Genomic DNA, 57,671 nt, shown 5'->3' on the forward strand with positions numbered 1-57,671 from the left:
CTTTCCAATGGGCTACCGCTATATGACCGCATTTTGCCCTTAAATTTAACCTGTGTAGTAAAGTCGACACCTACTCCAAGCAACAGCTCTACTATTTCTTTGTATCCTAACCCGCAAATCCAAAACAACAATTCTGACTTCGGGGTTGTTTGACTCTTATAATCCGCTCCATTCTCGAGCAAATATTCGGCTATTTTCAAATTATTTCTCCAGCAAGCCCATTTAAACGCTGTAGAGAAATACTTCTCATCGATTCCATTTTCGATAAGCGTTTTTGTCGCTTCCAGATTTCCTCCAGACAGATTTGTTGTGAAGTCAAGTAACGAGCTTTTGAGGCTATCAAGTCGATTAATATCAATTCCTTGGGATAAGAGTAATTCAATCATTTTTTTACTTCCACGTTCACATGCATAATGTATCGGTTGCAGATTGTTCGGGCCTTTCGAATGGACATCTGCCCCTGCTTCAATTAGATATCGAGTTATTTCAAAGTAATTGTGACTAATAGCAATTGATAAGGGCGATTGTCTTCCGACATCTTTAATTTCTTTATCTGCCCCTGCTTCGATTAAAAGCTTCACGATAGCCAGATTCCCAACTCTACACGCTATTTGCAAAGGTGTTCCATTTATCGGATTCGAATAATCGGTTAGCTTTTTATTTAGACTATTCGCTTTCGCGTTAATTACATGCTCCCGCACCATATCCACATTTTGGTGATAACAAGCATGATGCAGTGTTTCATTATTATTGGTTTCTGTCATCTGTAGTTGCTCACCCTTCATCATCCAAGCCGGATTCGATCGCAATCAGCTTACCCACTAACCGCTCCGTTGCGGCCGCCGTAAAGCTCAATACGCCATCCTTGTCTACGATATCTCCCTGCTTGATCCGTTCATCCAGCCAACTGGAAACAAAATCCGGCGCGTATCCTCCGGTGCCGAAGCCTTGCGCAAAGGCGATCATCTTGTCGTATTCCGCCAAATACTGCGCTCGCGTCGCTCCCGGGTTTGCCCCGGCGTACAACCAGAACTGGATATCATACATCAGCATGGACAACTCGTCCGCATGAAAAGCAAAATAGCCTTTGTCCTCTACGATCTGGGTGCAAATATTGCGAATGACCGCTTCAATTCGATCTATTCCATCGGCTTTCTCGCATAAAGATTGCAATAAAGATGAGAATTGTGCATACTTCACCTTGTCCAAATCGTCGAGCTTGTCCTGCTCCGAGGTATCGAATACTTCCTCATTGACCAGTCCTGCGATAAAAGTCGCAAAGTCAGGCGCAAGGAAGGTAACCCAATAACCGGCCTCTTGATCCACATGTACAACTGCAGGCTCTCCGTCCCGGCCGCATGCGCGATAATCCAGCATAATGACATCATGCCCTGCCGACGGGCAATCGCACAGGACAACCCCAATGTCCGGATAGCCCCACTCTTCCTGCATAAAATTGCTGCCTAAACTGCCGCCCAGACTATAAGCTTTCACGCGCCCGATCCCCATAATGCCCGTAATGGCTACATGATCCTCCGCCCAGGAGGTCGAGACGGCAGTCGGAAAACAAGTGTTGACCGGTACGCCGCCATTCTGCTGCTGCATCAGCCAAATATAATCTGCAGGAAGCTTGTACCCAAGCTCCTCTTCTATAGAAGCAATCATCTCGGCAGTAGGCGGCGCCTCTACATAACTCTTGTCCGCATAATCGCTCATCTCCCAGAACTGACTGAAGTCGCGCTGGCGAAAAGGCACACGAGCAAGCTCCCTGATCGCCGCAGCTTGTCTCACCATAATATCGTGGCAAGCCTCTATGTACTTATCCACATCTGCATCGCCAGGCTCCAGACGATCGAACTGCTCGAATGCAGACAGCGCCTTTTCCCATTGATGCATGTAGAAATAAGAATAGCCGATGCGCCAGTTCCACGTTGCATCCTGTCTTCCATGCTGTTCTACCGACAGCAGCTGTTGCAGCGCTTCCTCGTAGCGCCGCAAGTTGTTAAGCGCTCGGCCATAATGACCCACCAATTCGTAGTCCCGCTCCGATTCAGGCAGTTGCTCGATCGCTTCAACAATTTTGTCATGCTGATCATCGTTATACCAGCTTTGCAGCTTGTTCAACAGTTCTTTTGACATTTCGTCACTTCCTTATTTCATTTTATCAAGCTTGAAGCGCTTACCCGCCACGGTCACGCCACGTACAAGCGCAGCGTTCAGTGCGCGCAGAACATTCGTAGTCAGACAGGTTTGAAGAAGATCGGTGTAGTCGGCGAACCGTGCATCAAGCGGATCGTGCAAGGCATGGTCATTGCTGATGCGTATAAAGTGTTTTTCTCCTAATCCATACGAAGCCTGTTTCAAATCAGGTACGGGTATACCCAGTGACCACTCGGATCAGCGGCTCATAGACCGGATTGATCCGGCTCCATATATCGTCAAGAAAAGCCCCGATAGATGGTTTCAAATGCAATTCTCCCCCTTCGACGGCTTGAGTACATTCCAAAATAGGAACGTATATTCCCATTTTAACATTTGACCACCCTCATTCCAAGTGCTTCCACTCCGATCCCATAGTGTTCGCCTTCAATAATGTATTGCTCTCACCAGCACAGCGGTTTCCGGGTGTCCCATATGATCCAGCGGTACGATTCACGGATCGAGCTTGTACCGATCTCATACGGACTTGGCTCGGTACTGGTCAAATCGAGTACATGCAGCATTCCGTTGTATGTGCCGACAAGCAGTGTTGTCTCGTCCGGGTGCAGAGCCATGCCGCTGATCGTCCCGGATACGTAATAACGCCACAGTTCATTCCCATCCAGATCGATCATCCGCAAATAGCCGTATGCGTCGCCCATAATGTTGCCCTTCTGCAATGCAACGCCGGCATATACTCGCATACTGTCGTCAATCGAAGAAGGTTCTTTGTTAAGGTCGTCCTGCTCAATTGCAGGGAGCGAAATGCCGATCGTACAGCCATTGTAAAAATGACACGCGTTAAACCAAACGTTCTCGTCATTGGCGCTGAACAAGCTGTAATGTGGATAGCTTGAGATCGGTTCAAACGGGTACACGATCCACTTCTCTTGATCCAGCAGCAAATGTCCGCTGTCCTGGCTTCCGTAAGCCATCCATCTCCCGCTTCGCGAAACGGCCCCGTGCGGCATCGATAAACTTGCGGTCAATTCATCCTCTTCTTCCGCCCACTCCCGTATATTATCCGCTGCCGGGTGCAGCAAGAGAGCGCCTGCTTCTTCGATCACATAGATGCCATCATGCGACACCATCAACAGCTTCGTGCCATCGGTGAACGGAATGACATCTGCGTTTCGGTAACTGTGCGGCTGCAATGTCTCAATATCGGGGTATTTTTCTCGCAATTGGTCGATAATTGCCGCCCATGTGTATGTAGCCAGCAGCGTACCGTTCAACTCCCGATCAGGTCCGCGCACGACACGAACCCCTTGCTCATCCATCAAAGCAATGTCACGCCCATCCGCAGAACAGCTTGCCGCTTGTACATGCTCGATACGGATGGCCCTCTGCTTGTCCATCACATAGACAGTGCGCGATAAATCTTCATTCTGAGCCGCAACGAGAAATGTACCATCATGTAGAAACGCAATCGGACAAACCGCTCGCATCAGTTGTCTGTGCGTTTCGCCAAACGGCCATGAAGCAGCCGGAAACTGTTCGCGGAGCGTCTCTAGTTCCCCCGTCTTATTCGCCTGTTTAATAATCTTATACACTTGCGAAGCCAATTCCCTGCGCGAATCTTCAGACGGCTCCTCTCCCGGCTCCTCCCAGTTGCTTTCTAATCCCCGGCGCACATAGGCATTGACCTCACTTGCATAACGCAGCCCTTCATCCCGCCATTTCTGAGACAATTGTAGCGTATCTTTTGTCATTTGGTTCTCCTCCTGGTTTTAATCCAAGAAAATAGAAATCCATTTACGTTTACGCGGATCATCGAATGTGCAGGCAGTTGCCCGGTGTCGCAACTGTTCAACGGCAGCGCTCCATCATCTGTCACCGCCAGGCTCTGACTTACCACTGCGCCAATATAATCTTCAAATCTTGTCTAAGCAGGTCTGTACGGTAAGGAAGCTTTTTCTTCTTCAGCTTCTCTTCCAGAATGGCGACGATCTCCAGCAAATCCCGCTTAAGCAGCTCTTTCAACGCTTCAAGAGGAAGCTCGCCTTCCTGTCTGGTATAATGTCTTGTAAATTCCATCTTCAGTTGTCCGCTGCGCTTGGCGAGCTTGCTTGCCTGCAGCTTCGGACGAATATAGTAGGCTTCCGCAAAATGAGGCGGGACGTCTTCCTCCGAATGAAAATACTCGTAACGTACAGTGGGGGAAGGATCATCATGGTGACTGAACCAGCACAGGACGGCAAAATAATCGAAGCCGCCTCCATATCGTTCCTGCTGCATATCCCGGTCGAATCGTTCCCTCAGCTCCCGCAAACATTCTACAAACGGTTGAACTGACTGCTGATAATTGCCTGAACGAACAAGACGAACCGGGTTTTTAGGCAGGGGATTGCGCTGAGTAGCCAACTCTGAGATTCCATAGTCCGCCCGATCTCGGTCGTCGTCAATCACAAAAGTGTTACCTTGCTTGCTCCATCCTTTAGCAGTTCCTTCAATGGTAAGAAAGGCTCGTGTGCGCAGATTGGTGTAATAGGAGCCGTTGATCCACTTCTCCGCAATCGCCTCGACAGGTTCCCGTTCCTTCCAGCCTGCAATATGCAGCGCTTCACAAACACGAACCAGTCTATTCCACTCCTGAATGTTCGCATAGTCAACATAACGGTCGTATTCGGCAAACAGCGCTTGGAGCAGCGAATCCGGCGACGATTCCTGCTGAATTCGGGCTGTCAGTTGCTCGATTGTATCGGCTAGATAAACATCTTCCAACATCGGGTATGCCCCCTTGATCGTCGTAGCTTATTTTTCATGAACCTATTTCTTCATTTAATCATCAATTTCCGGAAAACACCAGAACACCAAATGCTTCAGTTCCTTCGCACCGCCTAGCTGAATTCGATCCGGTTCAGGTTCAGTCGCAAAGTATATATATGCAAAGAGAACGCCCCCGAAGTTGAAGGGACGTTCTCTTGGATATTCCTGTCGAGATAGCTACCATGGTTGATTACAGACGAACTACGCGACGATAATACAAGTATTCGGCACGGTCCTCCCACTCCAACTCTTCCTCATAGGGGTCGCGATAATAGGTAGCGACAGGAAGATAGCCCCATGTGACGCCCATACCGCCGCAGATCAGCGCACCGCCGTCCCCGCCTTTGCCGCGCACGAGTCCTTCAGGAGATACGGTCAACTCCTGTTTGTATGGATCGCCAAGGAATAGCAGCCCCATGCCGCCACTCTTTTCCAGATCGAAAGGTCTATCGCTCTCTAGCGGTTCGCCCTGCTCTTCCTGCTCCCGATCCAGTTCTCCGAAGTGCCTAACCTTCATGCGATAGTCAAAGCTGTCGCCCCAAGGAAATAACGTTCGGCAGCCTCCGCCGTACGCATATTCCCATTCATCTTCTGTTAACACATCGAAGCCATTGGGCAGTTCATCTTCCGCCCACGCCTGCTGGCTGGGACTGTCAGCATACAACCAGATGCGGATACGCCCGTCCCCTTTGTCCAATCGAAAAGACTGATGCTGCTCATAAGAGCCGTAATTCGAGGCCTTGATGCGTTCGATCGCCTCCAGTACATCGTCGTCTTCTTCCGGATCCAAGTCAGCTAGTTCCACCTCGTACCAGGCGACAGAGCGGGTTTGGCGCTCAATCAACAACGGGCCGATGTCAGCCTCTCGCACAGGCGACATTTGCTGTCGTAGCAAGTGCTCCAACTCCGCAGGCTCTCTGTTCATATCCTCCAGCCCGCTCTCGAACTCTCCTCTCGTCTCTTCATCCGGTCCGACTGTCCAATGCTCCCAGCCGAGCGTGACCCGGTCACGAGGTACATATACGAACTCGCAGCCTTCATACATATAGATACCCGTTTCCAGACCAAGGCCGAACCGCTCGAAGCGTTCCATTCTCAGAAACGTGAAGCCCTCAGGCAGACGTGCATTCAGCTCGCGCAACAACTGCTCCTTACATTCACTTGTCTGTTTATTCCAAGTCGCTCGATCCTTTATCACGATTGTCTCCCCTTTTAGACTAACAAACTACAATTCGATCCATTTAATACATATTGGAAAGACCTACTTTCAGTAACCTCTGTGTCATAATTAGTATCAGAAAATTACAAATTTCCTTCGATAGCAATTTCATCCACATGCCCTAGCGTTGCGGCCACCCATCGGCCTACATAATCAATAAATTCAGCGCTGGATGGGTTACTGGTTGCTAGTATAGACCAATGGTTCAGGATCACATTCCATTCCGATTTACTAATCCTATTCATGCCGGTATGATCAAAATTCTCAAAGCCTTTCGCCTTAAGTGGATATACCTCCTTGATTCCTTCGTATAAAAGCTGAAAATCCTCGCGATAAATCCATAAGCCGACACCCAAATTATCACGCCAATGCCCCTTCTCATCTTCAGCATAAGGGTACAAGCCGTAGCCGATATTCCCATCGCCGTGACGATGAAATTGCCGTACATCGATGAGATTATCTTTTTGGGTGATATAGAGTGTCAAAGGGGGCTGCTCCATATGCTCTTTTATTTGCAAGACGATTTTCTCGAATTGCTTCTGTCTGCTGTTATCTTCCAAACGAATAAAAAAGCTACATTTCAATATGAAATGCCCGCTCCATCTCTCTTGCTCCATCCACTCAAAAAGAAACAATTCTTTAGTTGTTCGGTCTGGTCTGCCTGCATTCACCCATTCGAAAAAAACGGTTTCCTCTTTTACGGCTGTAATAGATGAACCTGTCTCAACAAGAGAAAAGTGCACTGTGCCAAAATACTCTATCAAAAACGACTTGATCCGCAGTTTTTGTTCATGGAGTGTCAGATAAGATGTGCAAGCAATATCAAGGTCATAACGCAATAATATTACTCCCTTTAGATTGTGGTAATGGGGGAATCTATACTTATAACTGGACTAGTGATTATGCTTTAATTTATGGCCGACGGGGATCAATAACGGAATGTTCGGTGCCTTCCATGTAGGAGTCGAAGACTTCTACTCCTTCTTGCAAAATCAGGGTGGCTTCTTGCGCAGTGACAGGTACCGCCCATATGACTCGGACAATCTCGTTGCCTATCTGAATCTCCTCCAGATCTTCGCTTTCTCCCCTCAGCTCGTCAAGGAAAAAGGCCTTCGTCGACCAGTTTGCCGGAGCAAGACTGCTTTCCTCCATCACTCTTGGTATCCTGGAATCATGGGATGTTTCAATATGATGCGCGATTAGATCGCATACATACGAGAATATCCGATCGACAGACTCTCCGCCTAAATCATATGTCAAAGCCATCATCCATTCCGTACCGATCGGTTGTCCATTGGAGCGGAGGGTACCGGATAACCCGACGGTCGAAAATCTCGCCACATCGTTCTCGCTTACTGCCGGAAAATAATAGATTTCCACGTTGACCGCTTTTTCGGGTTGGTTCAGGATGACCCGGTACTCTGGCATCGACCATTCTTTGATAAAGGCACCAAGGATGATAGTCCTTCGAATATCGAACGCATGCTCTCTCTCTTTGCTTGATTCCATAAACATGGCAAGCATTCTCCCTCTTTTCTTCATGATCCGTTGGAAGATCACCCAGTATTGTTTAATATAGCCGCATAATTGCACCACTCATTATTATAAAATCATCAGCGCATGCAAAAGCAACCCTTTAGCATATCTTGAAATGGAACGGACTTGCTTTTATTGACTCAAAAACTTGCCGCTACTTGTGATACGGTTGGATCATGTCGGGAATGTTATCAAGTTCTTGTCATTTCATTTTGACAAAAACTTGATAATATAAAACAAAAAAGCCGCAAATTATGCGGTTTTCAATGTTACTATGTTCATGTCAACTGTCATATATATCGCTAACTATATTTCACTTTAGATTAAGCCCTTTTCAGTCAGTATTTGAAGTTTTTCACTCGGTATGCTTCGAATGAGATCCCCATGCTCAACGTCTAATGATTCCCAATCCGAAAAAACTACAAAATCGTCGGTAATTGGCATGATGGTGTAGCTGTTCTCTACCCATTAGACACCTCTTTATATAAGTTGAATTATATTATTCGATTAATTGTTTCAACAATCCTGCACTTTAGTTGAAACATGGCGGATCACCTTTCAGGGAATCCGTAAGGTTAACCGCTCTATCCGAAACGGCAATTAATTTTCGCCCGCAGCTTTTTCGCACATGGACTTCCATGGCAAAAACCGCACAAGGCTTCGGCCGACGGCGAGGAAACACGTTCAGTCTCGTCCAGCAGGGTTCTCAACATTAATATGTACTCTGCTATAATTAAAATCAACAAATTTAGGAGAGATGAACATAGTGATCATTTCCGAAAACGATCCTCTCTCGGTCATCTTAATCAAGTCAATCCGCACCGGAGATGTCCCGGGATTGCAGAAACTGCTCACCGGAAATCCGGGACTTGCTACGGTGAGAATTATCGGAGGCGATACGTGCAACGGGAACGTGTCGCGTACGCTGCTGCATGTGGCTACCGACTGGCCTGGCCATTTTCCAAACGGTGCGGCGATGGTGAAAGAATTGGTCAACGCTGGTGCTGATGTGAATGCTCGAATCACCGGCCTCCCTCATGGTGAGACACCTCTTCATTGGGCTGCGAGTAGCGATGATATCGAGGTGCTTGACACGCTTCTCGATGTCGGCGCTGATATTGAGGCGTCTGGTGCGGTCATCGCCAATGGAACGCCGCTGGATGATGCAGTGGCGTTTGGGCAGTGGAAGGCTGCAAGCCGGCTGGTTGAGCGCGGTGCAGAGTTCACGCTCTGGCACGCGGCCGCGCTTGGACTGTTGGATGACTTGGAAGCCCACTTTGCCGGGATCACACTTTCACGGCGATATCCGTGGGGAGCAAGTCACAATCCACCTCCGGATGAAGTTACCGTCGCCTTCTGGTGCGCTTGTCACGGCGGACAGCGGCACTCTGCCGAGTATTTACTCAAACGAGGGGCTGAACTGAACTGGATTTCCGTATGGGATGGACTGACCCCCTTGGATGCAGCACAACGAAGCACCACCGGCGAGTTGGTTCAGTGGTTACGCAACCGGGGCGCTAAATCTGCCAAAGAATTGCATCGTTAAGACATCGTAAATAGTCCCTCTTGGACATCAGATGGGGACTCGAGGACTTAACTTATGACCGATGCATGAATCCGAGTAACGAGGCTACTTTGAATTTGCTTCTGCAACTCTTCTTATGTGGTCTTCTCTTTGCCTCAGTCTATCTCCTGTCGCAATTATATTTTTCCTTTTTTCAAAGTAATCTTTATTTGTCATATCCAATAAATATCTGACTATGCCTACTTGCGCCCATCTTTTAGATCCTTCTTTGAATATCTCTTGTTCGAATTGAGGAAGCATATCTTTTGTTCTTTCATACGATTTAATCAAGTCGTTTAAAGAAATATTGAGGTTAATAATTTCATCTAATAACGTAGTAGTATCTTTAACGTTTCTTTTTCGATCTGGAAAATGAAAATCTAAAAATGCTTGTAGACTATCCAAGTTTAATTGGGGGTTGGGTTCAGATTGTGTTTGTCCTTCTTTTAGTTCATTTACAAGACTGTTGATATATTCTTCTCGTTCTTCTTTTAACACTTCAAATCTATCATCTGCTATCTCAAACAACGCACTTAGTTGGAATAACTTTCTTTGGAATAGTTCTGGAATGTGTTCTTTCTTCTTATAGGAAAGTTTGTGAGATATATCTGCCCAAGCGTGCATTAAAAGCGTTCTAATTTGTATCTCTGCTTTTAATTCACCGAGCTCTCTAAAATTGGGGGCTTTCAGCCAATCTTCCTTCAGGGATATGACGAAGTGAAACGATCTGTATCCAAACTTATCCGGCTCAAGCGTCTCGCTTTTGTCTTCAGAATCTAAAATTTTAAACTCCTCTTTAACTATTGAGACAACTCGGTTTATATCTGAAGGATAATAGCAAATCACTCTTAGCCCGCAAATATCGTCAATTTCTTCGAACGGTTTCTTATAATTTTTTCGGTCATTTTTCTCGTAAAATGATTCAAAATCTTTAACCCTACATTGTACATCAAAAGGGGATATCCTGTTTACTGATTAGGTACCTCAGGGATTCTTGAAGATTGATAGCTAATCTATTGTATTTTTCAATAACATTGTTATACTCATTTCTCATCTGTTCTTTGTCCATTAAATAATTCTCCTTCCTACTCATTTTTTCGGATAACGTTTATTTCAAAGTTCGCTAACTAGCCCTCACTTTATGTGTTAACGAATCCTTCTTTATTACCACAATCATACCACGAATATGGAAAACATTGTCGTATCTGAGCAAACAATAACCCCTAAAACCTATCTTTAGGGGGGTAAACATATCACTATTCTATTTTGATCATCCATCAGGATTGAGACAATGTTCTTGTCACGGTCGAATGACAAGAACATTGTCTCATAAAATAAAAAAGCCAAGATATACGCGACTGCTATTAGTTTATTTATATCTTCCATATGCTTTAGCGTAAGACACAATTCGCCTATACATTGTTTTATCCTTCATGTTCTTTAACGGATAAAATTGCGGCCTTGTATTCACCTCCAGAATCCACAGCTTTCCCTTGGAATCCAAAGCCACATCCAAACCTAATTCTCTAAAGCCTCTCTTATGACGATCAAAGTTCTTGGCAACTTTTACTCCCAATTGCTTCAGTTCGGTTTCTAACCGCTTAGCCTTGGTAAGACTGTATCCTGATCTGGTCACTGTTTGAGTGAAGAAGCCAATCTTCCCTCCTTGGTTATAATTAGTGGCTACCATGCCCGGAGTACCGATTTTGGTGAAGATCCCAGTGCTTCGCCATTCCCCTTTATCCGTTTTCTGGACCATGACACGAATATCGAATGGTTTTCCGTTTGTTCTGGCTAGTTGAATTCCCTTTTGTAAAAGATAGGATCTTTTATTGGCAAAGCGATTTAACTTATTGTATAAGGCATTCAAAGTTGAATAATGAGATTTGACAGTTTTCAATTGCGTTTGAAAACCCCAATGAACTTTCTTAACACGAATAATATTTACCCCGCCAGAACCGGTAGTTGGTTTGAAGAAGACAGTAGAATAATCAGAAAGCATCGCAGTTAAATTGTCTCTCTGAAAGAGTCGCGTACGTGGAATATGCTTACGCAGATTTCGTTGTTTCATTAGCCAACTTGTTTTTGTCCATTTACTCACGATTGAGCTGCTTCGATATTTATTCAAAATAAGAGCTCTCACCTCGCTTTTATTCCAGCGTATGAACGGTAATCGAAGCTTGTCACCTCTTATGCCTATATTGTGAAAGGCAAAGTTTTTAGCCTATTATTTTCTGGCCAAATCGGTAAATAGTCTTGGCAAGCGTACCGAATAGATCGACGAAATGTCCGTTAATGCAAAGAAGCTGCCGATCATGCCGGCAGCCTCGTTCTTTCCTGCTTCAATTAAACAACAACGCTCCACAGTTAGTTAAGAAAGCAATACGATGGGTAGCTTCATTTATTCCTGTACAATTGAGTTTGCAGATTTTATTGTCTCCTTTGTCTCCCCGTGTCCAGCACCATATAGGTTTAATACGACTACCCCAATAACAATCAATGCAATTCCGACGACACTTCCTGTATTTATTTTTTCTTTCCAGATCAATACGGAAATAATCGCCGTTGCTACTGCTCCTACTCCAGACCATATCGCATAAGTCATGTTTAATGGAAGTGTTTTAAGCGCAAGTGAGATAAAAAAGAATGAGATAACAAAGGCAACAATCGTGAAAACAGTTGGATATAGTTTGGTAAATCCTTGTGATGCCTTAAGCATCGATGTACCGATCAACTCGCCAACGATAGAGATTGCCAAGAATAAATAGGCCACTACTTTACCTCCTGAATACTGTTTTTTAACTGATCGATTATCTTTTGCCTTAGGTCTGCTTTGGGCGGGGCCAGCCCAAACATTTCAGCAAACCAAAGACCATCTATAGCTAGACGAACAAGCGTAGAACGAACGGGGTCCAATTCATCATTCTCAATTTTTTTCTGAATCTCAGAATATTCGTATTGCAACCGTTGCAGCATTTCTGGATTGGTAAAGCGAGCAGCAGAAATCGCCGTATAAAGATCATTCACGTCGCTCTCTCCAAAAAATGAAGTTTCGATATAAGACCTCGTCCACTTTCCTTTAGAGTGTGGATCGTCATTTGCCCTTTTGTTAAACCCCTCGACAAAGTGATTGGATAGTTGTTCAATCACGCCAAGGATCAAAGCATCTTTATTTGGGAAATGATAGAGCAAGCCCCCCTTACTGATGCCCGCCTTTTTGGCAACGGCCTCTAACGTTAACTTTTCAACACCTTCTTCATTTACAATTTGCGAAACCGTTTTAAGAATCAGTTCTCTCTTCAGATCTCGTTTTATCGTACTCATGTTATCTATCACCCTCATTTATTGTACCGTCCAGACGGTTTTAAATCAAGTCGTTAATATTGTACAACTAACCGGTCGAGAATCAGTAATCGGTACAGATAACATGAAAAACCCGCGATTTACGCGGGGGAGAATCAGTACATATTCTTGACATCCGACACGGACAGTTGACCTATGACACAAATACGAACCGCAGTGCTAACCTGCTTGATAAATGGGTTCGCAAGCTAGCTTGTCGAGAGTTTCAATTACTTTTTTTCACGAACGAGCAATTTACCGATCACCATAATAATAAACAAAAGTACTATACCAATTATGAGATAAAAGATAGCCGGGGCTTCACCGCCGCTGCTCATTCGAAGAGGAATCGAATTACCCATCCTTACTCGCAACTCCTTAAGAGGTCATTAGTCCAAAAAATTCATGGGATTTTGCTGATTATTGTTTTTCTCGATTTCAAAATGCAAGTGTATACCAGTTGATCTTCCTGTACTTCCCATAATACCGATAATATCTCCTTTCTCTACTAGATCGTCTCTCTTCACATTGATTTTGCTTAAATGTGCATATAGGGTTTGGTAACCATTCTGATGATCGATAATGATATGATTACCATAACCTGAATTCCTAGCAGCATATACGACCTTACCACTATCAGCCGCAAATATATTTCGATTAGTTGAAACCGTGTCAATCCCCTTGTGTTGTCTGCCCCATCTCCTGCCATAATCGCTTGTAATTTGTGGTTTAACAATGGGCCACTTGAACGATCCGGTACCTATGCCCGGAATCACTTTGGAACCTTGTAAGACTTGTTTCGCTATTGGTTTAGAGGTAACCTCTGCATCCACCAAGATTTCGTCAACAAGTTCTCCGTTTAACTTAATGGTGTTAAAGGTTAACTTCTTAATTCCTGGCTTTCCAGGATTAATCACTTTACTTGTTCCTCTACGCATAGTCTCATCGTAGGTTACCTGAACTCCGCTTGGAATAGAGACAGTTTGACTAGATATTTCCTCGGTTCTCACGGAAAGCAGCGGACGCTTTACAGTTAAATCAAGCTCATCGCCAATGCCAATAAAATCATTTTTTATCCAAGGGTTATTAGTCAAAATATCTTTCTGGGAGATATTAAATTTCTGAGCCACGCAGGAGATACAATCCCCTTCCTTTACTCGATACATAATAGTCTTTTCATTGTCGCCTCTTAATACTCTTGTGAGTTGATTCTCTGTTAGCAATTCCGATGGATCGACAGTAACTTTTACGAAAGTAACCGGCTCCATAATCTTTATGGATTTGAGTTCTGTTTTGCTTTTTAACCCACTTTGATAAGATAATGCCTTTACTTCTTGCTTGATAACCTTTGGATCGTACATAGACTCAATTGTTTTAAGCACTTTTTGAGCGACTTGCTTGTTTTTAATATAACCCACCATTTTTCCTTCTACGAGTAGTTTATATCCAGAGGCTTCAATGGAAAATCGCTCTTCTACCTGTTTGATTATTTTATCGTCTTTGGTTTTACCCATAAATTTTCGCTGTGAGTTGATTTTAATCTTGCTAGAAGTATATTCAACATCTGGGAATTGCATTTCAAATTCAAGCTTCTTTGCGACAATCCAATCCTCAACAACATCAGGCGAACTTGTAGATCCAATTAATTCGCCATTTATCCAGATATTAAAGATTTCTTTTGTTTGATTTTTTGCCCAGAGTCCAAGTCCAATAGTAATGAACACAATAATGAGTAATACAACTAACCAATAAATATAGATCAGTCGAAAGGACCTAATCAAGACTGGCTTACGCATCTGTACCTCCTAATGAAAGATGGAATCACTTTTAATACTACATTAAATAGTTTAATCGCATTTAACTATGTTTCTAATTCTGCTTTAATTCAAATTGTACTTTGGGCATTCCCTTTTTTATGAGCTTCTTCCATCAATTCTTCGTAATTCTCTACAGCTGTAACTCTTCTGGCCGTTACATATCTCTTTTCGTAATAGGAATCGGATAGTTTGCTAATACTGACTCCCTTGCTGCTGGCGGAATGCGCAAATTTTCCATCACCAATATAGATACCAGCGTGCGAGATACCCTTTCCGCTTGTATTGAAAAAGACAAGATCGCCGGGAATAAGATCAGATTTATTGACTTTTACTCCGGTTTCAGACTGATCTTTGGAAGTGCGTGGAAGTTTCAAATTAAATTGATTAAAAATATGCAGGATAAATCCCGAGCAGTCGAATCCTTCGGAGGTCGTACCCCCATATTTATACGGGGTTCCCATGACTTCGTCAATCGCAACATTCAGTTTTGTGTCGTTTGCATAAGCAGTTCCAATACCTGAAAACAACAAAACCAAACCAGATAATAAGACAACAAATTTTTTCATATTACATTCTTCGCTCCTTTAGACCAACATCGCTAAAATAAACAATTAAATTACATTGCGTAGTATAATTCCATTCTCGTTTCATAAATCCTGCTCTTCGAAGATTAGAATCTTTTCATCCTTTTATCTTTTGGATATTAAGATTTCTTTCTCATAGTTAAAAACCTGATCATCGGCATCCGTTATCTGGATATTGACGCGCCATTCTCCATACATCTTAAACAAGGTTTCCTTTGCAGAATAGGTGTACTTATCAAACCCTTCAAACCCGTACGGATCCGCTCCTCCATTTAAATAAGTCATGGGCAGAACCATTTCGGACGCTGTTTCCTTCAACTCTTTTAATCGAACGGAAACTTGGCTAGGTTTCCCTTCTCCAGTAGGTAGCCATACATCTAATTTGAAGTTTTGATCGGGAGAACCAGGATGAATGCGAAAGGACATATGAGCCCTCTCACCCATTTGGTGCCAACTAATGGACTCAAAATTTAACGCTTTATTTTTGTTAATCATGTTAAATACGATTAATATTACAATCATTAGTATGAATGCACCTAACATAAGTTTGAATGAATTTTTGCCTGCAATCATTTTCCTCATTACAATCCCTACCCTCCAATTTAACGTATACGCATAATAAAACTACAGATTATAGTATTAATTGTCAGCTGAAAACTCGACATAGGATTGAGGATGGATCTGCTTATAATCCATCCTCAGTCAATTAAATGCAGCCCAGAATAATGATAACCAACATGAAAATCAAGACAATCGTAGAAGGTAATAAAGATTTCCATTCAAATATAGGCATGTGAACGGAGGAGTGGGGGTCTAATAATTGCTGTAACCGATAATTTACCGATTCTTTGGCTAGATGCACCCCATGAGCGTATTTATAACTTTTTTCGCTTCTTAGAATCGTGATTAAAACTTGCGCCAAGTGATATTCGCTTCCAGCACGATATATTGCGTATCGATCAGCAAGCAATTCCATCCAAACTTTATAATACTGAACTAATCCTTTTACGATCGGAAGAAAAGCCAAACATTCCGCTATGATAGTTAAAACAAAGTGTTGTAGTGGATGTCGATGCTTATAATGATATAATTCGTGATAAACGATTGCACCTAATTCATCTTTACTAAATCGATTCATCATACCGCTTGATAGGATGATTCTAGGTTTCCAAAAGCCGATTGTCATAGCCATCAGTTTGGGTTCGGAAACGACTTCAATTCTAAGAGATTCGTGATTAAGGATCTCTGTCAGTTTTTTAGTCATCTCATTGTTCTTCTTGGATAAGAGATAACTATTCCATTGCCTATATAATTTGGCTTGTTGAATTAAATGTTTACACAAAACTAGACAAGAAAAAAGCAGTATTGCATTTAATGAAAGTTCCCACAGAATATGATTTGTAAACGTATCGTCGATTACGGATAAAAAAACATGTAATAAATTCAATTCCAATGGTACGTCGCTCAGTTGATGAACTAGGATATAGCTCATTTGGATAGCTACCCATGCCCCAATGGATAGTATCCAGATTAATGCGATTTTAGGTTGACGCGGCATATGAAATCCTGCAGTTCTCATGATTTGCTTTTTATTTCGTTCAGTTTTTCCTCTATCCGTTCAATCAGTTGGGCATCGGCTTTATCCAGGTTATCAATAAGATGACTGACCATAAGCGAACCGAAGTCTTCAACAAGCACATCGGTTACAGCCTTAGTCTGTTCACGTATAAACTGTTCTTTATTCTGAATCGGAGAGAAGAAGGTGATTCTATTTCTGCTGTTTCCGGTGGATTCTTTATGCAAATGTCCCTTTTCGGCCAAACGTATCATCACTGTCATGACCGCATTGAGCGAAATGGGATCTTCCTTATTCAGAATCTCGTGCATTTGCTTGATTGTCAGTTTATTTTTTTCCCACAAGGCTTCCATGATTCTCACTTCAAGAGAACCGAAAAATCGATGAAGCCCTTCTTCGTTTAAGTTGATTTTTTTTACTTTCACGACCGCTGTCCTCCTTTGCCCTCGTTTCTTTATTTTATCACGAATGTCCAGATGACATAACCCATACCGATCCGGCAACTACGGTTATAGCAATGAATAATGCAAACAACATTGTCCCGGTTTGTATTTTGGCCTGCATTTCTGTCATATGCATGAACATCAGAAGCTGTAAAACAGCTTGAAGGAACGCGAAGATGTAAATCACAATCATGATGATATTCAATGGCAGACCAGAATCAAAAGCTACCCAAATCGATATAAACGTTAGAACAATGGAGAACAGATATCCTAATAGATGCTTCCAGGGAAACTGCCTATGCGGGATTGGGCTTGTTTCCGGCTTAACCATGATTCATCACCATCCTGGATAAATAAACGCTTGTAAAGATAAAAATCCAAACGACATCAAGGAAGTGCCAATACAAACTCGCAATGAATACCTTGGCCGAGGTCTCAGGCGTCAACCCCCATTTGGCAAGTTGAAAAAGGATAAGCAAGATCCAGCCAATTCCAAACGTCACATGGGCCCCATGAGTCCCCGCAAGTACAAAAAAAGCAGACCAAAAGGCACTCGTTCCGATGTTTGCGCCCTCATGAATGTATTGAACAAATTCATAGATTTCCAGTCCGAGGAAGCCAACGCCTAGGAGTACCGTAACGCCAAGCCAAAAATACAGCTTTCGAAGCTGTCCCCTGCGCATCTGGTGTATGGCTAAACCGCAAGTAAAGCTGCTCGTTAACAAAAGCAAAGTTTGAATCACAACGCCTTTTAATTCAAATAGCTCTTGCGGCGTTGGCCCCCCGGCTGTTCTCCCGGTCAGAACCGCATAGGTTGCAAATAAGGTTGCAAACAATGCGATCTCTGCGCCCAGGAAAATCCAAAATCCAAGAATATTGAGCCTTCCCGTTTCGGATCTATATTCTAACGGTAACCGCTCATCCAATTGCTGATGCGCATTCCCCATACCCTAAACCCTCCATTTACTTTTTTCCGAGATCGCATTCGATCTCATCCACGCTGACATAGTACCCTTTATCTTGATCTAATGAACGGAGAATGAGGATGACAAACACACCTACAAGGCCTGCAATGGCCATTCCATACCATTCAAACACAAATCCAAATCCGCTAATAAAAAAGAATAACGACATGATAAAGGGTTTCCCGGAATTGCTCGGCATATGAATGGGAACAATCGCTTCAGCAGGTTCGGTTGTACCCGGGTGTCCATCTTTCTTCATTTTCCAAAATGCATCTAATCCCGTTACGTTGGGAAGAACGGCAAAGTTATAGTGAGGCGGTATCGCATCTTTGGTTGCCCATTCCAAGGTTCTTCCATCCCATGGATCTCCGGACAATTCTCGTTTTTCATAACGCAAGCTGTAGTAAATGTTATAAATAAGTAGAATAAATGCAAACCCCATCAAGAAAGCACCGATTGTCGCGATAAAATTCAAACTGAACCATCCGCTCCCGGCTGTGTAGGTATACACTCTGCGCGGCATGCCGGCAAGGCCAAGGAAGTACATCGGCATAAAACAAATATTAAAACCGATCGTAAACAGCCAGAAACACCATTTTCCGATCTTTTCATTAAGCCTGTGACCGAACATTTTGGGATACCAGTAGTGGAGGCCTGCGAAACAAGCGAATACTGTCCCTGCTATCAATACATAATGGAAATGAGCGACCAAGAAGTAGGTATTGTGATATTGATAATCCGCAGCTGCCATCGATAACATGACTCCGGTGACGCCTCCGATAACGAAATTCACGATGAAACCAAGTGTCCAAAGCATCGGAGTTGTAAACTTGATTCTTCCCTTATACATTGTAAGCAGCCAATTAAAGATTTTTACTCCAGTCGGAATCCCTATCGCCATCGTGGTAATGGAAAAGACTGAATTGACAAACGCGCCGGATCCCATCGTAAAGAAGTGGTGGACCCAAACGATAAAACTTAATCCAGCAATGATAACCATGGAGAATACCATCGCTTTATAGCCGAACAGGTTTTTTCGCGAAAATGTACTAATAATTTCCGAAAAGATTCCAAAGGCGGGAAGTATAACAATATACACTTCGGGATGACCCCATAGCCAGAATAGATTAACCCAAAGCATATCCATCCCTTCGCCGGCTAACGTGAAAAAATGGCTTCCGAATAATCTGTCGAACATCATCAAGGCTAAGGCTACTGTAAGAATTGGAAACGCGAAAACGATAATGACGCTTGTGACAAGAGAAGACCAAGTGAACATCGGCATGCGTAGCAGACTCATACCCGGCGCGCGCAATTTGAATATCGTCACAATAAAGTTGATTCCGGTTAATAGTGTGCCTATCCCCGAAATCTGCAAGCCAAGAATGTAATAATTTTGTCCCGGTCCTGGACTTAATTCGTTGCTCGCAAGAGGCATGTAGCTTGTCCATCCAGCTTCCGGCGAACCTCCGATTACAAACGAAATATTAAAGAGCATTGCCCCCATAAAAAACGTCCAGAAGCTTACGGCATTTAAGTACGGATAAGCAACGTCACGCGCTCCGATTTGCAGCGGTACGACAATGTTAATAATTCCGATTAAGAACGGCATGGCCATAAAGATAATCATGATCGTGCCATGTGTCGTAAAGATTTGATTATAATGATCCGCATTTAGGAATTCGGCATTCGGAGCTGCCAATTGCGTACGCATCAGCAAGGCGTCTACGCCGCCTCGAAATAACATCATAATGGCTGAAATCAAGTACATGATCCCGATTTTTTTATGATCTACGGTCGTTATCCACTCCCGCCACAGCCAACCCCATTTCTTAAAGTAGGTCAGTGCGAATACAAGTGTCGCAAAAGTAAGAACGATCGATACGTCTGCGCCATAGATTAAAGGATCGCCCGTTACAAAAAACTCATCCCATTTCATGTATGTCTCCCCCTTATTTGTGTGAACCTGAATGATAATTTGGTGTTTGCTTTCCTTCAGGTGCAGTTGAATCCACTGTACCTTGGGGTAATAGCCCTTCTTTCTCTCGGACTCGTAATGCATATTCAGGGTCGTTGACATGGTTAACCCATTCTAGATGGGTCGAGGAGAAGGTCAATTCCGGGGAATGCCCTTGAAGCATTAACTGATCGTACTTCTCTCTAGTAAGCTTGCTAGCGGTCGATTGCGTTTGAAGCACCCAGTTATCAAATTCTTCTGTTATCATAGACGTGACCTTGAATTGTTGTTCCGTAAAGCCTTCTCCAGTAAAATTTGCGTTCCGCCCTTCATAGGTTCCTGCAGCATCGGCCTGTAAATACAGTTCCGTTTGCATGCCTGCCATGGCGTATTTTTGACCGCCAAGTGCGGGGATCCAGAACGATGCCATAGAATCCGCCGATGTCAATTTGAATAAAATAGCACGATCTTCTGGAATCACGAGATGGTTTATCGTTTCTATGTTTTGTTCCGGATAACTAAATATCCACTTCCAATCGACAGACGTCGCATGAATAACGAGAGGCGGCACTTGTTCGGAACCCTTAGGCGGCCTCTCTAGCGCATAAATGGCCTTTACAGTAGGTATAGCCAAAGCAATAACGATAAGGATCGGTATAACTGTCCATAAGGTTTCGAGACGTTTGCTTCCTTCCTGCTCTGGCGGTTCATAATCCTGCGTTTCTTTTCTTTCCCTGTACCTCACGACAATAAAAAGGAATAGCAGATAGACTACAACCACGATCAACAACATAAAGAAGATTGAGAATAAAATAAGATCCTTTTGAATCTGAGCGACAGGTCCTTTGGAATCTAGTACGACATACTCGCATCCAGATAACACAAAGATCGACATGAGAAGCCCCAATAATGCAATTGGCTTCAACCGCTTAAGCATTTGCCCACACTCCCATAAGAAAATCTATAGACCATTGAACGATTCATTAGCATCATACACACATTAAACTATTAATTGTAGTATAATAATCAAGTGTCATATTTCATTCACCATTTATTCAATGGTAGAACACACTTTTTACATAGAACGTACAATTATATCCGTGGAATTCAATAAGCAATTTAAACTTCTAAGGAGATCGGGACTATGATGAATATGTACTTTACAATTATTTTAGGTTTTGGTTTATCCCTCACGCTTGCCCTTATTGTTGTAGGTGTTCTCTGCCTAAATCCAAGGTTAATGTTGCATCGATTTCCTCCATCAATCCAAAAACGAACACCTAAAAAAACAAAATCGGAACGTAAATATGATATTCTCCTTTCCATCCCCTACTATTCGATTTTATTGCTGCTTCCATTTCTATCTCTTTTTGTGCTGCGTTATATTGGTGATGGAAAAATGAACTATTGGGATGCAGCATTTCATTTATTAGTCATTTATGCGATTTATAATCTAATTGATTTCTTACTAGTGAATAGGTTGTTTATCGGATACTTGACTCCAAAGATCCTGGCATTATCAGATCTGGTTGGTAGGAAAGAATATGTGGGAGTTGCATTTCATTTTAGAGGTTTTCTGGCCAATACGGGTCTTTCAGCGGCAGTCAGCGGATCAGGCGCTCTCATCGTGTTCATCCAGTGAAAAGCGCTGCACATCTTCCGCCAGCGGAAGCGAGCAGCGCTTCATTCATCATTCTTAAGCTACTTTTTTGTCTGCCTAACTAAAAACATCATTATAGTAATAAGTAAGAATGCAATCAACGCCAAAAATGGAATCGTAATAAAACCTAACCAATTAATATAATCCAAATTGCATGGAACCCCGTTTGTACAAGGCTTTATACCTTCAAATCCAGGCACTTTTTGAAGCATATAATGGTATAAGGAAATAGATCCTCCGACAATGGATAAAGGCAGAATATACTTTTTCATCGAAGCCTCGCTGTGATACGCAGCTATTCCAAGTAGAATGCTTAACGGATACATAAAAATTCGTTGAAACCAGCAGAGCTCGCAGGGAATATACGCACGAACTTCGCTGAAATACAAACTGCCTAACGTCGCCACGATAGATACTATCCATGCGAAATATAGTAGGTAATGAGGAGCAATAGTTCTCAAGTTCATCTTTATGCTCCCAGCTCCTTGTCAATAACAGATTTGATTGATTCCATGTCGAATGGATTAGCAATCTTTATGCCATTTATCATAATCGTAGGCGTTTGCGTAATACTATAATTAGTCACCAGCGAATTATCAATTTCAACTTGTGGTAACGTCTCTCGATTACTCAAGTCTTCCTTCAGTTTCTGCACATCAATTCGTGGAGTAATGGCTTCAGCAAGTTCTAGAATTTTTTCCTCCGTAATCCATAGATTATCATGGTTTACTGCAGGCTGTGCATTGAACATAGCTTCATTAAATGCCCAGAAGGAGTCCTTGTTTTGAGAATAAATAGCCTCTCCTGCTAATGCGCCAAGTTCGGATTCATTGCCATGGAAAAGCGTATTGATGAATACAAGTTTCACTTTTCCGGTATCGATATACTGCGTTTTTAGTAGAGGATAATATTCCTGACTCCACTTCTTACAAGAAGGGCATTTATAATCTCCAAACTCTATTAGCGTAACTTTAGCGTCTTCTTTACCAATAACGGGTTGATTAACGATGGAGGGTTGTTCAGCCACTCGAGTCAGATCCTGCTTATTCTCCGTGCCTGCTCTATTGAGAATAAATAAAGCGATTAATAAAATAAGGATTACTGCAGTATATAGAACCAATGCCTTTCCGGGATTTTTTTTCTTTAGAGTCGACTTGGGATTCTTTTTTTTGTTGGACATTTCACATTCCCCTTAGTAACTGACATTTATTTACCTAATAATTTTCGGATGCGTATATCTATGTCTTCTTCAGTCATACCGCCAACAAAAATATCCATAATCTTCCCGTTCGGCTTTACGAAAAATGTTGTGGGATAGGATTTGAGCTTATACAGTCGTTCTACTTTACGATTCTGATCCCGGAGAATCGTAAAATCAAGGTTAAAACGATTCACAAAATTGCTAACTGCTATTTTATCTTCACTTAAATTAATGGCTATAATCTTAAAAGGTTCATCTTTCCATTTTTCGGATTGCCTTTGAAATTCCGGCATTTCTTTTACGCATGGAGGACAAAAGGTCCCCCAAAAATTGATAACCACTGCTTTCCCCTTGTAATCCGACAGCTTATACACTTGATCATCTATACCTAACAGTGAAAACTCGGGCGGCACATCTTCTTTCTTTAATACCACACTGGAAGACTTAAAAGTATTGCCGATAGCCAATCCTCCAATAATGAGGACGCAAAAGAGAATTACATACTGCACTTTTCTTTTTGTCTTTTGTTTATTCATTCCGAGGTCTTTCTCCCTTTATCCTGCTCCATAAGCTTATGAAGAGAAGAATGGTTCTGCAAACAATAAAAATGTCAGCCGCATTGAATATTATTACGATGGGAAGTCAATGAAATAAGGCCGTCAATGAGAATTGTAGTTTGAATGTAGGAGGCCATGGATATGATCGGGTAATCTCTCGCATTATTCCTCATCTGAGTTCTTAGTCAGTGTTTGATTTGAGATCTTCGGAATAACAAGGACAAATATCAATGCGACAATAGCGATCGCCACAAAAAAAACGACCATTTCAAACATAAAATCCCCTCCCCATCCGGCATATATACTACAAACTATAGTTTAATATGGGCGAATAGTCGGGTCAATCTTAATGTATTCATATCTTCAACTATTCATTGGTCTTGTCAATAAAAAGACACTCTTGAAAGAGTGTCCTTTCGTAAAAGCATGGTGAATAATAACACATATTTCAAGAAAACATATGAATGAATGCTCAATAATTGTTGACATTATCGGTTGTTAAGAATAATATATGAGCAAATACTCATTTGTTTTCGAGCATGGAGGTCATGCATATGGTTGAATACCGAGTCAAAGGCTTGTCCTGCGGGAACTGTGCGCAGTCTCTTGAACATGAAATTCGTCAATTAGAGCATGGGGAAACGGCTACGCTGAGCTTTAACAGTGGAAAGCTTACTCTGGATGAACGCGTACCCCTGGACATAGTTAAGGCGATCTTGAAATCCGATCGCGCATTTATTGAGATACCGAATACGGATTCGTCCGCTGGCGAACATGGTCATGCTCACGACCACGATGACCACGATCATGCTCATAGTCAAGGCAATAAAAAGATGATCGGTTTACTCGTTGCATCTACCGTCATTTACTTAGGTGCGATATTCATGGATGGCCAATCTCCAAATATTGTAGTCATCTCGATGTACTTAATTGCCACGGCTTTAAGTGGATACGTCACTTTTTGGAAAGGGCTTAAAAATTTATCTAAACTCAAATTCAATATCGACACGCTAATGACCATCGCACTAATTGGCGCGATTGCCATCGGTGAATGGAAAGAAGCCACCCTTGTAGCCATCTTATTTGGCCTCAACGAGTTACTTGAAGGACTCGGAATGGAAAAAGCTCGACGTTCTATGGAGACACTCCTTCAAGTTGCCCCTAAAGAAGCAACTAAAATCGATAATGGCAAAGAGAGCATCGTTCCAATCGCTTCTCTTCAAGTTGGAGATACTGTTGTCGTTAAACCGGGTGAGAAAATTCCATCTGACGGTTCCGTGCTTTCGGGTAGGAGTTCCGTTAATGAAGCCGCAATTACGGGGGAATCCCTCCCAGTAGAAAAAGCGGAAGGAGAACCCGTATTTGGAGGGAGTATCAACAATGAAGGCGTTCTGCAAATTCGAATTGAGAAGGCATACGAGGACTCCTCGCTAGCAAAGATACTTCACTTGGTTCAGGAAGCTCAAGAAACGAAAACACCAACCGAACTCTTTATTAATAAATTCGCAAAATACTATACGCCGCTTATCATGATCGTGGCTTTGCTTGTCATCGTCATCCCTCCCCTATTCCTGGGAGGAGACTGGACAGAATGGTTGTACCAAGGGCTTGCCGTACTTATTGTCGGTTGTCCATGTGCACTCATCCTCTCCTCGCCGATTGCCATAGTATCCGGAATTACGAGAAATGCCCGTAATGGCATCTTGGTCAAAGGCGGTGTATTTCTAGAACAACTAGGTAAACTTGACACAATCGCCTTCGATAAGACGGGGACATTAACAAAAGGTGAGCCTTTCGTTGAGAAGACCGTTGTTTATGACGAAGCCAATTTCTTAACGATCGCTGGAGCAATCGAAAAATCATCCTCGCATCCGCTCGCTAAAGCAATCATGAAGGAAGTGTCCAAAACGGGGCTTCCAATCCAGGATGCCGAAGATATTCAAGCCGTTTCCGGGCAAGGCATTACCGCTTCTTACGAAGGCGCGAGGTACTGGTTAGGAAATGAGAAAAGCATGGCTCATCTCTCGATACCCACGGATATTCAGAACACCATTGAGAATCTGAAGGAAATCGGACTTACCTTGGTCCTTGTGGCCGATAAGAAAAAAATATTGGGGATGTTCGGAATTTCCGATGAAATCCGTGAGGAAAGCAGATCGGTTATCGCGGCATTGCATCGAAGCGGAATACATCGAACCGTTATGCTTACTGGAGATCATCAGAAAACGGCTGAAAAAGTGGCCAAGGCAGTTGGTGTAACGGAGTATTACGGCAACCTGCTCCCAGAGGACAAGGTTGCCAAAGTAAAATACCTGGCCGATCATGGCACTGTAGGCATGATCGGTGATGGAATTAATGATGCCCCCGCCCTTGCATCCGCGCAGATCGGAATAGCTATGGGCAAGGGAACGGATAGCGCGATCGAAACTGCAGATGTTGTATTGATGCAGGATCACCTTGGGAAGCTGCCGTCAGCGATAAAGATCGGGAAACGCGTGAATCGTATCATCCGTTTCAATATCGCTATCTCGATGGGATTAAAGCTTCTTGCGCTGCTTTTAACGATACCTGAATGGTTGACTTTATGGGTGGCGATTCTTTCCGATATGGGAGCAACCATTTTCGTTACATTGGTGAGTTTGACTATTCTTATTGAACGAAAAACCATATCCTAGCCTTAATTAAAATCCCTTGGCCTTATCCGTTAAGATAAAGCCAAGGGATTTTAATTACAAGTAAAACAACAAGACGAATATTCACATGACCTATTCTTATGAGAAAGCATGAATGACTTGTCGCACTCTGTTCGCTAATTATTTCCATTATTCTTTCACTGTAAGTTTATATCCAACTCCCCATACCGTAGTAATCATGGCAGCCGCTTTCGTCGATACGGGATGCAGCTTCTGTCTTAGTCGTTTTATATGCGTGTCGACGGTTCTTAAATCCCCTAAAAACTCAAAGTTCCAGACTTCCTTTAGCAGCGACTCTCTGGAAAAAACTTTATCCGAAAATTTCGCCAAAAAATACAATAGATCATATTCTTTCTGCGTAAGGAAAATCTCTGCTCCGCGCACAGTGACTGTTCGTGCATCGTAGTCGAGTATGATTTCCGGAAGCACTATTTTATTGGTATGTTTTCTTTGTTGAGACACATTAATCGAGAACGTAGAAATACGCTGTAGAATAGCTCTGACCCGAACAATCACTTCGCGTGGACTGAAGGGTTTAGAGACGTAGTCATCTGCGCCAACATCAAATCCTTGTAATCGGAAGGATTCATCTGCTTTGGCTGAAAGGATGATTACGGGTGTTGTTTTTATCCTGCGCAAGCGCGTACATACTTCAATACCATCTACTCCTGGTAGCATGAGGTCTAAAATAATTAGGTCATAATAATTCTGAACAATCTTTTGAAGCGCGATTTCCCCATCTTCTGCTTCATCGATATAGTAGCCCGCATTCGTCAAATATAAACGTAATAACCGACGGATATGTTCATCATCATCAACAATTAATATTCGGTGAATTTGCTCGTTCATGAGAGAACCTCCTCTTGAACTCCTTATTTATGCGATAAGATTCGAATGTACCGATTAACTCGACTCATTTATTATTCTACACCGATTTTATACTACGAACGATAGTATTATAAGGCATTCTTATGACAAACGTTCATTGTTCTTTTTTGTTCTGTTTGGTGTCTTCTATGGGACAGACTTTATCCTTCATTTTCAAACTCTATTTCATTTGGCATGATTCCAGGAACTTTAATCGTAAAAGGAGCAAAGGTTATGGCGCTTCCATTCTTCTTTATGGCCTGAACTTCCAGTTTATACTCGCCTGCGGTATGGAACAGGTTTCCAGTTAGTTTGTAGACTCCCTTTTCGATCTTAAAAGCAGTATTAGCCTCTCCCCCACCCAAAGAAGTAAATATGCGAGCTTTCACCTTTTGTATGTCATTATCTTCGTTCAATCGAATCGTGATGACATTACCGCCGGCTACGATTGGTTTTACTTCTATATTTGCAGTCAATCCATTTATAGTTTGTATCTTTGGGGAAAAACCGCGAACAGCTTCTCTTGGAGCAAAATCAACGAGAATGCCTGCTGCTAACAAAACAACTATTGCTATCCATAATTCAATTTTTAAGTTTCTTTGAAAACTTAATGCTAACTTCTCTAGCTTTCGCTTTAGTATCGCTCGTTGCCAAATCGCAATGATCAATATCATAAATGATAATATGATTTTTACGGATAACATTTGTCCCCAGAAGCTGGTTATTAAGCTGGATATACTAAAAGTAGGAACATAAACTAGAGTCAAAACCACACCAGAGAGCGCAAGGACAAAGAAACTGATGAATGCCCATTTTGAGAATGATTCTCCTGCCTTTCTGAGCCAGGAAGTGGGTTCTTCTTTCGGTATCATTAGCATTAAGCCGATTAATCCGCCAATCCAAATCGCAGCGCCAAGAAGGTGGATACTATCTAGAACAGTTGACCAAGCCCCACCGTAACTTGGATCAACTGAATGACCATTGAAAGCCAGACCTAGAACCGCTAATAACAGTGCATACAAACGGATGGGCTTCACGATCAAACCGATGATCACAAAGGAAACTTGAAGTAATGTTACCTCTACAAAATTGAATCGAAGAAAATCACGAAAAACAACATCAGCATACTCAAGTCGAGATAGCCGTAATTCTAATAATAGGCCAATTATGCTGAAGGCATATAGAATGCACGACAAGATGTTCCAAGATTTAATATCACCGCTTTTCTTGGCAATTACTCTGTGGAACCAATTCCCTCCAAGAAGCGAGAGGAGTCCTACATAAACAATCCAATGCGTGATTTGCAAATTGCCTATTTGATTCCATAAGGTATCTCGCGAGTATGTATTTATTGAGGTTACTTCTGTCATTTCTTCAACGGCAAAATAAATAGTATCCACTTTAACGTTATTGCCAATTCGCGGGTAGGCCAAGAGTGTATAAGTACCCGGAGATAATTTTTCCTTTAGTTTAAGCACATAATGACCAGGGGTTTTCTGATCCGAAATAGGCAAGTCGGTTTCTACTATTCGATCTTTATCATTTAGTAAAGCCAGATCAAGTTCAACCGTTTCGTTATACCATAACTTTATTGTTTCAGGAGAACTCTCAGTAATACTTCCATCTTCAGGGAAAGTGCGTTCCAATAATAATCGCTTAAATCTCTCTTCCGGAGTGGTAAGCGTAAGCTTAATTTCAAATTGGTATTTTTCTCTAAGAGCATGACCGTCTAGAGAAACCACATCGATATCCACTGAATACGTTCCTGACTGTAAATTATCTTGGAGTGAGACAGATAGATGTCGATTGTCATTTGGGTCTATTTGCGGGTTTCCAACTTGTACTTCATCTTGTTTTTCATTGCGCACAATAACTGAGCTGCGATGAATCTGTACAGGGTCTTTAAAATATAATTCTATCGTCGCCGGCACGAACTCCAGAACCTCATTTACATTCGGGCTTCGATTTTCAATTGGCGAATGTGCGCTTACCGATAGTGCTGGAATGACCGTCATTAAAAAAATAAACAATAGAAGTATGCGCTTTAGCACACTAAATCCCCCTCAACTTTATCCTAAATATTAAAAAAGTTAGAATCCACCTATTTAATGATGATGTCTAGGTACATAAAGTCCTCACCCGACAACTCGCTTAATTATATTACAGTTCGTAGTATAATTCGTGAATTTGATACTATTTCCTGCTGCTTATGAAATAAAAACTGACAATCCTTCAATGTCATCAACAAACAAAAATAAACCATTTGCATGGCAATAAAGCATGCAGATGGTTTATTTTTGTTTGTTCGAGTTAATTACTTTTATTTTTTGAATCGTCTTCCATTAAGTCTTTTGTTCCCGATCTAAATTCCCTAAGAGTCGTACCAATGGCCCTCCCTAGCTGAGGCAGCTTTGATGGTCCAAATATTAGCATTGCGATTATAATCAAAAGCAACAATCCGGTCCACCCTATGTTTAATGGCATGAAGATCCCTTCGTGTTAGATTATTTTAAATTCAGATACTTACGAACAACGCAGTAACATACATCAGCACAATGCCTAGCGTCAGACTAGCCAGGTTAACCCAAGATACTGCAGGTCTAGCGCTTTTTTGGGCTTCACTAATAATCATTTTACTGATGACATAAATCACTTGAACAATGGCGCCAGCACCAATTCCGAAGAATAGTGCTGCCAACGTACCATTAAATACGAATCCTCCAATCCAGGTTCCGATAATTGCAGGAGAACCGGCCACGATCGCCAATGACAAAAACGTTCTCCAAGTAGGCCGTTCCTTCAGAAGCGGCGATGCGATGCCAACGCCCTCGGTGATATTATGGAGCGTAAATCCGATAATTAAAAACGTTCCAAGCGCTGCCTCTCCGGTTGCAAAAGCTGCTCCGATTGCAAGTCCCTCCCCAAGGTTATGGAGACCGATACCTCCTGCGATTTTATAAGCCACTTGCTTGCCACTGCTTTTATTTTTGCGTTCGCTCGCTTGATCTAACGCTACTAAGAACAAGAAGCTCAATAGAGCGCCAAACCATACCAGTCCTTCACCTTGGAATATTCCAGGAGACGCCGCTCCAAGTTCAAGCCCCTCTTGAAAAGTGTCTATAAAGAGAAAAAACAGCAGTCCCACTGTAAGAGCTAGTACGCCTTGAATTCCTGTGGGCGAAAATCTGCGTAGGAACGGGAACCATAATAATCCTAATCCCACAGGCACTACTCCTACATAAAATCCGATTAATGCATATTGAGAAAATCGTTTTGCATCGGGAACAGGAGTAAGGGCTGCAATAGGGACCTCACCGGAAAATATCAGACCATTTGTTGTTATGACAGTCAGGGTATAGGGATCTCCTTCAACCCATCCATATGGGATCTTGATCTCGATCTGATCGAGACGACTTAGGGTTGCACTTGGATGAAAAGTAGCGTTCCAGAATGCATCATTAACAATAACCTGGGCGATCGTAGCAGTATCAGGCCCTGAGTTAAGCACCTTCACTGTAAATCCTTCATCGGTTAGAATTATTTTCTCGATGTTTAATTGTTCAATCGGCGCAACGGAGTCTCCCTTTATTCCAGTTCCTACATTAGACAAAACATAAATGATCAATACAAGAATGATTAGCGGTGCGATTCCCCAAATCCACGCACGAGAAGTCAGTTTTATTGGTCGCCTATTTAATTCTTCTTGCATGTCTTGTCCTCCCCTCTATACCTTCGCTTCGAAGAAACCCATCCAGCCAAGCTCCGCAAATTCGCTCTGATGAGCATGGAACATATATTTTCCTGGCTCGGGAAACACGACTTCTAAGATGCCGCGTTGACCTTGGCATTGCATGATGGTATCCGTAACCGTTGGTCGTGCTTCGGGGTCCGCTCCGACTTCGTAATAATTAAAAATGTTCGCATGGAGATGAAACGAGTTGATTAAATCAAATTCCGTTAGATTACTCAAATAAATACGTACAAGTTCGCCGACTTTTACTTCGATTGGCCAGGCTTGATATGCAAATGCATAACCATTTACGGTGTACACTTCATTGGCGCCATCAAGATCTAAATCGAACCCATTCATGACCATGTTGAATTCCCGTGCCGGTCTCCTTGGTTTCTTGGGATCGATAATAAAATTCCCGTACAGCCCTTTGTGTATATGTTTAGCAAGCGGCGGAATATGGCAATGATAGACGTGCATCCCAGCAGGTTTTGCTTCAAATTCGTAAACAAACTCGGTACCGGATTGAACGGGTTCTATGCCGTCCATATTCGTAGGGTGTATACCATGAAAGTGAATCGAGTGCGGATGCTTTGAACCATTCCAGAATTTGATCCGGACTATGTCCCCTTCTGTACATCTAATCGTTGGTCCCGGTATCGTATCGTTATATGCCCATCCTGAAAATTTAATCCCTTTGGCGATTTCCACTTCCGTATCCATTGCTACAAGCTCATACTCTCTAACGGTGCGTCCATCCGCACGGGTACTCAATTTGCCATAGTCGAAATCGGTTAGAGCATTTATAGCCGCCTCAAGGCCTTTAGTCTTCTCTGTTCCAGGGTCGTATCCGTGAGTCATCGTGCTATGCTTCTGGTTATTCAATACGGAATGAAGTTCATGCTTATCCATAGCTTTAGCAGTCTTTCCAAACCATGTAGAAGGATTTAGTATTGAGCCTCCAATTACCCCCAATGTTCCAATAGCTCCCCACTTAAGAACTTCTCTTCTCGATATAGGGCGTTTCGGATCAAATGCCATATTCTTTGACCTCCATTATTTTCTTGAGGAAAATATATTCTCCTTGCGCAAAATAATTTCTCCCGAAAATTATTATGGATAAGAGACAAAATGTTTACCTAGTGCAAATTGTTGATCAACATAAGTATATGATGGTTCACGGAATATGTAAATTATTGTTTTCCTGGATGCGTGATAAGACACAACTTTTTAAGTGATGCTCCAGCAGAGTGTAAATTAACGCCTTTATTCCATGATTCTAATCTCCAATGCAATTCATTCATTAAATGGGATCAACTTTCCATCTCTCTATGATTGCTCTTACGGCTCACCAAAACATCGGTCGTGCAGCACCTACGACCTGCTCTGTAATATCCGAAACCTTGAATGAATACATTCGAAGTGTAATTACCACAAGTACTAGGAGGATTATTTATGGCAGAAAGACCTATTGGAATTATTGTATCGGAGCCACGCCCTTTAGCAGGCCAAAGCAGTCGTTCGAGCGGCAACTTCTCGACTGTTTGGTTTGGAGGTGCGCACCAAATGCTCGTGGAAGTTACGGTCGACGGTCGGATTGATGATACGATCGTCTTCAAAATCGCGGAAGATAAGAGCGGCAGCGACCCTGTAAGAGCTGATAATGTACGGAACAACACAGAATTACCGTATATAGAGAGCAATTCGCTATATATTATTGTAAAACAGTGTCCGCCGAACAAAAATTTTAAGGTTACGATTAATCCTTATGTGAGTAAATAGATAGCGATTCAATGAATGAATAGCATTGTCTATTAAAGATCGATGATAATTAGGAGGAATAAAGATGAGCAGGCCTATAGCAGTCGTAGTTTCTAGTTTTACGGACTTAGCAGATCAAAGGAGCCGTGCAAGCGGTAATTTCTCAACAATATGGTTTGGCTCCTGCCATTCAATGGACATTGAGGTAACGGTTGACGGCGTATTAAATAATGATATTACGTTCGGCATGGCAATCGACATTAATAATGGCAACGATGAATTGAAATTTTCTAGTGTCAGAAATGGCTCTCGGTTATCCTATGTTTCTTCTAATACTTTCTATATTTGCAATGTGGCCCCCCTCATAACTCAACATAAAAATTTTACGGTAACAATCAAGCCCGTTTAAACGCTGTCTCGTTAAAAACAAAGGCGCCAGGTCAACTCTACCTGGCGCCTTTGTACTTCTCCCCAGCATTTGCAAAACGAGCTTTTACAATTGGATTAGCGTCATCGAAAGGTCTCGCCCCTGGTTCAAATATAAATTGGGTTATTACTTCGCAACTGCCGGCTTTCTGTTCTGGTTGATATTTATCGGGAATCGGACACATTCATTTTCCTACAAAAAATCAACTTGAAATCGCCAAAAAGCCGCGATATTAGCGACTACTTATCGATGTACGTTCTTGTTTTCCGACAATGTTCCTGTCGGTTGACAAGAACATTGTCCCATAAATAAGGGATCCTCTGACTGCCGCTACAGCCGGAGAATCCCTTATATAGTAACGTGCCCTATAGGCCGACCGAACAACTAAGCTGGAACGTAGGTCAACCTGATCACCTGCTCGCCAATTCGATCGCTTGCCACGAGGCGCAGCGGCGGCCGAGGACCGGCGAAGAACGGCTTGCCGTGACCCAGCACGACTGGATGGAGATAGAGCCGATACTCATCAACGAGACCCAACTCCGTTAGACTGTGCGCCAACTCCGGCCCGGCAACTTCAATCTCCCCTTCATACTGAGCCTTCAGCCGACTTATGGCCGCTTCGAGCTCCCCCTCGATCAGAGAAGCGTTCGGACCGACGGACTTTAACGTCCTCGACACCACCCACTTCGGTTTGCTTTGCCACGCCGCTGCGTATTCCCGTTCCGGCGCATCCCATTCATCATGCTCTTCGTCCCAATACCGCATGGTCTCGTACATGCGACGCCCATACAGGCTACCCGCTAGGCCGCGCACGTCGTCGATGAAATGACGGAATAGCACGGGGTCGGGCTGAAATGCCATGTGGTCGACGAACCCGTCCAGAGACTGGTTCAATGCGAAAACGATCTTTGCCATGCGACTAACTCTCCTCTCTGGTTTTCTAGCACATTCATCATCAGGATTACACGTTCTACATTTTATCATCTAACAACATGTCCGGTTTCTCATGGATTGCTAATGTTCACTTAGATTCATAACAAAACCTCCCATCTAGAAGCTATTAAATCTAGTTTACTTCTTATGGGAGGTTTTCGATGCTTAAATAGGGATCCTATTGCCGTCCCAATCCACAAAAGTTAATTGATCCTTTTGAAGCAAACACCATTCGATAACTGTCCTCACAAGACCTGGTGTAACAATGCGATCATCCCAAATTGGAGTTTGTACTCTCACCCAACCTAGACGAGAATAATTTTCTAATCCTCCAAACTCGATGCCCTTTACCACAATATGTGGTATTCTTTCCTGGTTAGTTTGTGCCACCTGATATGAAACTATAAATTTTTTATCTTCTGAAACGATACTTAGATTGATTCGTCCGTAATCTTCAGCATCTTGTTGGACATTCCAATAGTAAGTCCTGCCGCTATACATCAGCTTCCGTTTGCCCTTTGAATTAACTCCCATCGGTTTGTTCCCTCGCTAATATCATACAAATTCACATTCACTGTATATTCGAGGTAGCCCCAAAATATCCTGCTGGTTAGCGGAAGAGGCTGCCGATGTCGTCAGCAGCCTGATATCATTGCTATCGTTAGAAGTATTAGCCGTAGTAGGCATTTGCCGTGCCCAAATAACCCGAAATGTCCATATGCTGATGAAGTCACAACCTACACGTAAAGGAGCGGGATGTTTATTGGCGGAAATTGCCGTGTCCGGATTTATCGTGCACTCGGGGGATTCTGACTCTGATCATTCTCATAAACTGTACATTACTTCTTGGGATGGAGATCCCGTGCATGTACATGGATTCTCAGGGGATACCTCTTACAATGACGGTCACTCCCACCCCTATGCAGGCTGGACCGAACCCGCGCCAACCGGTGTCCCCCACGTTCACAGATATTTTACGAATACCGCTGTGGTGAACGGGCATTCTCATGTTATTAGAGGAGTCACCGGTCCAGCTGTCGCGCTGATGGGCGGAGGACATTATCATCACTTTGAAGGCGTTACAACGATCAGCGGGTCGCATCCGCATACCCATTCTTATCGTGGCAGCACCGGGAATGAAGTGTCTTCTATGTAAATAAATTAAACGCCCGCTGAGAATAGCGGGCGTTTGAACATTCGGACGGGTCCCTACTTCGTTACCTTACTGTAGTTCCGTTAATGATCTCGAAGTACGGGGCAAGCTTGGAGGCGAGCTGCTCAAATTGTTGCTGTTCTTCTTTAGTCAATTTCTCCTCATGTACGACCCCATTTTCATCGGTGATTTTCAGCTTTAATTGCACCAACTGCTTGGTCAGCTCCATATACGCCTTGAACTCATCATCCGTAAGCTTGCCCTTTGCTGTCTGAAGCATTCCCTCAATCTCTTGATAATCCTCCTGCGAGACGCCGTGCTGTTCAATGGTCGCAGAAGAGCCGAAAATATCATCAGCCAGATAGGAACTAGCAAGCGCTGCAGTAGGAACTAGAATTGCTATAGTGACAATGCCCGCAAGAATGCGTTTTTTCATGGGAGATCTACCTCTCTTTTCATTCATGTAGTGTTGATAGGACTGTCGGACACGTCCATACAAATCGGGTGGGCTTTGCATCGAATCTGCCACCTGGCGAAGCTCTTCACGCAATTCCTTGTCAATGGACAAACTCTTCTCCTCCCGTCAATTCGAATCGTTTGCGGAGTTCTTTCAGTGCCAGATGATGCCTGGATTTCACAGTGCCAACGGGGATTTGCAGAATGTCTGCGATTTCTTCCAGAGCATAGTCGTGAAAATAGCGCAGGATGACGACCACTCGTAGTTTGAACGACAGCTGGCGGACAAGGCTGAATAACTCATGTTGCATTTCAGACTGCAGGACGGCTTTGTCCGTCCAGTCGAACTGTTCGCAAGTCATCTGGCGGTTACGTTCAAAGAGGCGAATTCGTCGCCAGGCCTTTCTTTTCCAATCCTGGACAAGACGAACAGTCATCCCATGCAACCAGAACCGGAATGGCCGGCTCGAGTCGTAATTGTGAAACGACCGCCACATGCGCATGTAAACTTCATTCACGATGTCCTCAATGTCCTGTTTGTAGTAGACGAGAAAAGCAACCGTCCGATAAACGTCTTGGTGAGTCGCCTGATAGACAACCTGAAAGGCCGACTCGTCGCCCAACGTCGCTTTTTCTAGCCATGCAAGTAACTCTTTATCATTCATGGGGGCCCTCCTGAACATGTTACAACCCTTAATTCGCTCCCATGGGGAAAAAGGTTCAGTAAGAGAATAAACTTTTTGAAGATACTCGTCGGGACTTCACCGTTCTCAGCGCTGGCTTCATCTGAACGAGGAAGAAAAATAAAAACCACCGATTATTATGTATCAATCGGTGGTTTCCTACAAAGGGAATATCACGATGCCCACTATGTACATCGATATTCTCCATTCGTCAAAGCGAATTATATCCAGATATGAAATGAAGTTAAGCGACATGGTTGTTCGACTGTCGTCAGCATCACATAGTAGGCATCGATGCCGCAGTCCAACAGGCTGATCGTGTAACCGTGCTTTTTAAGCCGCTTGGAAAAAGCGGAGCAAATATGGAACATGATCGCCGCGTTCCAATCCTTCGTTCTCTACGGCAGCATATGCCCACTCCAACTCGTCTGCCATACAGACTTGTTACTCTTGTATAGCGGTTACAATACCATCATCGAGATAAATATAGCCATGATATTTATATACCCATTGCTCACTTATACCATATTTGGTAGTGGTTTTGTTGATATCATCAGGGCTCCCCCACTTAGAGTCTTCTACCTCTTGAGCCGTCATCCCAATTGCTGGTTCTTTTTTGGCAGCACGCTCAGCCGCTATCACTTCATATTTTATTGTTTCTCGTATTTCAGAATTGTATTTTTCCTTCATTTTTGTAATATCGTCTACTAATAAGCCATTGTAATTGCCGTCTATTTTTAATAGATATGACGCCACCGTTGAAGTATCTTTTTTTGATTCGTAATACTTTGCAGTAGCGTAATAATGAATAGCTGATATTCTTTCATCTGAGCCATCTCTAAGGACCGAATACGTTGTTTCATCTACCGCCTGCGCATACTTACCTCTTTTTACCATTCCAAGCAAATCATCCAGAACATTTATCTGGGATTCCTTTATCTGATCAGAAAGCACACCACTATACTCTTCCGGTATCTTGAACAAATACTCAATATAGAGTGCCTGATTCTTCTTCTTCTTCTGCTGCTGTTGAAGTAAAGCATAAGCATAATTTTGCAACACACTGTATGATGGATGTTCTTTGAAAAATCTGGAGTTCATTATTTTGGTATTTGCCTCAGAATAGTTTTGAGCGAGAATACTATTAGAAATTTGTTGTAATTCAAGTTCAATAGCTTGTCCATTGTCAGTTTTTTCGGTTTCCTGTTGTTCGGCTATAACGGTTTCCTGCGGTTCAGATATTACGGTTTCCTGTAAAGGCACCGGAGAATTTGTTGTGGTGCAACCGCTTAGTACAATAATACTTGCTAAACTTAAACCGATAATTTTTATTTTCATTGTGAACTCCCCTTTGTACCGCGGCGCGACTTCCCTCGCGAGGTGTGACGGCACGTAATCGCTGTTATGAAATTCTTCCCAAATTTATTGCATATTCATCGCTTCACGTACAAACTACGTTAACCCTTACCTAGTGCCTTCTTCGTTAGTGCTCTTTAACTAATATTCGACAATATAAATATTTTCCCTTCAACGTCTCCGATCCGTCCACTTCAAGAACTATAAGCCAGGATTAGAAGATCGGTTATGCTTATGTCATCTATTCCAAAGCAGCAACCTTGAGAACTTTCTCGACATTGCGAACCCCGAGCACTTTCGTGTTCTTTATTTTTTAAGAATTCAGGAACTTTTGAGGTGGTGTAGGGTCTACTTCCATAGAGAGGTGATGTCGTGGGGCTGGATTATTTAAAGTATGTGACAAGCGGAGTCGATCTGGATGCCGCATTGAATGATTTGATGAACGAATACGGAAACGATGTGTGGAATTTCGCCTTCTAGCTTATCCGTCGTTCGGATGCAGCAGACGATATCTGCCAGGAAGTTTTTTTGACGTTGTACGAGAAGCTTCATACCTTCCGCGGTGAATCCAGCATCAAAAGCTGGCTGCTCACCATCACACGTAACAAAACTTATAAATATAGAAGGAACGCGTTTTTTTCTAAAGTCGTTCTAATAGATTACATGACGCGAAAAGATACGGCAAGATCAGCAGAAGCGGAAGTGTTTGATCGGTTGGAAACTCGTCATATTTGGAGCAACGTGTTGAAGCTGCCGCTTCCTTACAGGGAAGTTCTGCTGCTGGAGGTACACTATCAGCTGACCGTTCAAGAAATGGCTAAGATGCTTGATATTGCTGAAGGAACTGTCAAATCACGATTGCACCGCGCACGCAAGAAATTATCGACGTTGTTACAGAGTACATCGAATGGAGGAATCGACCTGTGAAGGAGCAAGAACAATGGAATGAATCTCTCAGGAAATCCCCATTCGTAAAGCCTCGCTTCACTGAAAAGCTGAGGCAGGAGATTATCCATAAGGCCAAGGAAAAACCAAAGGCAAAAGCTCGTCTATTCCGCTTTGGGGCGGCCTTTGCGATTGTTATGTTTTGTGTCGGCGCGCTATTCGCTGCAGATTTGGCAAATATCTTTCCTAAGGAAACCGAATATCTCAAGCCGAATGGCTATAACAGGTCAGAGGAGGTTCGAACCGAATATAGGAGGAATGGTAAAGCGTTATTTCAGGTCTTTCCCGATCCCGATCTGATTGCAGGAGTTCGAAGAGGATATATGATACATTTTACGCAATCATTTGATACTTTTTTCGGGAAAACGCTCGCGATCGAGGCCTATCACCAGGAATCGGGAAAACAAGTTACCGTCTTAGCTCCTGAGACCATTACCGAACCAAGCCCGGGATATGAGAGCTTGGATCGATTCATAATTATGTTCAGTCTTCCTCTTGGCGGTACATGGAGATTCGAGGTCAAGTTGAACGAACGTTTCTACGGCGACTTTGTTTTAGAGATACGTGAGCCCTCGCCTTGGACGGAAACCGGTACTTTCGATATTCCTTATGGTGGTCCCGACGGCAATGCTAATAAATATGTGTTAGTTGGCGAAAAAGATAAAGTCGGATTTATCATTGGTCCATATCAAAACGAAAATGGCGAATTGCTCGATAAGGCACCTATTGTCGCTGGTAAAAGAAATAAATACATGTGGCATTTTTGGGGAAGTAAGGACGAATTCTCAGGCAGATTTAACATCATGGCCGTTAAAGAAGGCTCAACCCGGGAAATTGACATGATTAGTGGGACTCTTAGCGGTCCATTGAATGGCGCCGATGCTCTTACCCCATCCTCTATGGAATTTCCTGAGGCAGGGATATGGCGTTTAAACGCATATATCGATAACAAGTTATTTAGCAGTATTTATGTTAATGTACAACCTTAGAGATCGTTATCATTCAACTACTATTCGAGCTATCCTGCCTTTTAGTTCCGTGAGAAACGGCAGCCGCATTTCATGGTCGGCTGCCGTTGAGTATTTAATGTCCTTAACTTCCATTAGTCTTTGAGCTATTATGGTCCCGAACGTCGCTCTAATGCTTCTGATACCCTCTTATCCTCCGATAGATCGAGGAATCTTTCAAGAGCAGGAAAGGCACCAGACTCGGGTTATAATTACCTTCAATGATCCAAACCCGGCGCTTCCCGTCAATGCCTATATCAAACCCCACCTGCCTAAGCTTGGGGAAACGCTCGCCAAGCCGTTTGGCAGCCAACAGTGCGGTCCGATTGGCTTTGACCAGCATGCTTCGATTGCCGATGCCGACTTGCTTCAATGCTTCGGACACGGGAATAATGCGGCTGGGCACACTCGTGATGAGATACCCTTGCGAAGCCACTTTCGCGTATGAGCCCGTCACTTTCCAAGGAGAAGAAGCGCCTTTTCTTCGCTGCACCATGATTCGGATATCGAACGGTCTGCCCTTAATTTGAGCAAGCTGCAGCCGGCGCTGCACAACATAGCCCCGGGATCTTGTTTTTCCGTTGATCCATTTATACAATCTCCTAGTACCTTTTATCGTGCTCAATTTCTTTTCGTAATGAATTCGATATGCGTTTGCTTTATTGCGGTTAACGAATAGAATGTTCCGTCCAAAGCTGCCGCGTCGCGGCTTCAGCACGACGCCTTGATACTTAATGAGTAGCTTCTGCAATGCGTTCGAATTCAATAGCCGTGTTTCCGGCAATTGGGAAGCCAGAGTAGACGATGCATGCAAGATGCGATATTGCGTCCATTTGTCTCGTTTAATCGACACTGGAATCACAAGCCTTTAAGGAGGATTTACGGCTAGAGTTCAATGACATTTGTATGACTAGTAATCGTTGCTTTTAACGTTAAGCATTGTGACGGACAAAACGCAGCAGGTTCGGTGTCCGCTCTTCAATGACAAAGCCATTCCTCAGTAGACAAATTCTGGCGTTACTAACCCTTAATCCAACTTTAATTAACGGTGTGCAGGGCTCTGCGCTACCTATGATTTGGAAGTTGGTTATTTCTGCTGCTACATTATTGAAGAACAAAATAACAATGTCATCTCTAAATCTTACTCCCATGTCTATCAGCTCACTTTCTTGTTTGTTAATTCCATTAAATGCTGTTAGATCGTATATGGTGAGATATACTTGTCCGATACTTCATAAAATTTTTCATTATTCGAACGCCAAAGAAACCCGCAGCAACGGCCGCGGGTCTTACGCTCAATAGTAAAACGAATCAGTCATGTATTTATTAAGTATTTTCCTATCATTTGCGTGCACTCTTCCCATAACCACGCGGATAAAGTAGGATCGTCAAGCATCCTGTTCCCTTGTGTTTTTTGTTTCCGTACATAATAATCGCCACTCAGTTTAGTATTCGTTTCCGCCAAATAAACTAATGTTTCTGCTCCCTTTTCTGGAGTCGCAAGAAATGGCGAAAAGACTGTCTTTAAAATATTAGCGTAAAAACCCATATATCGACCAAAATCAGAGCTGATGATTCCAGGGTGAAAGTCCGCAAACTCAATTGAATATCGTCTGTGATACTCCCTGAACAACATCCCCGTTATAAGTTTGCTTCGAGCATAAATCGCATGAGACCGCAACCCATTCGTCCTTTGCCAATCTCCCTTGTTTAAGGACGCTCCTTTATGAGAGCGAGAGGAGGTATTCACAATCCGTCCATTTCCTTCCAAATGCGGAGTTAACATCAGAGTCAGCAGAAATGGAGACAGTGTATTCACTTGAAAAATAGGTTCATTGCCATCCACGGTTAATCCACTCTCTGTAGGAATTCCTCCTGCATTATTCGCCAATACATCGATTCTAGAAAAATCATTTAGAAGTTGATTGGCTAGACTCCTTACACTGTTTAGATTAGTAAAGTCAGCTGTGTATGGCTTGACCCCTAATTCCTTGGCTATCTTCTCCGTACGTCCGATTGATCTCCCCACCGGTATCACGCGAGCTCCGCATTCAAATAGCTTTCTAGCCGCGGCAGCACCAACGCCAGAACTTGCGCCAGTCACAACAATAACTTTTCCCTTAAGTAAGGTCATCCGTTCCTCCCACTTAGGACAGCACGCTGCTTAATAAACTTTCGATCTGTAACTGAGGTGAGGAGAAAATCTGCAACACTGGAGCGTGAGATCCTCAATTTGGAAGGCGTCTTTAGAGAAGACGAAGGGACATATTTATTTTTATCGGGTTCATCGGTTAAAGCTCCAAAATAAGCAATCGTCCACTCGAGATTACTTTCGACCACAACTTTTTCCGCTGCGCCCAAATCGGCAAAATCTTTACGAAAAAAGGTATAGCCTAGAAATTTAATGAAAATGTTTGCATAGCTTAAGGATTCGCCTGCGCCATAGGCCATCAACAGCGATAATCGTTTAATATGATTAACTTTCATAGCTTGTACGACCGAACTCATTGCCCGATTTAAAATCTTTCCTCCATTCCCCTTTACAACCAATCCGTTTCCTAACGCAGAAATAACCGCATCATGTCCCCTCATAGCATCCTGCAACTTATGTTGGTCTTCCAATATATTGCCGATTACAACCTTTAGATTGGGGTGACTTAAATCAAGCCCATCCGATCTTCGTACAAATGCCGTCACCTCATGTTTATCGGATAGGGCTTGGTTAACAATATGCCTGCCTACTCCTCCGTTTGCACCTACCACTAATAGTTTCACTTGAATCTTCTCCTTCTTATTTGTTTATGTAGATACTCGCTTACCCGACAATTTCGATGAAATCATACCTGTCTTTGCTTTACCTTCTAGGGTGTTACCGTTAACTGTCACATCAAAATTAAGGTTTAATTTCATGGGTTTCTTCACCTGTTGCTTCCACTTCAATCTGTTTCCGATAATCTCTGTATCTTCTAAGATAGAAACATCTGTTTCATCATCGTCTGCAGTAGCCGTGCCATGAAGTTTATTGTCTCTCACCTTTAGCTCATAGGTCACATGAATTTTACCAATCGCAGTCGAGATTACAACTTTCCAAATGCCATCCATATCTGATTGATGCTTGCTGCTCCCACCCATCTGATGGTTGGATTCCCCTTCCTCCTCGCCTGCATTCGAATGATAATCAACAGGTAAGGCGCCCGAATTCCTCCAAACCGTTCCTCGTTTCTCATACTGGAATAGCTTTTCCACTTCATGAGCGATCCTTGGACCAAACTCTCTATCAACAACATAGATTGCAAGATCTAAGCCAGAGGTTACTCCAGCGCCAGTAATTAAATCTCCATCGTCCACAACTCTAGCATGAACAGCATTTGCGCCGCTTGCGGATAGTAAATCCATTCCCATATGATGGGTAACAACGTTCCTGCCTTCCAGTACACCTGTCATGGCCATCAGCATAGAACCGCCGCACACCGATGTCACTAAAATTTCCGGGTCGCTTATGGCCTTTTGGATGAGTTCTCCCAACTCCGTTTCAGAAGCCTTTTTCAATCTCATGGGAATGGAGTCGGGGTCTCCCTCAATTAACGACCCTGCCGCACCCGGCAATAAAATAATTCCCTTCTTTGAAAGATCTAACTTCCCTTCAACCTCCATGGGGTAATTATTAACGCCGCTTCGAATTAATTTGTGGCCATCGACACTTACAAACCGAACGTTAATTTCCTCTTTCGTTACTTGGCTCGCTGCAACAAATACTTCATAGGGGGCGACGACATCCAATAAATCAAACCCGTCAAATAAAACGACTTGAATGTTCATTTTTACACCTCTCTTAATAAAAATATCAATTAAGCTATATTATTCGGACCGGACCGTCCGGTTCTTTTTGATTATAACATGATAATTATCTATTTTCCCTTTAAAATATGACTGCTTTTCAACATCTTCACGAAGAACGATACGAATAGCCGTTTTGTAAAGTCCGAATAGCCATAGGGCGTGGTTCAAGCTCAAAGAACAATCCTTCATCGCGAACCTTTAATGGTCGAAGGATTGTTCTCGTCACCTAGCTGAGATTGAATATCCGCAAGCTGTCCGCTTCCGTATGCTCGAGGATTTCGATATGGAATTCTAGGTTATGATTATTTGGTGCCGGTCATGGCGATGCCTTGGGTAAAATACTTCTGGAAAAAAACATATAAGAAAAAGATCGGTAAAAACGTAAGCACCATGCCCGCGCTAAGCGTGTTCCATTTGATGTCGTATTGCGTGCGCGCGATCGAGGTCAACGCCAGCTGAAGCGTCTTCATATCCGCGCTGTTCGTGACGATGAGCGGCCATACTAGATCGTTCCATCTGCCCATGAAATCAAGCACCATCAGCGTGCTGATCGCCGGCATGCAGAGCGGAATGAACACTTTGGCGAAGATCATCAGATCCTTGGCCCCGTCGATGCGCGCCGCCTCGATCAGATCGTCGGGAATGCCTTGCGCGAATTGACGAATGAGGAAGATGCCGAACGGGCTTGCCAGCCCCGGAACGATCAAAGCCAAGAACGTATTGATCCATCCCAAGTCGGACAACAGCACGAATACCGGAATGAGCGTGATTTGTCCGGGTATCATCATCGTGGCGAGCACGAACAGGAAAAGCGCCCGATTGCCCTTGAAGCGATACTTCGCGAACGCGTAGCCGGCCAGGCTTGAGAATAGCACCGCCAGAAACGTCCCCGCGACGGCATAAATCATCGAGTTCCCGAAATAACGGAATATGCCGCTTTCGTTGATCAGCTCCGCGTATCCGCTGAACGTCAGAGGCAACGAGAACAACTGCGGCGGATAGGTCAGCGCTTGTTCGTACGTTTTGAACGAAGTAGCGAACATCCATACGATGGGGAACAAAGAAGCTATGGCGCCTATCAACACGAATACGTATAATGCGAATCGGATCGCGCGGATTCCGAACAGTTGATTCACGGTGAATCCTCCTCTCTCCCCAGCCAGCGGAATTGAAGCATGGTAAAGCCGATCAGAATGACGAACAACACCCATGAGATCGAGGATGCATAGCCGATCCGCATATCCCGAAACGCCGCTTGCCAGATATAATAGCCGACGACCTGCGTTTTGTGCATCGGTCCGCCTTGCGTCATGACGTAGATGGCGTCGAAGCTCTGAAAAGCGCCGATCAACCCCAGTATCATCAGAAACATGATGATCGGCTTCATCAGCGGCAGACGAATATGATACAGCTCCCGCCAATAATTCGCGCCGTCTATCTTCGCGGCTTCCCTGACGGCTCCCGGCATGGCCAACAGCCCCGCGGACCAGACCGTAATGTTGTAGCCGAGCGTCTTCCAGATGACCATCATGATGATGCTGACCATCGCCAGCTTAGGATTGCCCAGCCAAGATTGCGGCTCTAGTCCAACCAACGACAGCGCGTAATTAAGCACGCCGAAGTCGGGATTGTATATCCAGGAAAAGATGAGTCCCGCGATCGTGATGGATAAGATGACGGGGAGAAAATAAAAGACCCGCATCGCCTTCTGCATCGCGAACCAGGATTCCGTTATGATCAGCGAGATCACCAAGGAGAGCAGGAGCGCCGGTATCAGGGAACCGAAGCTGTAATAAACGGTCTGGCCCAGCGACGGCCAGAAATATCTGTCGCTCGCGAACAGTTCCTTGAAGTTCTCAAGTCCGATGTACTCCGATTGATCCGGATTCACGAAATTATAATCCAGAAAGGAAAGCCGCACCGCCTGGAGGATCGGGTACACGGTAAACACGCAGAGTATGATAAGCGACGGCGCCAAAAAGAAATAAGGCGTCGGATTGATTTTGATCTTGCGCCGAATGCCGCCTGCCGCAGGCGTTGGGCTTGATTCTTGCTCCTTCATTCTGTAACCCCCTGACTTTGAACATAGGGCGGAAGAATAGGAACGCCTATTCATCCGCCCGCTTGTTCGCTTTCGATATACCCGCTTATTTAGGCAGCTTGTCGATGATGTCTGATTGCGTGATTTTCACCAGGTCCGAAAGTCCGGCTTTGTTGTCTTTGTCCGTCATGACGATTTCCTGCAAGCCTGAATTCATGATGTCCCAGCTCCACTTCCCTTGGTCAAGGAACGCGTCGAACGAGCGCGCGTATTCCATTTGGCGCTGCACGGTCGCGATCATCTCCGACGGCTTCCAGTTCGCATCGCCGGTCGCGGCCTTCCACGCCGGGAATCCAGAGAAGTCCGAACCACCGTAATCCGCGAGCTCGAGCGACGTCGACTGGCCGGATAATGCGGTTTTGATGATGTCCCACGCAATATCCTTGTTCTTCGATTGCGACGAAATGACCCAGCCGCAGGCATTGGACCATACGCTGTGCGTATCTCCAGCAGGAACAAGAGCGACGTTGTAGGCCAGATCGGGCTTGGCGGAGAATGTCGAGAAGTTCCAGGCTCCGTCGAGGATAATGGCCGATTTCTGGTTGGCGAAAGCCTCGCGGTAGCCTAACCCCCCTTGCAACCCGGGGGGAGGAGAGACGTTAAACGTTGACACCATATCCTTGAGGAATTGGACGGCATTCTCGCCTTGCTCCGAGTCGAACAATGCTTTCGTCGGCTGCGTCGGATCGTCGAACGTCTCGCCGCCGTTGCTCCACAGATGGCTCAGGAATACCCGTACGTATTCGTCAGCCTGGAAGCCGTATTGAGTAATCTTGTTGCCGTCCTTTTTGGTCAGCTTCCCGGCGCTTGCCGCCAAGTCCCCCCAGGTCCAGTCGTCCGTCGGATACGCGACTCCGGCATCGTCGAACATCGTTTTGTTGTAATACATGATTTGCGGCTGAATGATCGGCGCCCAGTTATAGATGTTATCCTTGTACATGCCAAGGCTCGCTTCGTAGAGCTGGTCCGCCGTGATACCGTCCTTCTCCATCCTATCGCCGATCGGCACAATCATATCCTTCTCCACGTAGGAAGGGATGTCGGGATTGGCCACGAAGAATATATCGGGTGCGTCTCCGGACGCGTATTGCGCAAGCAATCTTTCATTGTAGCCGGTCGGGAGAAACTCCAGCGTGATGTTTACGTTCGGATTGGCGTCCATATAGTCCTGAATGGCTTTATTGTTGACGTCGATTTCGTTCTGGGCGGGCGTCCAGGCCATGATTTTGATATTGACCTTATCGCTTTTGCTTCCCGTATTTCCGCTGCTCTCTTCTTCATTACTTCCCTTACTGCAGCCGGATAACACGAGGCTGACCAACATCATGGCAATCAGTAGCATTCCGATGGTTTTCCCTTTTACATGCATCGACACTGATCATCTTCCTCCTGTAGTGAAGCATGATTGGTATAGCGCTTTCATATATGGGAGTGGAAAGAGAAGTGCGACTATCGCGCCGTCTCCACTTTCACTCTTTCCCCTTTTTCATAGGCGCGGATGGCTGCGTTCGCAATCACGAGCGCACGATGTCCGGCGCGGGCATGCACGGGTGGCTGCTCCCCTGCAAGGAATGCCTTCAGCATTGCGTCGACGTGTTTATCCATCGATTGATGAAAGCTGCGCTCTGAATCGTTGAAGTACCCCGCTTCCCAACTTTCGCCGATTTCGCTCCCGGCCGGATGGAAGGTATATTTTTTGACCGTATCGTGGATGACTGCCCGTCCCTTGGTTCCATCGATCTCCAGCCGATGGGTATCCGGGTAAGCGTAGGAAGAATCGTACGTTCCGATCAGGCTGCCAACCGCGCCGCTGGAAAATTTAAGCGCAAGCGCCATCGTCCGGAACCCGCCTCCGGTCGCGTCGGTCATCTCCGCCGATACCGCTTCTATAGGACCGCACAAATGCTCCAGCGTATCGAAGCCGTGGCACTGGGTCTCGATCAGATTCGCATGGGGATGCGAGCTTGCGCCTTCGCCGCCGAATCTCCACGACGCGAACGTACACTGTCCGAGCCGGCCCGCATGAATCGCTTCGCGGGCGAGCACGACCGGCTTGGCATAACGGTGATTGAAGTTGATCCCGAAGAACAATCCCCGCTTATCAGCCTCGTTGATCAGAATGTCGGCTTCCTGGAGCGAGAACACGAGAGGCTTCTCCACGAACAGAGACACGCCCGCTTGAATCACTTGCAGCGTCGTTTCGTAATGGCCTTGATTGGGGAGGGAGAGACTGATCAAGTCAGGCTGCTCCTTCTCGATCATGACGAGCAAATCCGTATACGGCTTCGCGCCGTATTGCGCCGCGTTCCGGCTCGTTTTTACCGGATCCCGGCCAACGATCGCGCAGAAGTCCACATCGTCGCGGGATGAGAAGATTCTGGCATGCTGCCTTCCCCATCCGCCCGACCCGACTAAGGCTACCTTAATAGCTGCATCGTCCTTCATTGCTCGATAATCACCTTTCCGGTGTTGCCCTTGAAAAATATCTCATAAGCTTTCTGCAATTCGCCAAGGCTGTAGCGGTGCGTAATGATCGGCCGCAAGTAATCCAGATGCTCCTTGATCAGCTCGTGATTGGCCTGCAGATCCTCGTATCTGAAATATTCGCTGCCGAGCACGGTACGCTCCGTCGCGATCAGATCCTCGGACACCTTCAGATTAAGGGCTTCGCCATGCCCCACGCATACAAGCGCTCCCGGCTTGCGCAGCGACTTCAGCATGATATGGCGCGCTTCCGTCTTGCCGCTGGTATCTACGGCAAGGTCGAAGCCGTCCAGGCCGGAGGATCGCGTGACGTCCGTCAAGCTTTCGCGGGATAGATCGACCGGTATCGCTCCCAGCTTTGCGGCCAAATTCAGACGGTATTCATTATAGTCTGTCACCAGGACCGGGATATCGCCGAGCAACAGTTTCATCATCGCCGCGACGCCAAGCCCGATCGGTCCGGCGCCGGCGACGACGGACGATTGAATGACAGGGATGACCTTTTGGCCCCGCTTGATGGCATGGCCTCCGGTTCCCATAATATCGAGCAGCATCGTAGCTTCCGTTAAGGGCAGAGATGGATCCGTCTCAAAAAAGACGTTTTCGTTCACGGTTATATAGGGCGCGTAGCCGCCGTCATGCGAGAAGCCGTAATCGGCCCTCTTGTTCAGGCACAAGTTGCTGAGGTCGGAGACGCAATTGCGGCAGCTGCCGCAATATCCCATCAGGAACACTACGCCCTGAGCGCCGATTGGCGTCTTCGTTCCGGGACCGGCTTGCGCCACGATGCCCGCCGCTTCATGGCCTGGCACGATTTCCGTGCCGTGCTGGAATTGCCAGCGGTCCGAACCGCACAGCGCATTCGCCTTCACGGCTATCAGCAGCTGCCCGGGTCCCGGCGACGGGATCTCCTTCTCGCCATATTCGATTTTGCCTTCGCCAACGAACTTCGGAACCGTCATCATGCGATCCAAATTAGATTGATTCATAGTTTGCAAACCTCGTTTGTGTTTTGTGTTTGATAATTCCGCTTCGCGTAAGATCGTCAGCCCTATTATTCGAAGCTTGCTTCGGTGATCTCTTGACCGTAAAATATCGCGGAGTCCACGATTCGTCTAATGCGTTCCAGCGGAACCTTGGGACGGCGATCGAACGTCAACAGTCCGTTCGTCTCCTGTTCCACATCCGTCAGTTGCGTGTAGCAATAGCCCTGTACAACGCCGGACCGCTCGAACGAGCCCAGTATCTCCTCCAGCTTCGCCATAAATTGTTCGTCGTCCGAAGCTCCCGTGTAACCCCAGCCGCCCGTGCCATACTTCTGATACCTGATGCCTCCGCATTCAGAGACGATAACGGGCTGGCCCGCATAATGAAACTCGCCCACGGACATCTTTCGGTTATAAGGAATGCCCGCCATAAGAGACTCGACGGAACGATACCGGGAGAGGAGCGTTTCTTTATTCGAATCGTAGTCGTGCAGGCTGAACAGATCCGTTTTCACCTGTTCCCAACCGTCGTTCGAGACGACGGGTCTTGTGTAATCCAGCGATTTGGTCAAATAATACAAGGCCATCGCATGATGCTGCTCGCATTCGACCGTCTGGATGTTCGGCGCGCCGAAGCTTTCATTCATCGGTACCCATACGACAATGCAGGGGTGGTTATAGTCGCGCACGATCACGTCATGCCATTCCCGCATCATTCTTCGCACCGTCTCCGCCGAAAAGTCATACGCGTTGGCCATCTCCCCCCATACCATTAGGCCAAGCTTATCGCACCAATACATGTAGCGGGGATCTTCGACCTTCTGATGCTTCCGTACGCCGTTAAAGCCCATCTCCTTCGTCAGCTCAATATCCCGCCGGATCGTGTCGTCGCTTGGCGGCGTCAGATTGCCGCCCGGATAATATCCTTGATCCAGCACGAGCTTCATAAAGACGGGTCTGTTATTGAGGCAGAACCGTCCGTCCTCGATGGATACCTTGCGCATGCCGAAGTAGCTCGCTACCCGATCCGTCACGCTTCCGTTCTCCGACAATTCGAATTCAACCTCGTACAAGTTCGGATGGGAAGGCGACCAGAGCCGATCCTCTCCGCAGCCGTACCATGAGCCCAACCCGATGGCGCGGTTCTCTTCTTGTCTGCGAACGACAAATCGTTCTTCCGCCACAAGCTCGCCGTCATACTTTATAACGGTTCTCATCGTAAGCTGCCGATGCTCTGCGTTCTTGAACGTATAACCGATACTGATTTCGTTTCGTTCGATATTCGCGCTGAAGGTCACATGGTCCAGTCGCGTTTCCGCCACGGCTTCCAGCCATACCGACTGCCAGATCCCCGTCGTTCGCGTATACCAGATCGCTCGCGGTTTCTCTTCCCAATATTGCTTGCCTCTCGGGATGTGCGTGCTGCTTCCGGGATCGTACGCTCTGACGACCAGCAAATTGGTGCCGTTTGCCAGCAACTCCGTAATATCGGCCGAGAAGGGCGTATGTCCACCTTCGTGAGTTACGGCGAGTTTGCCGTTCACCCAGACATCCGCTTCGTAATCCACGGCTCCGAAATTGAGGATGATTCGTTTGCCATCATAGGAGTCTGGCAAGCTGAAATTCCGCCGGTACCAAACCACGTCGTGAAATCCCATGTCCTCCACGCCGCTCAGCGGACTCTCCCATGCAAAAGGCACTTGGATGACCTTCGTAAAATCGCGCTCGCCTTCCTGCCACCGTTCCTTCAATCCGACGGACTGATCGTCGAAGTCAAACGCCCAGGCCCCGTTCAGGCTCATCCATTCGTCTCTTCTGAATTGCGGCCTCGGATAGTCCGATCTGGGAATTTCCGCTAACATATCTCTACTATTATTTCTCTGTTCATTCGATGCTGCTCTAGATTCCGAGTCCATGGCCACCCCCCCTTTTTTTTCACAACCCTTTAGCAGAGCTGATTCTGCATGGAAATTAGTAGCGCTTACATGAATAATGATATAATATCGATCAGGAGAATCCTTGCATATTCCTATTATCCTCTTGTCAAAAACACTTATCACATACCATGAAAGGGTGGACGTATGTATTCGAGCGGAAATGTCCCAAGCCATCATGTATGCCCTTACATTCGATTATGTTACGTGTTTGAGCGATCGACTTTTTTCCAGGGACCCAGGCGACTGTTGGACTATTTGTTTCTGTACATGGAGAAGGGCCGCTACGTGCTAACCATTGAGGGGGTGGAATATGAGTTGTTGGAAGGTGAATTCGCGCTGATTCAGCCTGGGCAGCTGTTTACGACGCATGGCTTCGGGGATTGCGTCGTTCCTAACGCGCATCTGGACTTTTTTTATAACCCGCTTCGGGAGAAGAGCTTCGTCACGACGCCCGGCATGACCGTTCTTAACAAATACACGCGCCTTGCCCAGCCGGGACTGGACGTGCTTGGTCTGAAGAGCATGCCGCCGGTCTTCGCCCCGGACAACCCCAAGAAGATGAAAAACACGATTCTTCAAATGGTCGAGTTTCACAAAAGCAACAATCTGGCAAGCATTCTCAAGGTGCAGCAGCTTGCTCTGGATTTGCTCGCGCAATTGATCGAGAACAGCTCTCAGCGGCCTCCGAGCGACTATATAGAGCATCGGTTCAAGGCGAAGATGGAAGCTTATCTGTCTTCCAATCTAACCGAATCGCTCAGCATCGCGGAGATGGCGCATTACGTGGGCTATTCCGAATCGCATTTTTGCCTCATCTTCAAAAAGGTGTTCGGAGAGTCGCCCCATCATTATTTGGTCCGCATGCGGATCATGAAAGCCAAGGAGCTGTTGCGGACGACGGAGCTTCATCTGGAGGTCATCGCCCAATATTGCGGCTTCGCTAACGCCTCCCACTTCTCCAAAACGTTCAAGCTTCATGCGGATATGACGCCTACGCAGTTTAGGCAGAATGCGTCGGCTGAGATGGATGAAGTGTAGTCCCCCCTTAAGCGTAAAACCGCGCGAAACCATCACGAAACGATGGAACGCCAAATACGCCTTGACATTGGCGTCAAGGCGAGGTTGAATCCGTTGCTTCAGGGCAGACGGCAATCGGACGGCAAAGGGGGCGACTAAGGGACCCGCTTATTCAAAGCAGCATCATCCGTTTGTTGAGGATTATCGGCTGGTGGCCTTTACCGAGCAATACTGGTGAGGACAGCCTGGTTGATGATGGCTTCTATGCCGAACTCGGCGCGCTCCGTGTAGGAGTCATCATCGAGCAGCCTGCCGATGTGTGCCAATCCGGGATAATCGTCCGGGCGAATTTGGTCGCGGCGACTGTTTGGGCGAGTGACCTGCTCCTCTTCCACTAGGCCAATGATTAGGCAGTGCAACGCAACGCTCGCACGTGCGGCGACGACATCGCTCACGCCCAACTCCAAGAACGCGGAGATCATCACCTCGGCGAAATGCAATGCGTTGACATCGGCGGTGTGAGTGCCGCTGACGACGCGTCCGCCGTCGCGATGAGAAAGCATTGCGCGACGCAGTCGCCTGGTAACCTCTGCAATCCGCTCGCGCGCGTTCTCGGGAAGGTCGTTGAGAGAGAGCTCGCCGAGGATGACCTCGGCCATCAGTTCAAATAGGCGGGCCTTGCTTTCCACCTGGAAGGACACCGAGTTCAGGTGCAGTCCCATGCGCTTGGCGACACCGCGCAACGTGACGGCCTCAATTCCCGCCTCGTCTAGCATGGCGAGTGCCTCACGCACAACGTCGTCGCGGTTGTGACGCTTCTTTATCATTGCGTTTCCCTCCTCTGGGCTGCTCATTCGCGGTCTCTTTGACTACGGGTGCTGTGTCGACGATACCGGGGCTCGCTGGCGAGCGCACTCTGATACGCGGATGGCGCGGCATCATCCCGCCTTGGAGCCAAGACTTTGGAACCAAGACGCCAGCCGCGCGAGCGGGCGCGCTCCTGCCAGAAGTCGGCATATCGTCCACCGGCGTCGATCAGTTCCTGGTGGGTGCCGCGCTCGACGATCACTCCATGCTCGAGGAAGACAATCTGATCGGCAGCGGCGATCGTCTGCAATCGGTGGGCGACGACGATGAGCGTACGGTCTGCGGTGAGCGCGTTAAGAGCTTCCTGCACGAGGGCCTCGTTTTCCGCATCAAGCGCCGCGGTGGCCTCGTCGAGGAGGACGATCGGTGCGTCCTTGAGGATCGCGCGGGCGATCGACACTCGCTGGCGCTCGCCGCCGGAGAGGGCGCTGCCGCCCTCTCCGACCTGGGTATCCAGTCCGTGGGCAAGACGGGTGGCGATTTCGTCGACTCGGGCCTGCCGGATCGCTTCGTTCAGTTCGTCTTCGGTCGCGTCGGGGCGGGCCATCAGGATGTTATCACGAATGGTGCCGGAGAACAAGTAGACATCCTGGAACACGAACGACAGTTGGCCCATCAGTTGCTCTACGGGCATGGACCGCACGTCCTCGCCCGCCACCTTTACTGTGCCAAGACCGGCGTCCCAGAACCGGGCGACGAGTCGGGTTATTGTCGTCTTGCCCGATCCGGAGGGTCCGACCAACGCGGTCATCGTCCGAGGCGCTGCGGCAAACGTGACGCCATGGAGGACCTCACGGTCGTCGTAGCCGAACCGCACGTCATTGAACTCGACCGAGGGTTCGCCGAGTGCGACCCGTGCAGACGGCTCGGAGAGCGGCTCCGTGCCTAAGACGACGTCCATTCGGTTGAGGTTGTTGCGCACAGTGCGGACGGCCCCGCCCGCTGCGGCTCCCTCCATGAGGGGCTGAACGAAGCGGGTGGCGAGAATCAACAACGCGACCAGTTCGACCGGTCCAATTGTGGCCCCAGCGGTAAGAGCGATGCCGGTGAGCAGGATCGCGGTGAATGCGGCCTGAACGGTGAGGCGGAAAATGCCGTCACCGATCGCGCCGCCCCAAGTGATCATGGTGTTGTCCGCCTTGCGCTGCATGACGAGGGCGTCGTCAAGGAGCTTGTACCCCTGGGCGGTGCGGCCGAAGGCGCGGAGTACCGGCTGCGTCTGGGCGAACTCGATCAGTCTGTTCGCTGTGCGCGTGTTGGCGCTGTGCGTGCGCCGGTCGACGAAATCTACAATGGCAACGGTACCCTGGTAGGCCCCCCACACGATCGGTGCGGCGATTAAGGCGACGAAAGCAAGTCGCCACTCGAACATGAACATCAGGGCAACGACCACGGCCGGGGTCACGAACGCGTTAACCAGCATCCCGAGCATCTGGGTCGGAAAGCCGGTGACGTTGAACACACCGGCGCTGGCCAGCCGGGAAACAGAACCGACCTTCTCGGCGTTGAACCAGCCTAGCGGGAGCTTTGAGATGTGGTCTCCCAGGCGCTGCCACAGGTGCGAAGTCAGCGCTACCGACGAGGTCAGACCGAGCAGTTTGGTGCGGTAGTTGAGAACGCCGAACCCGATGAGGATGACAGTTTCAATCCCGACCCATAGCCAGAGTCGGGAGAATTCGCCCTCCAGCAGTGCTTGGATAAGCGGCACAAGCAGGCCGAACGCGACGCCTTGGAGAACCGCGCACACGACGGTTAGCGCTATCAGCAGGCGCAGGGCAGGCGCGTCCTCTCCCATCACCCGAAGCATTCGACGGATCATAGCTTCACCTCCGCCATCGAGTCCGTGGCTGAGTGCACTTCGGGATGCCAGGACATCGACCTCTCGTGTTTTGTCCACAGTTGGGCGTAGGTACCTCCTTGCGCGAGCAGGCTCTCGTGCGTACCTCGTTCGACGATGCGTCCACGATCAACGACGGCGATCTGATCCGCGCCCTGGATCGTGGACAGCCGATGTGCGATGACCAGCAGAGTACGCCCGGCCGCGAGCGCGGAGAGAGCGTCTTGAATGAGCGCCTCGGACTCCGGGTCGGCGAACGCGGTCGCCTCGTCGAGAACGAGGACTGGCGCGTCGGCGAGCAACGCTCGGGCGATCGAGACTCGCTGCGCCTCGCCGCCGGAGAACAGCGCATCCTCGCCGACGACGCTGTCATATCCGCGTGGAAGCTCGAGGATTCGGTCGTGAATCTGGGCCGCGCGGGCGGCGTCCTCCACCTCGGCGGTCGTCGCGTCGGGTCTTGATAGGCGGATATTTTCCATCACGGAGGCGCTCAGCAACTGCACGTCCTGGAACACGAAAGATACGTGTCGGTACAACTCGCTAGACGCGATGTCGCGCAGATCCACGCCTCCGAGAGTGATCTGGCCGCCGTCGGGGTCCCAGAAGCGCGGGATCAGCTTCGCGATCGTCGTCTTGCCTGAGCCCGAGCGACCGACCAGCGCCGTCGTCGTCCCCGGTTCCAGCCGAAGGTCGACGCCGTCCAGTGCGGCGTGCTGCCCGTCATAGCTGAACCGGACATCATCCAGTGCGATCGTCGCGTCTTTAGGCACACGAGGCGCGTCCGACTCGGGCAGAGTCTCGGTGGCCAGCAGAGCGAGGACCCGTTCACTCGCCTCCGCAGCCTGTGTCGTCGCGGTCGCGCTGAAGAATAGCGTCATGAGAGGGCTAGTCACTCCGAAACCGAGCAGCGCGAACGGGATCACCTCGACCGGGCTAATTAATCCAGCCCCGGTCAGGGCCGCGCCCGCGGCGGCGATGACCACGAGTGCCGCCAGTGGGGCAAGCACGACCTCCGCGAGGGCGGCGGATCGCAGCGATCCGCCGATGACGCCCCCCATAAGCTCCATGAATCGCTGTGTGGCATCCAGGAACCGTCGGTAGGCGCGTCCGGTCTGCCCGAAGGTCTTCACCACGCTGATGCCCTGCACGAACTCGACCGCGGTTCCGTTGATCTCGCCCATGGCAGTGGAAGAATCGGCCATTCTGGGCCGGATCTTTGCAATTTGCACACCGTACAAGCCAATTCCCACCAACAGCGGCAACATCACGAACAGCGACATCGCCCAGTCGATGCTGAACAGGTACGCCATCGTAACGACGGGCACTACCACGCCGTCGACGATCTCCAGCCCCGTGTGGGCTACCAGATGGTGCATGTGCATCACATCGTCCGAGACGCTCTTCTTGACGCTTCCAGAGGTGCGCGCCGTGAACCAGCCCAGCGGCACCTTGCCCAACCGCGCCGCCATCCGTCGACGCACGAACAGTTGGAAACTAGTGTCGGCGTAGTGCGTGATTCCGCCCGCGATGAGCACACACACCAGACGCACCAACAGCGCTCCCACCGCGACCCAGCCCCACATCCATACGCGCCCTGCCGTCTCCGTGCCAGACACGAGGAGGATTTGCGCCAGCTGCGCGATCGCGATGAACGGCACGATGGACGCCGCCGCGCCGATCGCGGCTATCACGCAGGCGAGAATCAGCCGCCAGCGGATCGGCTTCAGCAGCCGCCACAACCCGCGGAACTCAGGAATAACAGCGCCCCCTGTACTGCGGGTCTTCTCGTCAAATTTTAACATTGCGGAGTTCATGCACTCCACCTCCTACATCGGGGCTTGTGGGACGCAGCCCCGGAAATGAGTGACCAGACGACCCGTATCGACCGTCGCACATCGCCGATCACTGAGATCATTCTACACTTGGTCAGTGAGCAAGTCAATAAAAAACTTGTTCAGCGACCAACAATTGTGTGCTGACTCGACGATCAAGGACAGCAGACGCTGCAATCCCCGGAGTAAGAGGTACAAACCACATCGCTCCCGATAAGTGGGGACTTGCACTCTCCCCTCCACTCGCGAGCAAGCCTCCCGTTGGAGTGGGCAATACACTGGCATTGCCTATTCGAAGCTTCTCTGAAAAGCATCGTCCGCTCGACGCAGTTGGCTCAGGTTGCGACCTCGGAACAGCGCCAACGATGAGCGAAAACCTTCGCGATCAGGGCAGGTCGGGAGAATCCAGGGGAATTCCAGCCAAAGGTCTTGCGAACGCAAACAGCTGGCCGTCCGGATCGTCGCCGTTCGGTACGGAAGCGCCATCATTTTCAGCGAGCTCGGGGAGTTAGTTCAATAACAACAGCGGCAGTCAAGACTTTATTTTTCAAGTCTTGCTCCACCGCTGTTTCCTCTAAAACTATAAAATTGATAGCTGGTGACTTTAATCTCATAAACCCCGTTAACGCAATTTTATAACTTTATTTCGTATATTTTAGTTGAGATAATTCAAGTTATGCGAGGACAAAGCGACAAAAGCAAAGTGGGGAAAGCGGGAAAGCCTTGCGTGGAAAGGGATTTGGTTAAAGGTTTCTTGCTGTTCCTATTGGACTGCAAATGGATACATTCCGTTTTGAGCTTGATTCTTCGATATGCAAGCGCGTAAACTTATCTATGACGAGGTCCTGGCCACATGATACCTTATCCTGTCACACAGGATTTTCTTTTCTACGCTGGAGGAAACAGATGAAAAAGCCAATTATAGCTGTAGATATGGACGACACCATTTGCCACTTGGTGAAACGAGCCATTCATTACAATAACCTTGAATTCCCAACGCACCCTCTACGATATGAAGAGATGTTTTTCTGGGATACTACGCATCTCCGCCATCCCAGTTCTACACATGAAGTCTTTTATTGCAGGCCGGGCTTATTTGAAGAACTGGAACTCTACGATGAGTTTGTTGTCGAAGAGATGATGAGATTGAACACAGCCTATGATGTTATTATTGTAACGGCGGCGGATGCGACAGCGGTCGTGGAGAAATGGAACTGGCTGCAACGGCATATGCCGTTTATTACAGACAAACAGTTCATTACATGCAGGCGAAAAAGCCTGATTCAATTTGATCTCTTAATTGATGATGGACCACACAATTTGCTTCCAGCTATCGCCGATGGCAAAAAGGTGCTATGCATTCCCCATCC

Annotated in this window: 57 protein-coding genes (2 of these 57 running past the window's edge); 10 read left to right on the forward strand and 47 right to left on the reverse strand. The window is 46.3% G+C overall.

Going from position 1 to position 57,671, the window contains the following annotated elements; all coding sequences use genetic code 11:
* The 8 genes from ACFO1S_RS24490 to ACFO1S_RS24525 form a co-directional block, all read right to left on the reverse strand.
* Positions 1 to 764, reverse strand: the 5' portion of a protein-coding gene (locus tag ACFO1S_RS24490; protein ID WP_378127740.1) for an ankyrin repeat domain-containing protein. 58 nt of this gene lie to the left of the window's left edge; 764 of the gene's 822 nt are visible here — the first part of the coding sequence; it begins with the start codon at positions 762 to 764; its stop codon lies beyond the left edge, outside the window.
* A gap of 10 nt (positions 765 to 774) precedes the next feature.
* Complete coding sequence (locus ACFO1S_RS24495; protein WP_204602428.1) at positions 775 to 2,139, reverse strand: SMI1/KNR4 family protein; 1,365 nt, start codon at positions 2,137 to 2,139, stop codon at positions 775 to 777.
* A gap of 12 nt (positions 2,140 to 2,151) precedes the next feature.
* Entirely contained in the window at positions 2,152 to 2,364 is a 213-nt protein-coding gene (locus ACFO1S_RS24500; RefSeq protein WP_204602427.1) for an Imm9 family immunity protein, read from the reverse strand.
* Positions 2,365 to 2,603: 239 nt separating this feature from the next.
* Entirely contained in the window at positions 2,604 to 3,911 is a 1,308-nt protein-coding gene (locus ACFO1S_RS24505) for a PQQ-binding-like beta-propeller repeat protein (RefSeq protein ID WP_204602426.1), read from the reverse strand.
* A gap of 139 nt (positions 3,912 to 4,050) precedes the next feature.
* Entirely contained in the window at positions 4,051 to 4,926 is an 876-nt protein-coding gene (locus ACFO1S_RS24510) for a hypothetical protein (protein WP_204602425.1), read from the reverse strand.
* A gap of 232 nt (positions 4,927 to 5,158) precedes the next feature.
* A complete protein-coding gene (locus ACFO1S_RS24515) occupies positions 5,159 to 6,166 on the reverse strand; it encodes a hypothetical protein (RefSeq protein ID WP_378127744.1) in 1,008 nt (335 codons plus the stop codon).
* A 104-nt stretch (positions 6,167 to 6,270) separates the two neighbouring features.
* Entirely contained in the window at positions 6,271 to 7,026 is a 756-nt protein-coding gene (locus ACFO1S_RS24520) for a hypothetical protein (protein WP_204602423.1), read from the reverse strand.
* Positions 7,027 to 7,099: 73 nt separating this feature from the next.
* Complete coding sequence (locus ACFO1S_RS24525; protein WP_378127746.1) at positions 7,100 to 7,702, reverse strand: suppressor of fused domain protein; 603 nt, start codon at positions 7,700 to 7,702, stop codon at positions 7,100 to 7,102.
* Positions 7,703 to 8,480: 778 nt separating this feature from the next.
* Between ACFO1S_RS24525 and ACFO1S_RS24530 the strand changes: the two genes are divergently transcribed.
* Complete coding sequence (locus ACFO1S_RS24530; RefSeq protein WP_204602422.1) at positions 8,481 to 9,269, forward strand: ankyrin repeat domain-containing protein; 789 nt, start codon at positions 8,481 to 8,483, stop codon at positions 9,267 to 9,269.
* 84 nt (positions 9,270 to 9,353) lie between these two features.
* Here the strand turns inward: ACFO1S_RS24530 and ACFO1S_RS24535 are convergent, their stop codons facing one another.
* From ACFO1S_RS24535 to qoxA, 13 genes are all read right to left on the reverse strand, one after another.
* Entirely contained in the window at positions 9,354 to 10,250 is an 897-nt protein-coding gene (locus ACFO1S_RS24535; RefSeq protein WP_204602585.1) for a GTP pyrophosphokinase, read from the reverse strand.
* 406 nt (positions 10,251 to 10,656) lie between these two features.
* Entirely contained in the window at positions 10,657 to 11,388 is a 732-nt protein-coding gene (locus ACFO1S_RS24540; RefSeq protein ID WP_378127747.1) for a YheC/YheD family protein, read from the reverse strand.
* A 300-nt stretch (positions 11,389 to 11,688) separates the two neighbouring features.
* Complete coding sequence (locus ACFO1S_RS24545) at positions 11,689 to 12,060, reverse strand: DMT family transporter (protein ID WP_204602421.1); 372 nt, start codon at positions 12,058 to 12,060, stop codon at positions 11,689 to 11,691.
* Positions 12,060 to 12,611 carry a TetR/AcrR family transcriptional regulator gene (locus ACFO1S_RS24550; RefSeq protein ID WP_204602420.1) on the reverse strand — a complete coding sequence of 184 codons (552 nt, stop codon included), beginning with the start codon at positions 12,609 to 12,611 and terminating at the stop codon, positions 12,060 to 12,062. The genes ACFO1S_RS24545 and ACFO1S_RS24550 overlap by 1 nt, the downstream gene beginning before the upstream one ends.
* Before the next feature lie 407 nt (positions 12,612 to 13,018).
* Entirely contained in the window at positions 13,019 to 14,425 is a 1,407-nt protein-coding gene (locus ACFO1S_RS24555; RefSeq protein ID WP_204602419.1) for a peptidoglycan DD-metalloendopeptidase family protein, read from the reverse strand.
* Positions 14,426 to 14,514: 89 nt separating this feature from the next.
* Positions 14,515 to 15,012 carry a C40 family peptidase gene (locus tag ACFO1S_RS24560; RefSeq protein ID WP_204602418.1) on the reverse strand — a complete coding sequence of 166 codons (498 nt, stop codon included), beginning with the start codon at positions 15,010 to 15,012 and terminating at the stop codon, positions 14,515 to 14,517.
* 123 nt (positions 15,013 to 15,135) lie between these two features.
* Entirely contained in the window at positions 15,136 to 15,612 is a 477-nt protein-coding gene (locus ACFO1S_RS24565; protein WP_378127750.1) for a hypothetical protein, read from the reverse strand.
* 124 nt (positions 15,613 to 15,736) lie between these two features.
* Positions 15,737 to 16,609 carry a M56 family metallopeptidase gene (locus tag ACFO1S_RS24570; RefSeq protein WP_204602416.1) on the reverse strand — a complete coding sequence of 291 codons (873 nt, stop codon included), beginning with the start codon at positions 16,607 to 16,609 and terminating at the stop codon, positions 15,737 to 15,739.
* Positions 16,606 to 17,031 carry a BlaI/MecI/CopY family transcriptional regulator gene (locus ACFO1S_RS24575; RefSeq protein WP_204602415.1) on the reverse strand — a complete coding sequence of 142 codons (426 nt, stop codon included), beginning with the start codon at positions 17,029 to 17,031 and terminating at the stop codon, positions 16,606 to 16,608. The genes ACFO1S_RS24570 and ACFO1S_RS24575 overlap by 4 nt, the downstream gene beginning before the upstream one ends.
* 37 nt (positions 17,032 to 17,068) lie before the next feature.
* Positions 17,069 to 17,380: a cytochrome aa3 quinol oxidase subunit IV gene (qoxD, locus tag ACFO1S_RS24580; RefSeq protein ID WP_204602414.1), complete on the reverse strand. Its 312-nt coding sequence runs from the start codon at positions 17,378 to 17,380 to the stop codon at positions 17,069 to 17,071.
* Positions 17,373 to 17,996, reverse strand: a complete 624-nt coding sequence (qoxC, locus tag ACFO1S_RS24585; protein ID WP_204602413.1) for a cytochrome aa3 quinol oxidase subunit III — start codon at positions 17,994 to 17,996, stop codon at positions 17,373 to 17,375. Before qoxC ends, qoxD begins: the two co-directional genes overlap by 8 nt.
* Before the next feature lie 16 nt (positions 17,997 to 18,012).
* Complete coding sequence (gene qoxB / locus ACFO1S_RS24590; protein WP_204602412.1) at positions 18,013 to 19,953, reverse strand: cytochrome aa3 quinol oxidase subunit I; 1,941 nt, start codon at positions 19,951 to 19,953, stop codon at positions 18,013 to 18,015.
* 13 nt (positions 19,954 to 19,966) lie between these two features.
* Positions 19,967 to 20,908 carry a cytochrome aa3 quinol oxidase subunit II gene (qoxA, locus tag ACFO1S_RS24595; RefSeq protein ID WP_204602411.1) on the reverse strand — a complete coding sequence of 314 codons (942 nt, stop codon included), beginning with the start codon at positions 20,906 to 20,908 and terminating at the stop codon, positions 19,967 to 19,969.
* A gap of 207 nt (positions 20,909 to 21,115) precedes the next feature.
* Between qoxA and ACFO1S_RS24600 the strand changes: the two genes are divergently transcribed.
* A complete protein-coding gene (locus ACFO1S_RS24600; protein ID WP_204602410.1) occupies positions 21,116 to 21,613 on the forward strand; it encodes a hypothetical protein in 498 nt (165 codons plus the stop codon).
* 59 nt (positions 21,614 to 21,672) lie between these two features.
* Here ACFO1S_RS24600 and ACFO1S_RS24605 read toward each other — a convergent pair whose 3' ends face one another.
* Genes ACFO1S_RS24605 through ACFO1S_RS24615 form a run of 3 tightly spaced genes read right to left on the reverse strand, consistent with a single transcriptional unit; the run spans position 21,673 to position 23,368 of the window.
* Positions 21,673 to 22,098: a disulfide oxidoreductase gene (locus tag ACFO1S_RS24605; protein ID WP_204602409.1), complete on the reverse strand. Its 426-nt coding sequence runs from the start codon at positions 22,096 to 22,098 to the stop codon at positions 21,673 to 21,675.
* A gap of 2 nt (positions 22,099 to 22,100) precedes the next feature.
* Positions 22,101 to 22,811 carry a DsbA family protein gene (locus ACFO1S_RS24610; RefSeq protein WP_204602400.1) on the reverse strand — a complete coding sequence of 237 codons (711 nt, stop codon included), beginning with the start codon at positions 22,809 to 22,811 and terminating at the stop codon, positions 22,101 to 22,103.
* 26 nt (positions 22,812 to 22,837) lie between these two features.
* Entirely contained in the window at positions 22,838 to 23,368 is a 531-nt protein-coding gene (locus ACFO1S_RS24615; RefSeq protein WP_204602398.1) for a redoxin domain-containing protein, read from the reverse strand.
* A 575-nt stretch (positions 23,369 to 23,943) separates the two neighbouring features.
* Here ACFO1S_RS24615 and ACFO1S_RS24620 point away from each other — a divergent pair.
* Positions 23,944 to 26,064, forward strand: coding sequence for a heavy metal translocating P-type ATPase (locus ACFO1S_RS24620; RefSeq protein WP_204602396.1), 2,121 nt, complete (start codon positions 23,944 to 23,946; stop codon positions 26,062 to 26,064).
* A 147-nt stretch (positions 26,065 to 26,211) separates the two neighbouring features.
* Here ACFO1S_RS24620 and ACFO1S_RS24625 read toward each other — a convergent pair whose 3' ends face one another.
* The 5 genes from ACFO1S_RS24625 to ACFO1S_RS24645 all read right to left on the reverse strand — a co-directional run bounded on the left by ACFO1S_RS24625 (position 26,212) and on the right by ACFO1S_RS24645 (position 31,720).
* Positions 26,212 to 26,931 carry a response regulator transcription factor gene (locus tag ACFO1S_RS24625; RefSeq protein ID WP_204602394.1) on the reverse strand — a complete coding sequence of 240 codons (720 nt, stop codon included), beginning with the start codon at positions 26,929 to 26,931 and terminating at the stop codon, positions 26,212 to 26,214.
* Positions 26,932 to 27,110: 179 nt separating this feature from the next.
* Positions 27,111 to 29,000: a copper resistance CopC/CopD family protein gene (locus tag ACFO1S_RS24630; protein ID WP_378127755.1), complete on the reverse strand. Its 1,890-nt coding sequence runs from the start codon at positions 28,998 to 29,000 to the stop codon at positions 27,111 to 27,113.
* 259 nt (positions 29,001 to 29,259) lie between these two features.
* Positions 29,260 to 29,433, reverse strand: coding sequence for a twin-arginine translocase TatA/TatE family subunit (gene tatA, locus ACFO1S_RS24635; protein ID WP_204602390.1), 174 nt, complete (start codon positions 29,431 to 29,433; stop codon positions 29,260 to 29,262).
* A 31-nt stretch (positions 29,434 to 29,464) separates the two neighbouring features.
* Complete coding sequence (locus ACFO1S_RS24640) at positions 29,465 to 30,658, reverse strand: ZIP family metal transporter (protein WP_204602388.1); 1,194 nt, start codon at positions 30,656 to 30,658, stop codon at positions 29,465 to 29,467.
* Positions 30,659 to 30,673: 15 nt separating this feature from the next.
* Positions 30,674 to 31,720 (reverse strand): multicopper oxidase domain-containing protein, encoded by a 1,047-nt coding sequence (locus ACFO1S_RS24645; RefSeq protein ID WP_204602374.1) that lies wholly within the window; start codon positions 31,718 to 31,720, stop codon positions 30,674 to 30,676.
* 414 nt (positions 31,721 to 32,134) lie between these two features.
* Between ACFO1S_RS24645 and ACFO1S_RS24650 the strand changes: the two genes are divergently transcribed.
* Positions 32,135 to 32,461: a DeoR family transcriptional regulator gene (locus tag ACFO1S_RS24650; protein ID WP_204602366.1), complete on the forward strand. Its 327-nt coding sequence runs from the start codon at positions 32,135 to 32,137 to the stop codon at positions 32,459 to 32,461.
* Between the two features lie 64 nt (positions 32,462 to 32,525).
* On the forward strand, positions 32,526 to 32,849 hold the full coding sequence (locus tag ACFO1S_RS24655; RefSeq protein ID WP_204602364.1) for a hypothetical protein: 324 nt from the start codon (positions 32,526 to 32,528) through the stop codon (positions 32,847 to 32,849).
* Between the two features lie 402 nt (positions 32,850 to 33,251).
* Here the strand turns inward: ACFO1S_RS24655 and ACFO1S_RS24660 are convergent, their stop codons facing one another.
* Together ACFO1S_RS24660 and ACFO1S_RS24665 are read right to left on the reverse strand one after the other, a co-directional pair.
* Positions 33,252 to 33,782 (reverse strand): dihydrofolate reductase family protein, encoded by a 531-nt coding sequence (locus ACFO1S_RS24660; RefSeq protein ID WP_204602362.1) that lies wholly within the window; start codon positions 33,780 to 33,782, stop codon positions 33,252 to 33,254.
* A gap of 183 nt (positions 33,783 to 33,965) precedes the next feature.
* Positions 33,966 to 34,334, reverse strand: coding sequence for a hypothetical protein (locus ACFO1S_RS24665; RefSeq protein ID WP_204602360.1), 369 nt, complete (start codon positions 34,332 to 34,334; stop codon positions 33,966 to 33,968).
* A 190-nt stretch (positions 34,335 to 34,524) separates the two neighbouring features.
* Between ACFO1S_RS24665 and ACFO1S_RS24670 the strand changes: the two genes are divergently transcribed.
* Positions 34,525 to 34,956, forward strand: a complete 432-nt coding sequence (locus tag ACFO1S_RS24670) for a YmaF family protein (protein ID WP_204602583.1) — start codon at positions 34,525 to 34,527, stop codon at positions 34,954 to 34,956.
* A gap of 61 nt (positions 34,957 to 35,017) precedes the next feature.
* On the opposite strand, the gene ACFO1S_RS24675 is transcribed toward ACFO1S_RS24670, so the two are convergent.
* The 3 genes from ACFO1S_RS24675 to ACFO1S_RS24685 form a co-directional block, all read right to left on the reverse strand.
* Positions 35,018 to 35,521 (reverse strand): DUF3600 domain-containing protein, encoded by a 504-nt coding sequence (locus ACFO1S_RS24675; RefSeq protein ID WP_204602358.1) that lies wholly within the window; start codon positions 35,519 to 35,521, stop codon positions 35,018 to 35,020.
* Complete coding sequence (locus tag ACFO1S_RS24680) at positions 35,511 to 36,074, reverse strand: sigma-70 family RNA polymerase sigma factor (protein ID WP_204602356.1); 564 nt, start codon at positions 36,072 to 36,074, stop codon at positions 35,511 to 35,513. Before ACFO1S_RS24680 ends, ACFO1S_RS24675 begins: the two co-directional genes overlap by 11 nt.
* Before the next feature lie 462 nt (positions 36,075 to 36,536).
* The gene (locus ACFO1S_RS24685) at positions 36,537 to 37,430 is read right to left on the reverse strand and encodes a hypothetical protein (protein ID WP_204602354.1); all 894 of its coding nucleotides are present in this window, start codon (positions 37,428 to 37,430) and stop codon (positions 36,537 to 36,539) included.
* 501 nt (positions 37,431 to 37,931) lie between these two features.
* Here ACFO1S_RS24685 and ACFO1S_RS24690 point away from each other — a divergent pair.
* A complete protein-coding gene (locus tag ACFO1S_RS24690; RefSeq protein ID WP_378127802.1) occupies positions 37,932 to 38,375 on the forward strand; it encodes an RNA polymerase sigma factor in 444 nt (147 codons plus the stop codon).
* Positions 38,372 to 39,382 (forward strand): DUF4871 domain-containing protein, encoded by a 1,011-nt coding sequence (locus tag ACFO1S_RS24695; protein ID WP_204602352.1) that lies wholly within the window; start codon positions 38,372 to 38,374, stop codon positions 39,380 to 39,382. The genes ACFO1S_RS24690 and ACFO1S_RS24695 overlap by 4 nt, the downstream gene beginning before the upstream one ends.
* A 148-nt stretch (positions 39,383 to 39,530) precedes the next feature.
* Here the strand turns inward: ACFO1S_RS24695 and ACFO1S_RS24700 are convergent, their stop codons facing one another.
* The 10 genes from ACFO1S_RS24700 to ACFO1S_RS24745 form a co-directional block, all read right to left on the reverse strand.
* Positions 39,531 to 40,262: a YheC/YheD family protein gene (locus tag ACFO1S_RS24700; RefSeq protein ID WP_378127757.1), complete on the reverse strand. Its 732-nt coding sequence runs from the start codon at positions 40,260 to 40,262 to the stop codon at positions 39,531 to 39,533.
* Between the two features lie 453 nt (positions 40,263 to 40,715).
* The gene (locus ACFO1S_RS24705; protein WP_204602348.1) at positions 40,716 to 41,534 is read right to left on the reverse strand and encodes an SDR family NAD(P)-dependent oxidoreductase; all 819 of its coding nucleotides are present in this window, start codon (positions 41,532 to 41,534) and stop codon (positions 40,716 to 40,718) included.
* A complete protein-coding gene (locus ACFO1S_RS24710) occupies positions 41,531 to 42,175 on the reverse strand; it encodes an NAD(P)-dependent oxidoreductase (protein ID WP_204602339.1) in 645 nt (214 codons plus the stop codon). The genes ACFO1S_RS24705 and ACFO1S_RS24710 overlap by 4 nt, the downstream gene beginning before the upstream one ends.
* Before the next feature lie 24 nt (positions 42,176 to 42,199).
* Positions 42,200 to 43,219, reverse strand: coding sequence for a DJ-1/PfpI family protein (locus tag ACFO1S_RS24715; RefSeq protein ID WP_204602337.1), 1,020 nt, complete (start codon positions 43,217 to 43,219; stop codon positions 42,200 to 42,202).
* Between the two features lie 323 nt (positions 43,220 to 43,542).
* Positions 43,543 to 44,376 carry a carbohydrate ABC transporter permease gene (locus ACFO1S_RS24720; RefSeq protein WP_204602335.1) on the reverse strand — a complete coding sequence of 278 codons (834 nt, stop codon included), beginning with the start codon at positions 44,374 to 44,376 and terminating at the stop codon, positions 43,543 to 43,545.
* Positions 44,373 to 45,302, reverse strand: coding sequence for a carbohydrate ABC transporter permease (locus tag ACFO1S_RS24725; protein WP_204602333.1), 930 nt, complete (start codon positions 45,300 to 45,302; stop codon positions 44,373 to 44,375). Before ACFO1S_RS24725 ends, ACFO1S_RS24720 begins: the two co-directional genes overlap by 4 nt.
* An 85-nt stretch (positions 45,303 to 45,387) precedes the next feature.
* Positions 45,388 to 46,710: an ABC transporter substrate-binding protein gene (locus ACFO1S_RS24730; RefSeq protein ID WP_378127803.1), complete on the reverse strand. Its 1,323-nt coding sequence runs from the start codon at positions 46,708 to 46,710 to the stop codon at positions 45,388 to 45,390.
* Between the two features lie 80 nt (positions 46,711 to 46,790).
* The gene (locus ACFO1S_RS24735; RefSeq protein WP_204602329.1) at positions 46,791 to 47,786 is read right to left on the reverse strand and encodes a Gfo/Idh/MocA family protein; all 996 of its coding nucleotides are present in this window, start codon (positions 47,784 to 47,786) and stop codon (positions 46,791 to 46,793) included.
* Positions 47,783 to 48,814, reverse strand: a complete 1,032-nt coding sequence (locus ACFO1S_RS24740) for an alcohol dehydrogenase catalytic domain-containing protein (protein ID WP_204602327.1) — start codon at positions 48,812 to 48,814, stop codon at positions 47,783 to 47,785. The genes ACFO1S_RS24735 and ACFO1S_RS24740 overlap by 4 nt, the downstream gene beginning before the upstream one ends.
* Before the next feature lie 65 nt (positions 48,815 to 48,879).
* Complete coding sequence (locus tag ACFO1S_RS24745) at positions 48,880 to 50,613, reverse strand: glycoside hydrolase family 2 protein (protein WP_378127759.1); 1,734 nt, start codon at positions 50,611 to 50,613, stop codon at positions 48,880 to 48,882.
* A 381-nt stretch (positions 50,614 to 50,994) separates the two neighbouring features.
* Here ACFO1S_RS24745 and ACFO1S_RS24750 point away from each other — a divergent pair, with 381 nt between their 5' ends.
* Positions 50,995 to 51,786 carry an AraC family transcriptional regulator gene (locus ACFO1S_RS24750; protein WP_204602323.1) on the forward strand — a complete coding sequence of 264 codons (792 nt, stop codon included), beginning with the start codon at positions 50,995 to 50,997 and terminating at the stop codon, positions 51,784 to 51,786.
* Between the two features lie 197 nt (positions 51,787 to 51,983).
* Here ACFO1S_RS24750 and ACFO1S_RS24755 read toward each other — a convergent pair whose 3' ends face one another.
* Genes ACFO1S_RS24755 through ACFO1S_RS24765 form a run of 3 tightly spaced genes read right to left on the reverse strand, consistent with a single transcriptional unit; the run spans position 51,984 to position 56,283 of the window.
* On the reverse strand, positions 51,984 to 52,592 hold the full coding sequence (locus ACFO1S_RS24755; RefSeq protein WP_204602321.1) for a TetR/AcrR family transcriptional regulator: 609 nt from the start codon (positions 52,590 to 52,592) through the stop codon (positions 51,984 to 51,986).
* Positions 52,593 to 52,615: 23 nt separating this feature from the next.
* The gene (locus ACFO1S_RS24760) at positions 52,616 to 54,451 is read right to left on the reverse strand and encodes an ABC transporter ATP-binding protein (protein WP_204602318.1); all 1,836 of its coding nucleotides are present in this window, start codon (positions 54,449 to 54,451) and stop codon (positions 52,616 to 52,618) included.
* Complete coding sequence (locus ACFO1S_RS24765) at positions 54,448 to 56,283, reverse strand: ABC transporter ATP-binding protein (RefSeq protein WP_204602316.1); 1,836 nt, start codon at positions 56,281 to 56,283, stop codon at positions 54,448 to 54,450. The genes ACFO1S_RS24760 and ACFO1S_RS24765 overlap by 4 nt, the downstream gene beginning before the upstream one ends.
* Positions 56,284 to 57,207: 924 nt before the next feature.
* Between ACFO1S_RS24765 and ACFO1S_RS24770 the strand changes: the two genes are divergently transcribed.
* Positions 57,208 to 57,671, forward strand: partial view of a 5' nucleotidase, NT5C type gene (locus ACFO1S_RS24770; protein ID WP_204602315.1) — the 5' portion only. Its footprint extends 112 nt past the window's final position; 464 of the gene's 576 nt are visible here — the first part of the coding sequence; its start codon is at positions 57,208 to 57,210; its stop codon lies off the right edge, out of view.

Source organism: Cohnella boryungensis, from assembly GCF_042651945.1.
In the GTDB taxonomy this organism is placed as follows: Bacteria; Bacillota; Bacilli; order Paenibacillales; family Paenibacillaceae; genus Cohnella; species Cohnella boryungensis.

Excerpts from the sequence above, each read along its gene's own strand:
- ACFO1S_RS24495 (WP_204602428.1), bottom strand. The coding sequence starts at position 2,139 with ATGTCAAAAGAACTGTTGAACAAGCTGCAAAGCTGGTATAACGATGAT.
- ACFO1S_RS24505 (WP_204602426.1), bottom strand. The coding sequence starts at position 3,911 with ATGACAAAAGATACGCTACAATTGTCTCAGAAATGGCGGGATGAAGGG.
- ACFO1S_RS24510 (WP_204602425.1), bottom strand. The coding sequence starts at position 4,926 with ATGTTGGAAGATGTTTATCTAGCCGATACAATCGAGCAACTGACAGCC.
- ACFO1S_RS24525 (WP_378127746.1), bottom strand. The coding sequence starts at position 7,702 with ATGTTTATGGAATCAAGCAAAGAGAGAGAGCATGCGTTCGATATTCGA.
- ACFO1S_RS24530 (WP_204602422.1), top strand. The coding sequence starts at position 8,481 with ATGAACATAGTGATCATTTCCGAAAACGATCCTCTCTCGGTCATCTTA.
- ACFO1S_RS24550 (WP_204602420.1), bottom strand. The coding sequence starts at position 12,611 with ATGAGTACGATAAAACGAGATCTGAAGAGAGAACTGATTCTTAAAACG.
- ACFO1S_RS24555 (WP_204602419.1), bottom strand. The coding sequence starts at position 14,425 with ATGCGTAAGCCAGTCTTGATTAGGTCCTTTCGACTGATCTATATTTAT.
- ACFO1S_RS24560 (WP_204602418.1), bottom strand. The coding sequence starts at position 15,012 with ATGAAAAAATTTGTTGTCTTATTATCTGGTTTGGTTTTGTTGTTTTCA.
- ACFO1S_RS24565 (WP_378127750.1), bottom strand. The coding sequence starts at position 15,612 with ATGAGGAAAATGATTGCAGGCAAAAATTCATTCAAACTTATGTTAGGT.
- ACFO1S_RS24570 (WP_204602416.1), bottom strand. The coding sequence starts at position 16,609 with ATGAGAACTGCAGGATTTCATATGCCGCGTCAACCTAAAATCGCATTA.
- qoxD (WP_204602414.1), bottom strand. The coding sequence starts at position 17,380 with ATGGTTAAGCCGGAAACAAGCCCAATCCCGCATAGGCAGTTTCCCTGG.
- qoxC (WP_204602413.1), bottom strand. The coding sequence starts at position 17,996 with ATGGGGAATGCGCATCAGCAATTGGATGAGCGGTTACCGTTAGAATAT.
- qoxB (WP_204602412.1), bottom strand. The coding sequence starts at position 19,953 with ATGAAATGGGATGAGTTTTTTGTAACGGGCGATCCTTTAATCTATGGC.
- qoxA (WP_204602411.1), bottom strand. The coding sequence starts at position 20,908 with ATGCTTAAGCGGTTGAAGCCAATTGCATTATTGGGGCTTCTCATGTCG.
- ACFO1S_RS24600 (WP_204602410.1), top strand. The coding sequence starts at position 21,116 with ATGATGAATATGTACTTTACAATTATTTTAGGTTTTGGTTTATCCCTC.
- ACFO1S_RS24605 (WP_204602409.1), bottom strand. The coding sequence starts at position 22,098 with ATGAACTTGAGAACTATTGCTCCTCATTACCTACTATATTTCGCATGG.
- ACFO1S_RS24610 (WP_204602400.1), bottom strand. The coding sequence starts at position 22,811 with ATGTCCAACAAAAAAAAGAATCCCAAGTCGACTCTAAAGAAAAAAAAT.
- ACFO1S_RS24615 (WP_204602398.1), bottom strand. The coding sequence starts at position 23,368 with ATGAATAAACAAAAGACAAAAAGAAAAGTGCAGTATGTAATTCTCTTT.
- ACFO1S_RS24620 (WP_204602396.1), top strand. The coding sequence starts at position 23,944 with ATGGTTGAATACCGAGTCAAAGGCTTGTCCTGCGGGAACTGTGCGCAG.
- ACFO1S_RS24625 (WP_204602394.1), bottom strand. The coding sequence starts at position 26,931 with ATGAACGAGCAAATTCACCGAATATTAATTGTTGATGATGATGAACAT.
- tatA (WP_204602390.1), bottom strand. The coding sequence starts at position 29,433 with ATGCCATTAAACATAGGGTGGACCGGATTGTTGCTTTTGATTATAATC.
- ACFO1S_RS24640 (WP_204602388.1), bottom strand. The coding sequence starts at position 30,658 with ATGCAAGAAGAATTAAATAGGCGACCAATAAAACTGACTTCTCGTGCG.
- ACFO1S_RS24645 (WP_204602374.1), bottom strand. The coding sequence starts at position 31,720 with ATGGCATTTGATCCGAAACGCCCTATATCGAGAAGAGAAGTTCTTAAG.
- ACFO1S_RS24650 (WP_204602366.1), top strand. The coding sequence starts at position 32,135 with ATGGCAGAAAGACCTATTGGAATTATTGTATCGGAGCCACGCCCTTTA.
- ACFO1S_RS24655 (WP_204602364.1), top strand. The coding sequence starts at position 32,526 with ATGAGCAGGCCTATAGCAGTCGTAGTTTCTAGTTTTACGGACTTAGCA.
- ACFO1S_RS24660 (WP_204602362.1), bottom strand. The coding sequence starts at position 33,782 with ATGGCAAAGATCGTTTTCGCATTGAACCAGTCTCTGGACGGGTTCGTC.
- ACFO1S_RS24665 (WP_204602360.1), bottom strand. The coding sequence starts at position 34,334 with ATGGGAGTTAATTCAAAGGGCAAACGGAAGCTGATGTATAGCGGCAGG.
- ACFO1S_RS24670 (WP_204602583.1), top strand. The coding sequence starts at position 34,525 with ATGAAGTCACAACCTACACGTAAAGGAGCGGGATGTTTATTGGCGGAA.
- ACFO1S_RS24680 (WP_204602356.1), bottom strand. The coding sequence starts at position 36,074 with ATGAATGATAAAGAGTTACTTGCATGGCTAGAAAAAGCGACGTTGGGC.
- ACFO1S_RS24685 (WP_204602354.1), bottom strand. The coding sequence starts at position 37,430 with ATGAAAATAAAAATTATCGGTTTAAGTTTAGCAAGTATTATTGTACTA.
- ACFO1S_RS24705 (WP_204602348.1), bottom strand. The coding sequence starts at position 41,534 with ATGACCTTACTTAAGGGAAAAGTTATTGTTGTGACTGGCGCAAGTTCT.
- ACFO1S_RS24715 (WP_204602337.1), bottom strand. The coding sequence starts at position 43,219 with ATGAACATTCAAGTCGTTTTATTTGACGGGTTTGATTTATTGGATGTC.
- ACFO1S_RS24725 (WP_204602333.1), bottom strand. The coding sequence starts at position 45,302 with ATGAAGGAGCAAGAATCAAGCCCAACGCCTGCGGCAGGCGGCATTCGG.
- ACFO1S_RS24730 (WP_378127803.1), bottom strand. The coding sequence starts at position 46,710 with ATGCATGTAAAAGGGAAAACCATCGGAATGCTACTGATTGCCATGATG.
- ACFO1S_RS24735 (WP_204602329.1), bottom strand. The coding sequence starts at position 47,786 with ATGAAGGACGATGCAGCTATTAAGGTAGCCTTAGTCGGGTCGGGCGGA.
- ACFO1S_RS24740 (WP_204602327.1), bottom strand. The coding sequence starts at position 48,814 with ATGAATCAATCTAATTTGGATCGCATGATGACGGTTCCGAAGTTCGTT.
- ACFO1S_RS24745 (WP_378127759.1), bottom strand. The coding sequence starts at position 50,613 with ATGAGCCTGAACGGGGCCTGGGCGTTTGACTTCGACGATCAGTCCGTC.
- ACFO1S_RS24755 (WP_204602321.1), bottom strand. The coding sequence starts at position 52,592 with ATGATAAAGAAGCGTCACAACCGCGACGACGTTGTGCGTGAGGCACTC.
- ACFO1S_RS24760 (WP_204602318.1), bottom strand. The coding sequence starts at position 54,451 with ATGATCCGTCGAATGCTTCGGGTGATGGGAGAGGACGCGCCTGCCCTG.
- ACFO1S_RS24765 (WP_204602316.1), bottom strand. The coding sequence starts at position 56,283 with ATGAACTCCGCAATGTTAAAATTTGACGAGAAGACCCGCAGTACAGGG.